Annotated in this window: 63 protein-coding genes and 1 pseudogene (2 of these 64 running past the window's edge); 33 read left to right on the top strand and 31 right to left on the bottom strand. The window is 69.0% G+C overall.

Features of this window, described 5'->3' with window-relative positions:
• Positions 1-168 carry the beginning of a rifampin monooxygenase gene (rox, locus tag ABT061_RS37470; protein ID WP_350927134.1) on the bottom strand. Its footprint begins 1,380 nt before the window's first position, so only the first 168 of its 1,548 coding nucleotides appear in the window; the start codon lies at positions 166-168; its stop codon lies off the left edge, out of view.
• A gap of 197 nt (positions 169-365) precedes the next feature.
• Here rox (ABT061_RS37470) and ABT061_RS37465 point away from each other — a divergent pair, with 197 nt between their 5' ends.
• Entirely contained in the window at positions 366-533 is a 168-nt protein-coding gene (locus ABT061_RS37465; protein WP_350927087.1) for a hypothetical protein, read from the top strand.
• Positions 534-683: 150 nt separating this feature from the next.
• Here the strand turns inward: ABT061_RS37465 and ABT061_RS37460 are convergent, their stop codons facing one another.
• Positions 684-947, bottom strand: coding sequence for a nuclear transport factor 2 family protein (locus ABT061_RS37460; protein WP_350927085.1), 264 nt, complete (start codon positions 945-947; stop codon positions 684-686).
• Between ABT061_RS37460 and ABT061_RS37455 the strand changes: the two genes are divergently transcribed.
• On the top strand, positions 931-1,374 hold the full coding sequence (locus tag ABT061_RS37455; protein ID WP_350927083.1) for an MmyB family transcriptional regulator: 444 nt from the start codon (positions 931-933) through the stop codon (positions 1,372-1,374). The genes ABT061_RS37460 and ABT061_RS37455 overlap by 17 nt on opposite strands.
• A 346-nt stretch (positions 1,375-1,720) precedes the next feature.
• The gene (locus ABT061_RS37450; protein ID WP_350927081.1) at positions 1,721-2,677 is read left to right on the top strand and encodes a recombinase family protein; all 957 of its coding nucleotides are present in this window, start codon (positions 1,721-1,723) and stop codon (positions 2,675-2,677) included.
• A 180-nt stretch (positions 2,678-2,857) separates the two neighbouring features.
• On the opposite strand, the gene ABT061_RS37445 is transcribed toward ABT061_RS37450, so the two are convergent.
• Positions 2,858-4,201 (bottom strand): MFS transporter, encoded by a 1,344-nt coding sequence (locus ABT061_RS37445; RefSeq protein ID WP_350927079.1) that lies wholly within the window; start codon positions 4,199-4,201, stop codon positions 2,858-2,860.
• 529 nt (positions 4,202-4,730) lie between these two features.
• On the opposite strand from ABT061_RS37445, the gene ABT061_RS37440 reads away from it, so the two are divergent.
• The 3 genes from ABT061_RS37440 to ABT061_RS37430 are packed head-to-tail and all read left to right on the top strand — an operon-like array spanning position 4,731 to position 6,384.
• A complete protein-coding gene (locus ABT061_RS37440) occupies positions 4,731-5,036 on the top strand; it encodes a hypothetical protein (RefSeq protein ID WP_350927077.1) in 306 nt (101 codons plus the stop codon).
• Positions 5,018-5,491, top strand: coding sequence for a MarR family winged helix-turn-helix transcriptional regulator (locus ABT061_RS37435; protein ID WP_350927075.1), 474 nt, complete (start codon positions 5,018-5,020; stop codon positions 5,489-5,491). Before ABT061_RS37440 ends, ABT061_RS37435 begins: the two co-directional genes overlap by 19 nt.
• A complete protein-coding gene (locus ABT061_RS37430) occupies positions 5,488-6,384 on the top strand; it encodes an SDR family NAD(P)-dependent oxidoreductase (RefSeq protein ID WP_350927073.1) in 897 nt (298 codons plus the stop codon). The genes ABT061_RS37435 and ABT061_RS37430 overlap by 4 nt, the downstream gene beginning before the upstream one ends.
• Before the next feature lie 367 nt (positions 6,385-6,751).
• On the opposite strand, the gene ABT061_RS37425 is transcribed toward ABT061_RS37430, so the two are convergent.
• A complete protein-coding gene (locus tag ABT061_RS37425) occupies positions 6,752-7,939 on the bottom strand; it encodes an NAD(P)/FAD-dependent oxidoreductase (RefSeq protein ID WP_350927071.1) in 1,188 nt (395 codons plus the stop codon).
• Positions 7,940-8,229: 290 nt separating this feature from the next.
• Between ABT061_RS37425 and sigJ the strand changes: the two genes are divergently transcribed.
• The 3 genes from sigJ (at position 8,230) to ABT061_RS37410 (ending at position 11,619) form a co-directional block, all read left to right on the top strand.
• Positions 8,230-9,228 (top strand): RNA polymerase sigma factor SigJ, encoded by a 999-nt coding sequence (gene sigJ, locus ABT061_RS37420; RefSeq protein WP_350927069.1) that lies wholly within the window; start codon positions 8,230-8,232, stop codon positions 9,226-9,228.
• A 186-nt stretch (positions 9,229-9,414) separates the two neighbouring features.
• Positions 9,415-10,611, top strand: coding sequence for a cytochrome P450 (locus ABT061_RS37415; protein ID WP_350927067.1), 1,197 nt, complete (start codon positions 9,415-9,417; stop codon positions 10,609-10,611).
• A 330-nt stretch (positions 10,612-10,941) separates the two neighbouring features.
• Entirely contained in the window at positions 10,942-11,619 is a 678-nt protein-coding gene (locus ABT061_RS37410) for a DoxX family protein (RefSeq protein ID WP_350927065.1), read from the top strand.
• A gap of 80 nt (positions 11,620-11,699) precedes the next feature.
• Here the strand turns inward: ABT061_RS37410 and ABT061_RS37405 are convergent, their stop codons facing one another.
• The 7 genes from ABT061_RS37405 to ABT061_RS37375 all read right to left on the bottom strand — a co-directional run bounded on the left by ABT061_RS37405 (position 11,700) and on the right by ABT061_RS37375 (position 16,672).
• A complete protein-coding gene (locus tag ABT061_RS37405) occupies positions 11,700-12,134 on the bottom strand; it encodes a hypothetical protein (RefSeq protein WP_350927063.1) in 435 nt (144 codons plus the stop codon).
• Positions 12,131-13,336 carry a cytochrome P450 gene (locus ABT061_RS37400; protein ID WP_350927061.1) on the bottom strand — a complete coding sequence of 402 codons (1,206 nt, stop codon included), beginning with the start codon at positions 13,334-13,336 and terminating at the stop codon, positions 12,131-12,133. Before ABT061_RS37400 ends, ABT061_RS37405 begins: the two co-directional genes overlap by 4 nt.
• A 328-nt stretch (positions 13,337-13,664) precedes the next feature.
• On the bottom strand, positions 13,665-14,426 hold the full coding sequence (locus ABT061_RS37395) for an ABC transporter permease (RefSeq protein ID WP_350927059.1): 762 nt from the start codon (positions 14,424-14,426) through the stop codon (positions 13,665-13,667).
• A 9-nt stretch (positions 14,427-14,435) separates the two neighbouring features.
• A complete protein-coding gene (locus ABT061_RS37390; protein WP_350927057.1) occupies positions 14,436-15,224 on the bottom strand; it encodes an ABC transporter ATP-binding protein in 789 nt (262 codons plus the stop codon).
• Positions 15,224-15,637, bottom strand: coding sequence for a DUF1048 domain-containing protein (locus ABT061_RS37385; RefSeq protein WP_350927055.1), 414 nt, complete (start codon positions 15,635-15,637; stop codon positions 15,224-15,226). Before ABT061_RS37385 ends, ABT061_RS37390 begins: the two co-directional genes overlap by 1 nt.
• Positions 15,638-15,639: 2 nt before the next feature.
• Positions 15,640-15,969, bottom strand: a complete 330-nt coding sequence (locus ABT061_RS37380; protein ID WP_350927053.1) for a PadR family transcriptional regulator — start codon at positions 15,967-15,969, stop codon at positions 15,640-15,642.
• 250 nt (positions 15,970-16,219) lie between these two features.
• Positions 16,220-16,672 carry a sigma factor-like helix-turn-helix DNA-binding protein gene (locus ABT061_RS37375; protein WP_350927051.1) on the bottom strand — a complete coding sequence of 151 codons (453 nt, stop codon included), beginning with the start codon at positions 16,670-16,672 and terminating at the stop codon, positions 16,220-16,222.
• 11 nt (positions 16,673-16,683) lie between these two features.
• On the opposite strand from ABT061_RS37375, the gene ABT061_RS37370 reads away from it, so the two are divergent.
• The gene (locus ABT061_RS37370; protein WP_350927049.1) at positions 16,684-16,926 is read left to right on the top strand and encodes a LysR substrate-binding domain-containing protein; all 243 of its coding nucleotides are present in this window, start codon (positions 16,684-16,686) and stop codon (positions 16,924-16,926) included.
• A 47-nt stretch (positions 16,927-16,973) separates the two neighbouring features.
• Here the strand turns inward: ABT061_RS37370 and ABT061_RS37365 are convergent, their stop codons facing one another.
• Positions 16,974-18,062: an epoxide hydrolase family protein gene (locus tag ABT061_RS37365; protein WP_350927047.1), complete on the bottom strand. Its 1,089-nt coding sequence runs from the start codon at positions 18,060-18,062 to the stop codon at positions 16,974-16,976.
• Between the two features lie 502 nt (positions 18,063-18,564).
• Here ABT061_RS37365 and ABT061_RS37360 point away from each other — a divergent pair.
• Positions 18,565-19,041, top strand: coding sequence for a MarR family winged helix-turn-helix transcriptional regulator (locus tag ABT061_RS37360; RefSeq protein WP_350927045.1), 477 nt, complete (start codon positions 18,565-18,567; stop codon positions 19,039-19,041).
• On the opposite strand, the gene ABT061_RS37355 is transcribed toward ABT061_RS37360, so the two are convergent.
• The gene (locus ABT061_RS37355; protein ID WP_350927043.1) at positions 19,032-19,631 is read right to left on the bottom strand and encodes a TetR/AcrR family transcriptional regulator; all 600 of its coding nucleotides are present in this window, start codon (positions 19,629-19,631) and stop codon (positions 19,032-19,034) included. The two genes, ABT061_RS37360 and ABT061_RS37355, sit on opposite strands and share 10 nt — an antisense overlap.
• A gap of 172 nt (positions 19,632-19,803) precedes the next feature.
• Here ABT061_RS37355 and ABT061_RS37350 point away from each other — a divergent pair, with 172 nt between their 5' ends.
• Positions 19,804-20,979, top strand: coding sequence for a YbfB/YjiJ family MFS transporter (locus tag ABT061_RS37350; protein WP_350927041.1), 1,176 nt, complete (start codon positions 19,804-19,806; stop codon positions 20,977-20,979).
• A gap of 119 nt (positions 20,980-21,098) precedes the next feature.
• Positions 21,099-21,833: an alpha/beta fold hydrolase gene (locus tag ABT061_RS37345; protein ID WP_350927039.1), complete on the top strand. Its 735-nt coding sequence runs from the start codon at positions 21,099-21,101 to the stop codon at positions 21,831-21,833.
• 82 nt (positions 21,834-21,915) lie between these two features.
• On the opposite strand, the pseudogene ABT061_RS37340 reads toward ABT061_RS37345, so the two are convergent.
• The 3 genes and pseudogenes from ABT061_RS37340 to ABT061_RS37330 all read right to left on the bottom strand — a co-directional run.
• Positions 21,916-22,242, bottom strand: a pseudogene (locus ABT061_RS37340) (DUF4158 domain-containing protein); the annotation flags it as partial.
• Positions 22,229-22,966, bottom strand: coding sequence for a VOC family protein (locus ABT061_RS37335; protein WP_350927037.1), 738 nt, complete (start codon positions 22,964-22,966; stop codon positions 22,229-22,231). The pseudogene ABT061_RS37340 and the gene ABT061_RS37335, both read right to left, overlap by 14 nt.
• Before the next feature lie 9 nt (positions 22,967-22,975).
• A complete protein-coding gene (locus tag ABT061_RS37330) occupies positions 22,976-23,980 on the bottom strand; it encodes a helix-turn-helix transcriptional regulator (protein ID WP_350927035.1) in 1,005 nt (334 codons plus the stop codon).
• A gap of 137 nt (positions 23,981-24,117) precedes the next feature.
• Here ABT061_RS37330 and ABT061_RS37325 point away from each other — a divergent pair, with 137 nt between their 5' ends.
• Both ABT061_RS37325 and ABT061_RS37320 read left to right on the top strand, forming a co-directional pair.
• Positions 24,118-24,513: a RidA family protein gene (locus tag ABT061_RS37325; RefSeq protein ID WP_350927132.1), complete on the top strand. Its 396-nt coding sequence runs from the start codon at positions 24,118-24,120 to the stop codon at positions 24,511-24,513.
• 73 nt (positions 24,514-24,586) lie between these two features.
• Positions 24,587-24,775, top strand: coding sequence for a hypothetical protein (locus ABT061_RS37320; RefSeq protein ID WP_350927033.1), 189 nt, complete (start codon positions 24,587-24,589; stop codon positions 24,773-24,775).
• An 82-nt stretch (positions 24,776-24,857) separates the two neighbouring features.
• Here the strand turns inward: ABT061_RS37320 and ABT061_RS37315 are convergent, their stop codons facing one another.
• Complete coding sequence (locus ABT061_RS37315) at positions 24,858-25,841, bottom strand: alpha/beta fold hydrolase (RefSeq protein WP_350927031.1); 984 nt, start codon at positions 25,839-25,841, stop codon at positions 24,858-24,860.
• A 921-nt stretch (positions 25,842-26,762) separates the two neighbouring features.
• Here ABT061_RS37315 and ABT061_RS37310 point away from each other — a divergent pair.
• Positions 26,763-27,308 (top strand): AAA family ATPase, encoded by a 546-nt coding sequence (locus ABT061_RS37310; RefSeq protein WP_350927029.1) that lies wholly within the window; start codon positions 26,763-26,765, stop codon positions 27,306-27,308.
• A gap of 125 nt (positions 27,309-27,433) precedes the next feature.
• Here ABT061_RS37310 and ABT061_RS37305 read toward each other — a convergent pair whose 3' ends face one another.
• The 3 genes from ABT061_RS37305 to ABT061_RS37295 form a co-directional block, all read right to left on the bottom strand.
• A complete protein-coding gene (locus ABT061_RS37305) occupies positions 27,434-28,501 on the bottom strand; it encodes an FAD-binding protein (protein WP_350927027.1) in 1,068 nt (355 codons plus the stop codon).
• Between the two features lie 93 nt (positions 28,502-28,594).
• On the bottom strand, positions 28,595-29,980 hold the full coding sequence (locus ABT061_RS37300) for a sensor histidine kinase (RefSeq protein ID WP_350927025.1): 1,386 nt from the start codon (positions 29,978-29,980) through the stop codon (positions 28,595-28,597).
• Positions 29,981-30,378: 398 nt separating this feature from the next.
• Positions 30,379-31,380 (bottom strand): AraC family transcriptional regulator, encoded by a 1,002-nt coding sequence (locus tag ABT061_RS37295; protein ID WP_350927023.1) that lies wholly within the window; start codon positions 31,378-31,380, stop codon positions 30,379-30,381.
• 154 nt (positions 31,381-31,534) lie between these two features.
• Between ABT061_RS37295 and ABT061_RS37290 the strand changes: the two genes are divergently transcribed.
• The 3 genes from ABT061_RS37290 to rox (ABT061_RS37280) all read left to right on the top strand — a co-directional run bounded on the left by ABT061_RS37290 (position 31,535) and on the right by rox (ABT061_RS37280) (position 35,649).
• Positions 31,535-33,262, top strand: a complete 1,728-nt coding sequence (locus ABT061_RS37290; protein WP_350927021.1) for an NAD(P)H-binding protein — start codon at positions 31,535-31,537, stop codon at positions 33,260-33,262.
• Between the two features lie 393 nt (positions 33,263-33,655).
• A complete protein-coding gene (locus tag ABT061_RS37285) occupies positions 33,656-33,829 on the top strand; it encodes a hypothetical protein (RefSeq protein WP_350927019.1) in 174 nt (57 codons plus the stop codon).
• A gap of 383 nt (positions 33,830-34,212) precedes the next feature.
• A complete protein-coding gene (gene rox / locus ABT061_RS37280; protein WP_350927017.1) occupies positions 34,213-35,649 on the top strand; it encodes a rifampin monooxygenase in 1,437 nt (478 codons plus the stop codon).
• A 41-nt stretch (positions 35,650-35,690) separates the two neighbouring features.
• On the opposite strand, the gene ABT061_RS37275 is transcribed toward rox (ABT061_RS37280), so the two are convergent.
• Entirely contained in the window at positions 35,691-36,461 is a 771-nt protein-coding gene (locus ABT061_RS37275) for a TetR/AcrR family transcriptional regulator (RefSeq protein ID WP_350927015.1), read from the bottom strand.
• Between the two features lie 85 nt (positions 36,462-36,546).
• Here ABT061_RS37275 and ABT061_RS37270 point away from each other — a divergent pair, with 85 nt between their 5' ends.
• The 3 genes from ABT061_RS37270 to ABT061_RS37260 are packed head-to-tail and all read left to right on the top strand — an operon-like array spanning position 36,547 to position 38,857.
• A complete protein-coding gene (locus ABT061_RS37270) occupies positions 36,547-37,488 on the top strand; it encodes an ATP-binding cassette domain-containing protein (protein WP_350927013.1) in 942 nt (313 codons plus the stop codon).
• A complete protein-coding gene (locus ABT061_RS37265) occupies positions 37,488-38,309 on the top strand; it encodes an ABC transporter permease (RefSeq protein WP_350927011.1) in 822 nt (273 codons plus the stop codon). Before ABT061_RS37270 ends, ABT061_RS37265 begins: the two co-directional genes overlap by 1 nt.
• Positions 38,306-38,857 carry a DUF1707 SHOCT-like domain-containing protein gene (locus tag ABT061_RS37260; RefSeq protein WP_350927009.1) on the top strand — a complete coding sequence of 184 codons (552 nt, stop codon included), beginning with the start codon at positions 38,306-38,308 and terminating at the stop codon, positions 38,855-38,857. Before ABT061_RS37265 ends, ABT061_RS37260 begins: the two co-directional genes overlap by 4 nt.
• Positions 38,858-39,212: 355 nt before the next feature.
• Here ABT061_RS37260 and ABT061_RS37255 read toward each other — a convergent pair whose 3' ends face one another.
• Complete coding sequence (locus ABT061_RS37255) at positions 39,213-39,689, bottom strand: DUF6194 family protein (protein WP_350927007.1); 477 nt, start codon at positions 39,687-39,689, stop codon at positions 39,213-39,215.
• A gap of 87 nt (positions 39,690-39,776) precedes the next feature.
• Here ABT061_RS37255 and ABT061_RS37250 point away from each other — a divergent pair, with 87 nt between their 5' ends.
• Complete coding sequence (locus ABT061_RS37250) at positions 39,777-40,505, top strand: MerR family transcriptional regulator (RefSeq protein WP_350927005.1); 729 nt, start codon at positions 39,777-39,779, stop codon at positions 40,503-40,505.
• Positions 40,506-40,695: 190 nt separating this feature from the next.
• Here ABT061_RS37250 and ABT061_RS37245 read toward each other — a convergent pair whose 3' ends face one another.
• Positions 40,696-41,103 (bottom strand): RidA family protein, encoded by a 408-nt coding sequence (locus tag ABT061_RS37245; RefSeq protein WP_350927003.1) that lies wholly within the window; start codon positions 41,101-41,103, stop codon positions 40,696-40,698.
• A 77-nt stretch (positions 41,104-41,180) separates the two neighbouring features.
• Here ABT061_RS37245 and ABT061_RS37240 point away from each other — a divergent pair, with 77 nt between their 5' ends.
• A complete protein-coding gene (locus ABT061_RS37240; RefSeq protein WP_350927001.1) occupies positions 41,181-41,840 on the top strand; it encodes a TetR/AcrR family transcriptional regulator in 660 nt (219 codons plus the stop codon).
• Between the two features lie 51 nt (positions 41,841-41,891).
• On the opposite strand, the gene ABT061_RS37235 is transcribed toward ABT061_RS37240, so the two are convergent.
• The 3 genes from ABT061_RS37235 to ABT061_RS37225 form a co-directional block, all read right to left on the bottom strand.
• Entirely contained in the window at positions 41,892-42,092 is a 201-nt protein-coding gene (locus ABT061_RS37235; RefSeq protein ID WP_350926999.1) for a hypothetical protein, read from the bottom strand.
• A gap of 106 nt (positions 42,093-42,198) precedes the next feature.
• A complete protein-coding gene (locus ABT061_RS37230; RefSeq protein ID WP_350926997.1) occupies positions 42,199-42,867 on the bottom strand; it encodes a response regulator in 669 nt (222 codons plus the stop codon).
• A complete protein-coding gene (locus tag ABT061_RS37225) occupies positions 42,864-44,051 on the bottom strand; it encodes a sensor histidine kinase (protein ID WP_350926995.1) in 1,188 nt (395 codons plus the stop codon). The genes ABT061_RS37230 and ABT061_RS37225 overlap by 4 nt, the downstream gene beginning before the upstream one ends.
• A gap of 134 nt (positions 44,052-44,185) precedes the next feature.
• On the opposite strand from ABT061_RS37225, the gene ABT061_RS37220 reads away from it, so the two are divergent.
• From ABT061_RS37220 to ABT061_RS37205, 4 genes are all read left to right on the top strand, one after another.
• Complete coding sequence (locus ABT061_RS37220; RefSeq protein ID WP_350926993.1) at positions 44,186-45,151, top strand: alpha/beta hydrolase; 966 nt, start codon at positions 44,186-44,188, stop codon at positions 45,149-45,151.
• Positions 45,144-46,292, top strand: coding sequence for an acyltransferase family protein (locus ABT061_RS37215; RefSeq protein ID WP_350926991.1), 1,149 nt, complete (start codon positions 45,144-45,146; stop codon positions 46,290-46,292). Before ABT061_RS37220 ends, ABT061_RS37215 begins: the two co-directional genes overlap by 8 nt.
• A 204-nt stretch (positions 46,293-46,496) precedes the next feature.
• Positions 46,497-47,048, top strand: coding sequence for a YciI family protein (locus ABT061_RS37210; protein WP_350926989.1), 552 nt, complete (start codon positions 46,497-46,499; stop codon positions 47,046-47,048).
• Positions 47,045-47,659 carry a class I SAM-dependent methyltransferase gene (locus ABT061_RS37205; RefSeq protein WP_350926987.1) on the top strand — a complete coding sequence of 205 codons (615 nt, stop codon included), beginning with the start codon at positions 47,045-47,047 and terminating at the stop codon, positions 47,657-47,659. Before ABT061_RS37210 ends, ABT061_RS37205 begins: the two co-directional genes overlap by 4 nt.
• A 303-nt stretch (positions 47,660-47,962) precedes the next feature.
• Here the strand turns inward: ABT061_RS37205 and ABT061_RS37200 are convergent, their stop codons facing one another.
• Positions 47,963-48,565, bottom strand: coding sequence for a CGNR zinc finger domain-containing protein (locus ABT061_RS37200; protein ID WP_350926985.1), 603 nt, complete (start codon positions 48,563-48,565; stop codon positions 47,963-47,965).
• 67 nt (positions 48,566-48,632) lie between these two features.
• Between ABT061_RS37200 and ABT061_RS37195 the strand changes: the two genes are divergently transcribed.
• Positions 48,633-49,022 carry a RidA family protein gene (locus ABT061_RS37195; RefSeq protein ID WP_350926983.1) on the top strand — a complete coding sequence of 130 codons (390 nt, stop codon included), beginning with the start codon at positions 48,633-48,635 and terminating at the stop codon, positions 49,020-49,022.
• 128 nt (positions 49,023-49,150) lie between these two features.
• Entirely contained in the window at positions 49,151-49,375 is a 225-nt protein-coding gene (locus ABT061_RS37190) for a Tn3 family transposase (RefSeq protein ID WP_350926981.1), read from the top strand.
• On the opposite strand, the gene ABT061_RS37185 is transcribed toward ABT061_RS37190, so the two are convergent.
• Both ABT061_RS37185 and ABT061_RS37180 read right to left on the bottom strand, forming a co-directional pair.
• On the bottom strand, positions 49,313-49,975 hold the full coding sequence (locus tag ABT061_RS37185) for a response regulator (RefSeq protein WP_350926979.1): 663 nt from the start codon (positions 49,973-49,975) through the stop codon (positions 49,313-49,315). The two genes, ABT061_RS37190 and ABT061_RS37185, sit on opposite strands and share 63 nt — an antisense overlap.
• Entirely contained in the window at positions 49,972-51,150 is a 1,179-nt protein-coding gene (locus tag ABT061_RS37180; RefSeq protein ID WP_350926977.1) for a sensor histidine kinase, read from the bottom strand. The genes ABT061_RS37185 and ABT061_RS37180 overlap by 4 nt, the downstream gene beginning before the upstream one ends.
• A gap of 163 nt (positions 51,151-51,313) precedes the next feature.
• On the opposite strand from ABT061_RS37180, the gene ABT061_RS37175 reads away from it, so the two are divergent.
• Positions 51,314-52,528, top strand: a complete 1,215-nt coding sequence (locus ABT061_RS37175; protein WP_350926975.1) for an alpha/beta hydrolase family protein — start codon at positions 51,314-51,316, stop codon at positions 52,526-52,528.
• 252 nt (positions 52,529-52,780) lie between these two features.
• Here ABT061_RS37175 and ABT061_RS37170 read toward each other — a convergent pair whose 3' ends face one another.
• Together ABT061_RS37170 and ABT061_RS37165 are read right to left on the bottom strand one after the other, a co-directional pair.
• On the bottom strand, positions 52,781-53,296 hold the full coding sequence (locus tag ABT061_RS37170) for a DUF4396 domain-containing protein (RefSeq protein ID WP_350926973.1): 516 nt from the start codon (positions 53,294-53,296) through the stop codon (positions 52,781-52,783).
• Between the two features lie 62 nt (positions 53,297-53,358).
• A complete protein-coding gene (locus tag ABT061_RS37165; protein WP_350926971.1) occupies positions 53,359-53,688 on the bottom strand; it encodes a DUF305 domain-containing protein in 330 nt (109 codons plus the stop codon).
• A 265-nt stretch (positions 53,689-53,953) separates the two neighbouring features.
• On the opposite strand from ABT061_RS37165, the gene ABT061_RS37160 reads away from it, so the two are divergent.
• Together ABT061_RS37160 and ABT061_RS37155 are read left to right on the top strand one after the other, a co-directional pair.
• On the top strand, positions 53,954-54,235 hold the full coding sequence (locus ABT061_RS37160) for a heavy-metal-associated domain-containing protein (protein ID WP_350926969.1): 282 nt from the start codon (positions 53,954-53,956) through the stop codon (positions 54,233-54,235).
• Between the two features lie 142 nt (positions 54,236-54,377).
• Positions 54,378-54,578, top strand: partial view of an MFS transporter gene (locus tag ABT061_RS37155; protein ID WP_350926967.1) — the beginning only. Its footprint extends 1,230 nt past the window's final position; only the first 201 of its 1,431 coding nucleotides appear in the window; it begins with the start codon at positions 54,378-54,380; its stop codon lies off the right edge, out of view.

Here is a 54,578-nt window from a genome sequence, read left to right as displayed (position 1 = left end):
CATCGCGCCGGTCGGCCCGCACCCGGCAATGATCACGTCGAAGACGAGGGGCGCGCGATCGGCGCCGGAGGCCGGCGACCAGAGAACTCCGGGGACGTCGCCCACCGTGGAGTCACGCCCGGCCCTGTCGTTCGACGGCGGCTCGGCGGTGACCTGCTGAGAGTGCATAGGTGTTGCCTTTCGGGAGTGCCTTGTTGGTGAGGCGCTCCCGGCGACACCTACGTCAATCGCCCGGCCGTGACGGAAAGGGGGAGCACCCACATCGATACAGCGTTCATGGGTCTCACCTCCTCGGGCGGTGTCACGGTCAACTGCAAGCAAGCTACAAGCCCGAGCATCATCCCGTCCAACCCTTTTCCAGCCACGTGATCACGACTCCGAACGGGCCCGTGCGGCTGCAGGGCGAATCCGGCGTGGCGGCCCGGCTGGTCCCGGTCGACGGTCTGATCCTGGCCGCCCCCGAGGCGGACCGGATCTCAGAAGGCGCTGCCCTGATGAGGTTCGCTCGTGGCCACTACGCGAACTGGTCGTAGGCGAGCTTGACGACCAGCGCGATGACGACGCACAGCAAGACGCCGAGCAAATCATCCCGCCCGCCCGGACGCGATGGCCGGGCGGTGGGGCGTCGGGTCGTTCCCGACGCCCCGGGTGTTCACGACTGTGGCCTCGAGCTTGTGGCCGGGTCAGCGATCAGCGGGTTCCCACCACGTCAAATTGGCGGCCGCCTGGGCCACCGGCTCGATGATCTCCCACGCTTCGGCGATCAGCCCATTGTGCAACCGCCAGATATCGACCACCACGATTCCGGGCTCGGCGCCGGGCAGCCAACGGCGCGAGTGCATCATGACGCGATCACCGTCGGCCAGCACATGCTGGATCTCGACCGAGCCGTTTCCGGCGCTGGTCATCGATCGTCGCTGGAACATCGTGATGACCAATCGCGCCATCGAACCGTTCCTCGCAGACGTGGCCCCCGACCTGCTCCGGCCGCCGATCAACATGGTGCGGCTGGGACTGGACCCGCGCGGGCTCGCTCCCCGGATCGTCAACCTGGCCGAGGTGCGTTCGCTGCTGCGTACCCGGATCACGCGGCAGCTTGCCGCGGCTCCCGACCCCGAGCTCACCGCGCTCTATGAGGAGCTGCTGGCGCCCGGCTTCGACGACGCGAGCCACCCGATCGAGTCCGAGGTCGCGATCCCGATGATCTTTTGCTTCGGCGGACGGGAAATACGGCTGTTCTCGACCACCACCACGTTCGGCACGCCGATGGACATCACTCTGGACGAGGTCGCGGTCGAGTCGTACTACCCGACGGACGCCGAAAGCGCCGCCTACTTCACCCGATCCGACGTTGAGGCCAGATCAGCAGGGTAGGGCCGGCCTGACCGCTCCACAGGCGCGGCATCCGCGGGCCGCCTGCTCGCCTAACGTGCCTTAACAACCTTCAAGCCGCTGACCAGCCAGTTCACTGATACAGTGACTCCGCCGGCGCGGAGATGATCAAGCCTTGGCGCCGACATGCTCTCACCGCACACTCACTCCTGGCCATCGGGTCACCCCTGAACCCCAGCTTGGTTCTTTCGTAAACACTCCTTTCCGAGAAGAACTCGCCGAACAACCCGGCGGGCCGCTACCAGGGTCGGATTTCTTCTCAGAACCCGTTCTCACGTAAACAAGGACAGGGCGAGTTATGGGAGAGGTTTGTGAGAGGATTCCGGGGGTGAGCAGCGAGCCGGACTCAGCCACCGCCGATGCCGACGAAGTCGAGCGCCACCTATGCCTGCAGTGCCGGGTCGAGCCGGGCTCTCCATGCCGGTCGCGCTCCGGCACGGTCGCCGGGACCTACCACACCGGCCGGTTCATGAAGGTGCCCCGGCTGGCGAAGCGGCTGCGGGTGCCGACGCCGGCCGATCGGGGACCGGGGCAGCTGTGGCGCCCGGGCAGCCCGCCGCCGGCGCCGATTCCTACGGACACCCCGGCCACCGACATCAGGGTCGGCTACGCCCGCTGCTCGCACCTGACCCAGGAACTCCAGTCCCAGCTCGACGCCCTGGAAGCGCACGGCATCAGCCACGACAAGATCTTCGCCGAGAAGGTCTCCACCCGCGTCCGGGTGCGGCCAAAGTTCGAGGCCGCGCTGGAGATGTGCCGCCAGATCAAGGCCCACGCACCACACTGCCGCGTCATCCTCACCGTCTACGAGATGAAGCGGCTGGGCCGCGACTCCGCCGAGCTGACCGCGCTCGCCGACCACCTCACCGCCCACGGCATCGCCCTGGAAATGCTCGCCGGACCGCTGCCCGGCATCTACGACCCCAGCGGAACCGGCCGCATCCTGTTCGCGTTCTTCGCCGCGATGGCCGAAACCGAACGCGAGAACATCCGCGAAGCCACCCTCGAAGGCCTGAATGCCGCCGCCCGCAAGGGCAACCACGGCGGACGCCCACCAGTCATCACCGACGACATGCTGCACACCGTGCTCCGACGTCGTGCCAACGGCGAGTCGGTGCAGGACATCCGAGGCGACCTGATCATCCCCACCGGCAAACGCAAGGGACAAAACCCGAGCCTGGCCAGCATCTACCGAGCACTCGCCGAGCACGACAGGCGCCAGCGGCACCCGGACACGATCGAACAGGCCCACACCACGTTCGCAGCCGATCAGGCGAACACCTGACCAACCGAAACGGCCATCACCGCCCGATTTTCGGCAAGTACTACGCCGCCCCCCTCTGCGCGCGCCCGCGTAGAGGTGTCCGGAAACTCCCCCTCGGAGGGCTCTCCTGCCCTCAGATGCGCCTACGCGCGAATACGACAAGCCCACTCGTTTGAACTTCCGGAGGAAGGACGAGTCCTCCTACCCCGTGGCGTAATGCGACTGGTTGTGCTCCTGCCCGGCGATCTGCGCCGCTTCGATCCGGTCGGCATCGGTGACCACGCTGCGCAGGGCGGGGCTCGCCAACACCAGAGAGACCAGCAGAAGCACACCGGAGGCGATCGGAACGTAGTACAGCTCCACACGACCCAGCAGCCCGGCCAGGAGTGCGGCCACCGGCCCGAAGCCCGTCGCCGACACCGCGACCATCGACATCACCCGGCCCATCTGGTGGCCCGGCACGATCAGCTGAATGGCCCCGAGCATGACGATGTTGGACGCGGTGATCGCGAAGCCCAGGACCACCCAGGCCGCGACGGCGATGTAGGCGTTGGGTGCCAGGCCGAAGCCGAGGAAGCACAACCCCGTGACGGTGAACAGCACCACTTCCAGGCGGAAGCGGCCGAGCCGGGCGACCATCCCTCCCGCGGCGGCGGCACCGAGGAGGGCACCGGCGGCCGACGAGCCGACGAACACCCCGTACAGGGAGGGCGGCACGCCGAAGTGGTCCCGGGCCAACAGCACCATGACCGCGCTCAACCCCATGAAGGAGGCGTTCAGCGCAACGCTGAAGAGCAGGATGGGCCCCAGGGAACTGCCGCGAAAGACGAAGGAGACGCCGTCGCGCAGGTCGGCCAGGGGTGAGGGGCGAACACCCGTCTTCGTGTCCTCGCCGATGGTGTTCTTGGGCCTGCGCACGGCCATGGGCAGTCCCAGCAGCACCAGGGCGCCCAGCAGGTAGGCGGCGCTGTTGACCGCCAGGGGCAGGACGGCCGCCACGACGAACAGGAACCCAGCCAGGGGACCGCCGGCGAAGTCCTGGGTGACGGTCTTGCCGCCTTCCAGCCGTCCGTTGGCGCGGTCGATGGTCCCGGCGGGTGCGATGTCGGGGAGCATCGCCCGTCCGGCGATGTCGTAGAACACTTCACAGGTCATGACGGTGAACATGACCGCGTACAGCACCCAGATGCCCGCGTGGCCGGTGGCGATGAGCGTGGCCAGAGCGATCAGGGCGCCCGCGCGGACCAGGTTGGCCGCCACCATGAGCCGACCTCGATCGACGCGGTCGGCGATCACCCCGGAGACCAGGCCGAACAGCAGCCAGGGCAGGAAGCGGGCCGCGAACAGCCCGGACACCATGAGCGGGTCGTTGGTGAGCAGCGCCGCAACCAGGGGCAGGGCGATGATCATCATGCCGTCGGCGAGGTTGCTGAACAGGCTCCCGATCCAGAACCGGTTGAAGTCCCGCCCGAGCCCGGGTGCGGTTTCGGGTTTCGCGGGTCCACTGGAGGTGTCCGGGGAAGTACTGGAGGGTTGTTCCTGCATGGGTGGACACCTTTCCGCGCGTGGGGACTCGCGCGAGCCCGGGGCCGGCCGCATCGGTGAAACGGTTGCTCAACCACTTCCTCCACCGTTTGCCTCGCCCTGAAACCCGGGCGCCCTGGCGCCGCCGCGGACCTGCCGGGCGGATCGTGCCCACGGCGGCCTCCCGAAGCCATCGCAGCTGGAAACCGCCGCCGCGGGTCCGCCGGAGTGACCGGCGCGGCAGCCGGTAAGCGCTGCGGGTACGGCCAGCGCGTGTGGTCGGCGCGGTTCCACCACATGGCGCTGCTGGTGACGGCGCCGATGACGCCAGTCGCCGTCACCAGCAGCAGGCCGGGCGGGTCCTGGCCTGCTCAGGCGATGCCGGCGGCCAGGGCGACGCGGGCACGTCGCTCGGTGAGGAACACCGGTCCTTCGCTGCGGCCGGCGAGCAGTCTGGGGAGGAGGTGGGCGGTGCGGGTCTGCCAGATCGACGGCGAGCGCGGCGGTGGGGCCGTGACGGGCGGGGCGGCGGGCCGACATCATCGATCGGTTGCGCCGCGGCGAGATCACCGCACAGCAGGCATTGTCCGAAGTCGGTGACCGTACGGGTCAAACTCGCATCCGGCTCTGGGTCCCGGTACTGCCCACGGTGCTCGTGTTCTCACCGGTCGTGGTCCTGGCCGTGCTGGTGGCGGCCGTGGCCCGCCTCGTGTATCGCGTCAGTGTGGTGCGGGCACTCGGCGCCGGCTGGCGCATCGTCTCCGCGCTGCCCGGGGCCGTTGCGACGCAAATACATGGAAATTCCAATAATTGGAATCTCCATGTACTGTGGCGGTTATGGATGACCTGCGGCTGAACGAAGAGCTCATCGACTACCTGTTTGCGATCCGCACCCAGGTGCACGCCGAGCTCAAGGAGCTGGCCCGCGAAGCGGGGCTGACCGACACCCAGACCGATGTGCTGTGGAGGCTGAGCCGCGAGCAGGAGATGACCGCGCGCCGCCTGGCCGACCGCTTGCAGTGCGACGCCTCGACCGCCACGTCGATGATCGACCGGCTCGAGAAGCGCGGCCTGGTCCGCCGCGTGCCCCACCCCACCGATCGCCGCGCGAAAGTCATCCAGCTCACCCCCGAGGGGTGCACGCTGCGTGATCGCGTCATCCAGCACACCACTGAGCACTCACCCTTCGCCCGCCTCGACCGCGAGAGCAGGCTGCGCCTGCACGCGCTTCTCCGCGAGGTGGTCGACGGCACTCAGTCGACAGGTGAGCCCGCCACCGTCAAGGACAACCACGAAAAGGAACAGCAATGAGCAGCAAGACCGCAGTCATCACCGGCGGAGGCTCCGGCCTGGGCCTGGTGACGGCACGCCACCTGATCAAGGCCGGGCAGACCGTCGTCCTCGTCGGCCGGGACGCGGCGCGCACCAAGGCCGCCGCCGACAGCTTGCGCGGCCTGACCCCTGCGGGCAGTGACGCGGCCCCGCCGAGGACGTATATCGCCGACCTGGAACAGTGGTCGCAGGTACGCGCCCTCGCATCGAAATTGGCTGCCGACACCGTCCCGGTGGACGTCCTCATCAACAATGCAGGGGCGGCCTTCCCCCGGTACGAGCAGACGGCGGACGGTGTCGAACGCACCTACGCGATCAATCACCACGCCCCGTTCCTGCTTACCCACGCCCTCCTGGCCGCAGGAGCGCTCACCCCCGAAGCGCGGATCATCAACATGTCCACGTTCGTGGAAAAGCGCGGCAAGCTCGACGTCAAGGATCCGGATGTCGCGGGGAGGGCGTGGAACAGCCGCTTCTACAACCAGATCAACGTCTACGCGACGAGCAAGCTCGTCAGCCTCCTGGCCACTCGAGAGCTCGCACACCGCCTGCCCGACAGTATGAGCATCTACAACGCCAATCCCGGCATGGTGAAGGGAACCGCGATCAACAGCAACGCCGGCGGCCTGATGCGGCTGACCGCCCCACTGTTCCGTCCGTTCGCCATCACCCCGGACGAAGGTGTGCAGACCCCCGTCTGGCTCGCCACCGCCTCGTCCGCTCCGCACCCCAGCGGCGGCTTCTTCAGCAAGTCCCAGCCAGACGCCCCTTCGCGCCTCGCCCTGGACGACACCCTCGCCCGCATCCTCTACACCAAGACGGCAGCCCTCCTCGGGGTGGAGCCCCTCAAGAAGCGAGCCGGATCACGCTAGTTGGAACCAGGTAGGGAACTATCGGGCTATCGGGCGAGTCCCTGGCCGGATATCTCCTCAGACTGTCCTACCGGTTACGCATCATTCCTCTTCAACTCGCCCGGCTGACCGGATGCGCCTGCGGCACCTCCACGTTCATCAGTCGTCGACTCCTACTCGACCTCGACATCGGCGACTTCGCCCGGGCCACCAGGCTGACCACCGACGAAGCCGCCGCTTTGACGCTGCTTCCCTGGACGGACCGCCACCCTCCGATCGCGCGTTCACGATCCGGGTCCCCCTGGCCGACGTCCTTCGACTATTTCGTAGACGATCGTGAACAACAGCGGACGCAACAGGGTGAACCGCTCGGCATGCTCGTCGGTAGTCACGGGGACGTGACCACCCGTGTGGCGGCGGTCGGCTGCTCAGGACGCGGCCCGCCCTTGGGCCAGAGCAGGGAGCCCGGCTTGCGGGCCTCGCGGCGAATCTTCCACACCCCGAGCTTGCAAGTTAGCTCCTTGTATGCCGCGCCAATGCGGCCGCCGACGTAGACGTTCACCGAGGTGTCGTCTTTGCGGGCGAGCTGTCGCATGGCGGCGCGCCGGCCGAGGCTGACGCACGACCCCGTGAGGGCCAGGTTGATCACCGCCGGTTCGGTCCCCGCAACGCGGCTCAGCACCGTGTTGGCGGCCTGCGCCCCCAGCGGCGCGGCGGCCTGGCAGCTCATCCGCAGCGGCTGGCCCGACGGTGCGGCGGCGTCGCCGGCCGCGACGATGCGGTCATCGTCGACGCTGGTCAGCGTCTCGTCGGTGAGCAGCCGGCCGAGCTCGTCGGTGCGCAACCCGCTCGCGGCCGCCAACCCCGGCACGCCGAAACCTGCCGCCCAGATGGTCAGTGCGCTCGCACGCACCGCACCGTCGGCGAAGACGACCGTGTCCGGCCGGACCTCGGTCACCTCATTGGCCTCGAGCACGGCGACACCGTGCCGGGACAGCCACTTGGCGACGTATCGGCGACCCGGCGCACTCACTGAGGGCGCCAGGATTCCGCCACACACCAGCGTGACCGTGCGTCCTTGTTCGGCCAGTTCGGCGGCCGTCTCGATGCCGGTCAACCCGGCGCCGACCACGGTGACCGGAGCATCGGGAGGCAACTCGTCAAGCTTGGCGCGCAGCCGCTGCGCAGACTCGAATTCGGCGATGGAGACAGCGAATTCGGCCGCGCCGGGCACCGACAACGGTATCGCTGCGGTGCTGCCGACCGCGTAGATGACGTAGTCGTAGTCCAGCGCGCAGCCCGACGCCAGCCGCACCGTGCGGGCGGTGGTGTCGATGCGTGTGGCGCTGCCGACCACCAACTGGATGTCCTCGCCCAGCAGCGTGCCGTAGTCCACCGTGGCCTCGCCGGTGCCGGCCACGAACTGGTGCAGCCGGATTCGGTCGACGAACTCCGGGCGGGGATTGACCAGCGTGATGTCGACGTCGGCGCGCATCCGCAGATGGTTGGCCGCGAGTGTTCCGGCATAACCGCCACCGATGACGACGACCTTGTGGGGTGTGTGGTGTTCGGGCATGGACATGACAACGTTTCCCTTCTCGATTGGGGGTGGTCCTTCAACACGAAGTGGCCGGCGCGGGGACGATGCCGTGTTCCGACACGGGGTTCTCGACGGCGATCCGCATACCCGCCGGGGGCGGCTACCCGCGTGCTGGATGGTGTCTCACCAGTCCGACAACACAAGACCTCGGAATGTGAGGCGGCATGTGAGGCGACGCGCCAACCTCACAGTTCACTGCGCTGTCTTGTCGAACTGGTGAGGGCAGACCCGACCAAGGGAGTCAGTGACACGATGGCCAGGACACCATGACCACCCCATCCGAGCCAGGACACGGCCGGCCGGATCCGGGCCTGAGCGCGATCATGAACGAACGGCGCCAGCTGACCAATCTCGCCTACCGGCTCCTCGGCTCCCTGGCCGATGCCGAGGATGTCGTCCAGGAGACCTACGCCCGCTGGTACGCCATGTCCCGGCAACAGCAGGACGCCATCACATCCCCCGGCGCCTGGCTGACCAAGGTCGCCGGCCGCCTCTGCCTCAACGTGCTCTCCTCGGCACGAGCCCGGCGAGAGACCTACGTGGGCGAGTGGATCCCCGAGCCGCTGCCCGAACCTAGGGAGTGGATCACCGGGCGCCCGGACAGCATCAGCGTCGACCCGGCCGACCGGGTCACCCTGGATGAGTCGATCAACATGGCCTTCCTCGTCGTGCTCGAATCGATGACCCCGGCCGAGCGCGTCGCGTTCATCCTGCACGACGTCTTCCGCTACCCCTTCGCCGAAGTGGCCGAGATCGTCGGCCGCACCCCCGCGGCCTGCCGCCAGCTGGCCTCCTCGGCCCGCCGCCGCATTCACGCGTCGCGGGCTCCCGCGGCTCCGGCATCCCAGCAGGCCGGCATCGTCAGGGACTTCAAACAGGCATGGGAAGCCAAGGACATCAACGCCCTCATCGGCCTCCTCGACCCCGACGCCACGGCGACCGCCGACGGCGGCGGCGTCGTCGGCGCCCTACTCCGCCCGATCGAAGGCGCCGAGCAGATCGTGCGCTCACTGCTCAATCTCGCCGACAGGCTACGCAACCTGACGATCCTGGAGCGTACGGTCAACGGCCAGCCCGGCCTGATCGCTCAGCACGATGGCGTCACCGTGTCGGTGTACGCGTTCGACATCGCAGGCGACCGGATCAAGCACATCTGGGCGGTACGCAACCCCGACAAGCTCCGGCCGTGGACCGGTGGGGCCGCAGCACTCGGCGACTCAGGAACAGCACGTGGCGCCCGAGCGACAGAAGATGATCTTAGCTAGCGCGGACACGCTTGGTTTCGAGCGCGCCTTGCCCGAGGTCAAAGGGTTTCGCCGATGCCCCCACCCGCGATGGACAGGTATCGCCGCAGGCCGGTGGCACCACACACGACGCTCAATGTTCAGTCGCCTTTGCAGACTTACCTGGTAGTGCAGACGGTCTCACACGATCACAGGATGGATGGACAGATGATGACGAAAGCGCTGGAATTGCCGCTACACATGCGGCGGAACGGGCTCGACCCGGTCGAGGAACTGGCCCGGGCTCGCCACAGCGAGGGTGTGGTACAGGTGAAGACGCCGTTCGGCGCGCCCGCGTACGTGATCTGCCGCTATGAGGACGTTCGCCAGGTGCTGTCGGATCCGGCCCGGTTCAGCAGCGCCCTGACACCGTTCCCGGGATCCGGGCAGATGAACGCCGACGAACTGGCCAAGATGCAGGCCGGGCAGCTGATCGGATTCGACCCGCCCGAGCACACGCGGCTGCGCCGGATGCTCACCCCGGAGTTCACGGTACGCCGGATGCGCAGGCTCGAGCCGCGGATCACCGAGATCGTCCAGACGGCTCTGGACGATCTGGAGCGGGCCGGCAAGCCGGCCGATCTGGTGGCGCGCTTCGCGCTGCCGGTGCCGTCGCTGGTGATCTGCGAGCTGCTGGGCGTGCCGTACACCGACCGCGCCGCCTTCCAGGATCGTTCCGCTCGTCTGCTGGATGTGTCGTTGCCGATGGAGCAGCGGAACGCGGCACAGCGGGAGGACCGCGCCTACATGGCCGACCTGGTGGCCCGCGCCCAGGCGGACCCGGGCCAGGACATGCTCGGCATGCTGGTGCGCGAGCACGGCCACGATCTCAGTACCGACGAGCTGATCGGCATCGCGGGGCTTCTGCTGCTGGCCGGGCATGAGACGACCTCGAACATGCTCGGCATGGGCACCCTGGCCCTGCTGCGGCACCCGGACCAGCTCGCCATGATCCGCGACGATCCGGCGCTGATCGAGCCCGCCGTCGAGGAGCTCTTGCGCTGGCTGTCCATCGTGCAGTCGCTGCCGCCGCGCACGACCACGACGGACGTGGAGATCGCCGGGCACACCATCCCCGCGGGATCACTCGTGATCTGCTCGCTTCCCGCCGCCAACCGCGACCCTGCCTTCGTCGACGATCCCGAGACCCTCGACATCACCCGGGGAGCCGCCGGTCACGCCGCCTTCGGCCATGGTGTGCACCACTGCCTCGGGGCGCCGCTGGCGCGGATGGAGATGCGCATCGCCTTCCCGGCACTGCTGCGCCGCTTCCCCGGCCTCGCCCTGGCCGACCCGTACGAGCAGGTGGACTTCCGGGTCTTCAGCATCGTGTACGGCTTGAACTCGCTGGCGGTGACCTGGTGAGCGGACGGCCGCCCGCCTAACAGCTCTACGACACCCCCGAGACGACTGTCCAGCAGATCGCCGACCTGTTCGGCGTGCCCCGGTCGACGTGTACGGGCACCTGAGGCGGACGTCGTCGTGACCGTGCGATTCACCCTCGCCGAAGGCATGCCGAGCCGGCTCCATGCATCGGACGGCGCACCACCGCACCGTGGGGCATCGTGGGCGCCCCACCAGCCTGGTCCGCCAGATTGGCTTCGCCCTCGGCCCCGGCCGGCCACTCCATTGTGGAATCGCCAATCGCCACCTGCGGCTTCGAACCGAAGCCGCTCACAACGCAAGGAGAATCTCATGAACATGCCAGATCGATTTGACGAGGAGGCTGAGACGCAAACTCAAACGACCAAAACGTTCCAGCACGCGACGGACGAGAAGCCGACCACCGTCGCACGAAGCGGCTGGAACTGGAGCCGGATCCGCCCTCTCGCCTTTTGGGCCACCACGTTTGTAATCGTCTTCGAGTTGACTGCTGGATCGGTGTGGAACCTTCTACCGATCGAATGGGTGGAAGTCCAGTTGCGCCACCTGGGATACCCGCACTACTTCGCCTACATTCTAGGCGTGTGGCAGGCTGGTGCGGCCGTCGCGATCATCGCGCCCAGACTCCCGCTGATCAAGGAATGGGCGTACGCGGGTGCCTTTTTCCTGTGGTCGAGTGCCGTGGCGTCGCATCTGATAGTCGGCGACGGGCTTCAGACGTGGGGGGTGCCGCTGATGTTCGGGACGTGCGCCATCGCGTCGTGGGTGCTGAGGCCTGCCGACCGTCGGCTCCCGGAGACGGGGCTCCGTCGGGACCGCCCTGCCAACGCTGGACAAAATGGGGCCGGTCCGCCGGAAACCCGTCCTCGCGCTTGGGCCGTTCCGATCGGGCTCCTCGTTGTTCTGTATGCCGTTTCGTTCCTCACGCTGCCCGCGGCCGAAGCCATGACGCACGAGTGGGCAGTTGAGAACGGCTGGATCGACGAGTAGCGGCCTTGAAGGTCTCGACGTCTCGCCGACACATGCTTGCCTAACGTGGCCTAACGACCTTCTGGAATGGAAGCCGGATGTCACCGTGTTGTCGGCGGCCCTGCGATAGCAGCCGTCGTCATCGGCCGTCCTCTCGCCGACGCAGTCTTTGCCGTCTGAACTTGAGGCCTTGCCCCCGGAGAGGTCGACGCCGTGGATGCGGGTGTCCTGGCCGTAGTCGACGAGCAATACGCCCAGGTTGGCACCTTGAGCTCGGAACTGGTCTCTTTCGGCCGGATGATGTCCACCCGGACCAGATCCTTCTTGCCGTCGCTGTCGACCGGCGACTGCACCTGGACGTACTCGCGGATGGCGTCTTTGTACGAGAAGGCCGGCTGCGTCAGCCCGCCGGAGATTTCGATCGTCGGCTTCGCCGCCGCGGTGGCCACCCCGGGTGTGGCCACTCCGGCCAGCGCCGTGACCCCCACTCGCCGGAAGACCCGCGGCATCCGGACCCTGTTGTTCTTGGTACTCAAGATGCCACGTCCCAGGTGACCGGGAGGCTCTTGACTCCGTAGATGTCCGCGGTCTCCAGGCGCAGGGCAACCTCTTCGGCGGGTACGGCCAGCCGTAGCGTGGGAAAGCGGGTGAGCAGCGCGGGGAAGGCGACCCGCATCTCGACGCGGGCCAGCTGCTGACCCAGGCACTGGTGGATGCCGTGGCCGAAGGCCAGGTGCCCGCCCTCCTGCCTGCGCAGGTCGAGCACGTGGGGGTCGGTGAAGCGCTCGGGGTCGCGGTTGGCGGTGGCGTACGACAGGATGACCGTCGAGCCGGCCTTGATGGTCTGGCCGCCCAGCTCGACGTCCTCCAGTGCGACCCTCGGGAACTGCTTGGCGACGCTCAGATACCGCAGCAGCTCCTCCACGGCCCCGTCGGTGAGCGCGGGCTCGGTGCGCAGCGCGGCCAGCTGCTCCGGGTTCTGCAGCAGCGCGAAGGTGCCCAGCGCCAGCATGTTCGCGGTGGTGTCGAACCCGGCCGACAGCAGGATCAGGGCCATCCCCTGCAGTTCCTCGTCGGTCAGGTCGCTGTCGAGCAGGTCGCTGAGCACGTCGTCGGTGGGGTTGGCGCGCTTGGCGGCCACCAGCTCCGCGAGGTAGTTCTGGGTCGCGGTGTAGGCCGCGATCAGTTCCTCGTCGCCGACCTCCCCGCCGAGGAACTTGTCGATGTGCTCCTGGAAGAAGCCCCGGTCCTCGTACGGCACGCCCAGCAGCTCACAGATGATGATGGAGGGGATGGGCTTGGCGAACGCGGTCACCAGGTCCGCCGACGGCCCGGCCTCCTCCATCGCGTCCAGGTGCTCGGCGGTGACCTGCTCGACGCGCTCGGTGAGCTGTCGCATCCGCCGTACGGTGAACTTGCCCACCAGCGGTTTCCGATAGCGCCCGTGCTGCGGCTCGTCCATGAGGAGGAACTCGCCGGGCGGCGCCGGAGGCACCTCGATCTCGCCGAGGTCGACCAGCGGGTGGTGGCGCATGAGCTCCTTGCGTGAGCTGAACCGAGGGTCGGCCAGGACCGCCCGGACCAGGTCGTAGCCGGTGACCAGCCGGCCCTCGTGTCCGTCGGGGAAGGGGAAGCGGCTGATCGGGCCGTGCTCGCGGGCCTGGATCAGCTCCTTGGGCGGGTCGAAGGGGCAGCCGGGCTGACGCGCGGCCGGCAGCGTGGTGATGGTGTGTTCCATGGTCATTCCTCTCATCGACCTGGGATGAAGTCGCGACAGTACGTGTTTGGCGCGGTTCGAAAGCTGCGTTGCACTCAGAATTCCTGTCAGCCACAGGAAGTGCATTCAGGCAGGTGATCAGCGCTGATCGCTGCGCCGCGAGAAGAAGCGTGGCCGCCCGATCGACTTCGGTGAGGAGCGCAAACGGCGGTACCGCGGTCGCAACGTCGTCGAACGGTGCTTCAACCCTCTCAAGAGATGGCACGGAATCGCGATGCGCAACTACCGCGCCGCGATCTGCCTCTCCGCCACGCTGATCTGGATCAAGAAAGACTCGATCAACACGGCCCTAGGAGATCTTGCGGCGGTAGGTGTTCATGGCGAAGGCGTAGGCGACGATGAGGATGCCGGCACACCAGGCCAGGGCGATCCAGATGTCGGTGCCGACCGGCTGCTGGGTGTACAGGTCGCGGATGGCGTTGACGATGGAGGTCACCGGCTGGTGCTCGGCGAAGGCGCGCACCGGGCCGGGCATGGTGTCGGTGGGCACGAATGCCGAGCTGAGGAAGGGCAGGAAGATGAGCGGGTAGGAGAACGCGCTCGCGCCGTCCACGGACTTCGCGGACAGACCGGCGATGACGGCGAGCCACGTCAACGCCAGGGTGAACAGGATCAGCATGCCGGCGACCGCGAGCCACGCCGGCACTCCCGCCCCCGAGCGGAAACCCATGAGCAGGGCGACGAGCACGACGACCACGAGCGAGATCAGGTTGGCGACCAGCGAGGTCAGCACGTGCGCCCACAGCACGGACGACCGTGCGATCGGCATGGACTGCAAGCGCTCGAAAATGCCGCTCTTCATGTCCAGGAACAGCCGGAAGGCGGTGTAGGCGATGCCCGAGGCAACCGTGATGAGCAGAATGCCGGGCAGCAGGTAGTTCACATACGAAACCGGCCCCGTGTTGATCGCGCCGCCGAACACGTAGACGAACAACAGCAGCATGGCGATCGGCGTGATCGCGGTCGTGACGATGGTGTCCACGCTGCGCGTGATGTGGCGCAGGGATCGTCCCAGCAGGACGGCGGTGTCGCCGAAGAAATGCTTGGTCATCGCTGTTCCTTACGCGTCCGTGCCGACGCCGCGGTCATGGCCGGCGCCGACGAGGGTGAGGAAGACGTCCTCGAGGGTCGGCTGCTTCTCGACGTATTCGACCTTGGCGGGCGGCAGCAGCCGCTTGAGCTCGGCCAGGGTGCCGTTCACGATGATCCGGCCCTCGTGCAGGATCGCGATCCGGTCGGCGAGGTGTTCGGCCTCGTCCAGATACTGCGTCGTGAGCAGCACCGTCGTACCGTGCTCGGCGAGTTCCCTGACGGCCTGCCACACCTCGATGCGCGCCTGGGGGTCCAGGCCGGTCGTCGGCTCGTCGAGGAAGATGACCGGCGGATTGCCGATGAGGCTCATCGCGATGTCCAGGCGGCGGCGCATGCCGCCCGAATACGTCGACACCCTGCGCGCGCCCGCGTCGGTCAGCGAGAAACGTCTCAGCAGGTCATCGGCGATCCTGCCGGGATCCTTGAGGTGCCGCAGCCGGGCGACCAGCACGAGGTTCTCCCGCCCGCTGAGAATCTCATCGACGGCGGCGAACTGTCCGGTGAGGCTGATGGACTCCCGCACGTCCGCAGCCTGCGTGGCGACATCGAAGCCGTTGACGCCGGCCGTCCCCGCGTCCGCCTTGAGCAGCGTGGACAGGATTCTCACGACCGTGGTCTTGCCCGCCCCGTTCGAGCCGAGCAGGGCGAAGATGCTGCCCCGCGCCACGTCGAAGTCCACGCCGCGCAGCACCCGCAGCTCCTTGTACGACTTCTCCAGACCCTGCACATGGATCGCCTGGGCTTGCCGTGTCGTCATCAGACGGTCCTTTCTTCTCTTCCGGTGTCTTCGCCGGCGGCGCGCTCGATGGCGCTGGTGAACCGTGCCCGCTCCCGGCTGATGTACCGCCCCACGGAGTAGTTCTGCACAAACGCCTCGACGAACTCCACGGGGTCCTCCCCGAAGATCTCGCGGATCGGGGTTCCATCCGCCGCGCTCTGCTCGAACAGATCGGCAAGGTCTTCGAACATCGAAGCCGCGTCGGCGCCGTCCCCCGGCCCGAAGTGCATCAGGTACCGCTCCAGCGCTTCGACTGCCGTGCGATAGTTCTCGGGAAGCGCTCTGATCCGCGCCTTGTACTGCCGCCAGCGCCTCTTGTCCTCGAGCGGCCCGGTGACCACCTCCAGGTACTGCAGGTAGCGCCTCTTCGGCTCGGCCGGCTCTGTGGCCATGTCTACTTACCTCCTTCGCGGAGCTGTTCGAGCCGTTCCGTGAGGAAGCTCCAGGTCCTCCAGAACTCTTCGAGATACTCCCGTCCGCGCGCGTTCAGGGAATACACCTTGCGCGGCGGCCCCTTCTCGGACGGGACCTTCTCCACGTCGACGAGGCCGCGCCGCTCGACCCTGACCAGTAGCGCGTAGACCGTGCCCTCGGCGATGTCGGAGAAGCCCTGATCCCGCAGCCACGCCGTGATCTCGTAGCCGTACGCGGGCCGGCCGGACAGGATCGCCAGGACGATGCCCTCCAGCGTTCCTTTGAGCATCTCCGTCACCTGCTTGCCCATGGACCATCCTTCGGCTACTCAATTATACTGACTACTAGTACATAGTAACACTGAATAGTGAAGGCGCAAGCCCCGCAGGATCCCAGTGGCAATGCGGAAATTTCCAACAAAGTAGCCTCCGACCTGCGGCAACGGAGGCATCTGGTCGCCTGCGGCGGGTTGATGATCACTGCCGCTACGTTGGGTGATGCGTTGTCGGAGAAGACGTTCTCCGAGGAGGATTTGGAGCAGCTGCGCTCGCTCCCGGAGATCAGCACAGACTTGAAGTCCCTGACGGCCTGCCGGGATCGCGGTCTCCGGTGACGGCGCGATCCCGGTGTTTCACCACGCCTTTGATCTGTACCAGCTCGACCGACCGTTCTGCGTCGCGCCTCCACCAGCCGACGGCCAGCAGGCGAGCCACCGTGCCGGCCCCCACGATGGGCTGAAGCAGGGCATGTTTGATTCCGCCGCCGTCGCTCAGGGCGACGACGTCCGGTGCGAGGACGTCGAGCAGGCTCTGCAGCTCGCCGGTTTCGACCGCGCGTTGGAAGGCCTGGAGCGCGGCTTGGGTCTCGGCCGGGGAGGCGATGCCGCGGGGTCGGCGGGCGGCGACATGTGCCCGCGCCCGGTGGGCGATCTGGCGTACCGCGTTCAGGCTCTTGTCGACGGCTTCGGCGATCTCGTCGTAGTCCAGATCGAACACCTCGCGCAGCACGAACACCGCCCGCTCGGTTGCCCGACCGTCTCACCGTCTCCCTGCCCGGTTTCCGAGAGATCCTCGCCTACGTCACCTCGGGCCACGGCGTCGCCCTCGTCGGCGCCCAAACGTCGAACTTCTACCCGCGTCCCGGCTTGATCTGCATCCCCGTGGGAGGCAATGCCACGTTCGACTACGCCCTGGTCTGGCGCACCGACCGGCTCAGAACCATCGCCGAGGCCTTTCTCCGCCACATCACGCCGCCGACGGGTAGCTGAGCGACGGGCCGGCCGCTTGTCGGAGTCTCCTAGCGGGTGGCGACCCGCTAGTCGTACTTGATGTGGGTAAGGAAGAAGTCCCGGACGTCCTCGGCGAGCAGCTCTGGCACCTCCATCGCGGCGAAGTGGCCGCCGCGCTCGAACTCCGACCAGTGCCTGATGTCGTACAGCCGCTCGGCCAGCGGTCGCACCGACTGCGTGATGTCGTGCGCGAACACCGCCACGCCGACCGGTACCGGGCATGGCTCGATCCGCCGCGGAGCCTCGCGGTGCAGCCGCGCCGAGGAAGCCGCGGTGGCGGTCAGCCAGTACAGCGAGATGTCGGTGAGCATCCGCTCGTCGCTGATGTGCGAGCGAGGGTCCGTCCACTGTGCGAAGCGCTCGGCGATCCAGGCCAGCTGGCCGACCGGCGAGTCGGTCAGCGCGTAGCCGACGGTCTGCGGGGTGGTGGCCTGCAGAGCCTGGTACGGCGGACGATTCGCCATCAGCTGCCTGATCTTGTCCAGCCGGGCTTCATCCGTTTCGGACAGTTCAATGTCGGCGTCCGGGACCGGCGCGGTCGGCAGGTAGTTGACGTGCACCCCGACGACCTGCTCGGGTGCCACCGTGCCGAGCGCCGTTGAGATGCCCGAGCCGAAGTCGCCACCCTGCGCGCCATAGCGCTCGTACCCGAGACGGCGCATCAGCTCAGCCCAGGCCCGCGCGACCCGGACGATGCCCCAGCCGCGCTCGTGGGTCGGCCCGGAGAAGCCGTAACCCGGGATGGACGGAATCACCAGGTGGAAGTCGCGCGACAGCGGCTCGATCACGTCGAGGAACTCCAGGAACGAACCGGGCCAGCCGTGGGTGAGGATCAGCGCGAGCGCGTCCGGTTTCGAAGACCGGACGTGGACGAAGTGGATGTTCTGGCCGTCGATCTCGGTGGTGAAGTGCGGAAGCTCGTTGAGCTTGGCCTCGTGCTCGCGCCAGTCGTAGCCGGTGCGCCAGTATTCGGCCAGTTCCTTGAGCCGCGCCAGCGGGAAGCCGTAGTCCCACCCGGCGTCGGCGACCTCGTTGGGCCAACGGGTGCGGGAGAGCCGGTCGGTCAGGTCGTCGAGGTCGGCCTGGGGGACGTCGATGCGAAACGGCTTGATCATGGTCTTAACTCCAGGGGGATTCATTCGGCGCCCAAATGTTCGGACGACGGGTGATGACGAGCTGCGAGGTGAGCCTCGACATGGATTTGCGCGCGGCCCGGCTGTCCTGCGGCCGGAGTGAAGATCTCGGTGAGCTCGTAAGGCAGGACGAGGTGGGGCCGCCGTGCGGGAACACCACTGGCGACTCCCCCTGCCCGGTCTCTGTGCAGGCGAGGCAGGAGTCGATGACGGCGACAGTATGCATGATCACTATGTCCTTCGATGAGTTGCATGTCGGACTCTAGAGCTGCATGCCCCAACCGTCAACTATCCAACTAATATCATCGCAACCGTCACTGAAAGAACCATTTGGCGGCCGGCATCACGTCAGGAGGTGAGGCTCGTACCCGGCCAGGTGAGGAACGTCGTCGACGACGCGCCGCATGCGACCACCGGCCACCTGATGCGCCGCGCGTTCACCGCTCATGCCGTGCAGGACGGACCATAGTCGCGCGAGTTCGTGGTGCTCGACATCCCTGCCGACGAGGACGCCCCCTCACAGCAGGATCTCGCCCACCGGCTCGGCATCAACCGCACGCCCTTGGCCAGGCTGCCCGATCGGCTCCAGGAGGCGGGCCATGTCATCCGCACCCGCAACCCGGCCAGCCGCCGCGCCTACCCGCTGTCCCTGACCGAGGCGAGCCGTACCACCCTGGACGGCATGCGCCACACCGTCGCCGACCGCGACGCCCGGCTCACTGGTGCCCTCACCACACCCGAACGGCGGCGCCTCACCGCGCTGCCGACCAAGCTCGTCGCCGACGACGGGCCATCCGCCATCCACGGCATCGAGCACCTGATAGCTCAAGCCCACTACCGGCTGCGCCACCTCGAGGATCATCCACGGCTTGGAAGGTGGGCTGCTGACCTGCGCATCCGTCATTTCGTGGGTCCGGGTGCCGAGTCACCGCAGACCGCCGATCCGGTGCGTCAGTCCTGAAGGCCGGTGCGAGCGGCGGCGGACAGCAGGGTGAGCGCGGCCTGGCGGGCGGCCTCGCCCGCGCCGGCTGTGTCGTGATGCGCGGCGACGACGGTCGCCCCCTCGACCAGCATGAGCAGTTGTCGTCCCAGGAGGGGCGGATCGACGGCTCCGGCACGGCCGGCGATGCCGGTCAGAAGCTCGAGGTAGCGGCCCAGGTGGCGCGCGGTGATAGTGCGTACGGCGTCGACGTGATGCTGGGCGGCCGCGTTCAGTATCGCGCAGCCACGGAAGACCGGCTCGTCGTACCACCGCTGGAGGGCGTCGAACACCGCGGCGAGTTGGTCGCCGGGGGCGTCCCCGGCGGCTGCGACGGCTTCGGCCAGCCAGTTCGTCACCCGCTCGCTGCGCGCTTGCAGCATGGCCTCCACGAGGCCGTCCTTGGTGCCGAAGTGCCGGTAGAGCGTCTCCTTGGACACCCCGATGCGGGTGCACAGCTCGGCAACGCCGATGCCGTCGAGGCCGCGCTCGTACAGCACCCGGGTGGCCGTCTCGAGGATGGCCGCTCGGGTGCGCTCCGGGTCGATCGTCGAGCCTTTGGGAACTGGCATGCCACAGATCGTACCGGTCGGTTCGTTCTACTGCTAGTATCCGAGTTCGTACCGATCGGTTCGATCTTTGGAGTGCCGTGCCAGACCTTTTCGCCTCACCGCAAATCCGGAACGTCTCGGACGCGCGGGACAAGACGCCTCGCGGCGATGCTGCCGCCGAGAGATGGGACCGATGACGCAGACGGCGCTGAAGGCGGGGCCCTGGGCGGTATGGCAGGCGGGTCGGCTGGCGCTCGGCACCGCCTCGGCACTCGGGCTCGCACGCTTCGCCTACGGCCTGCTCCTGCCGGCCATGCGCGAGGACCTGCGCTGGACCCTGGCTGAGGCGGGAGCGATGAGCACCGCCAACGGGCTCGGGTACCTCCTCGGCGCGCTGGTGACCGCCGCGGTCGTGCGCCGCTGGGGCACCGCCGCCGCTTTCCGCATCGGGATGGCACTCACGGCCGCTTCGCTGGCTGCCACCGCGGCGAGCGACGCCTACCTGGCGCTGCTGGCCGTGCGGGCCGCGGCCGGGGCGGCGGGAGCGGTGGTGTTCGTCGCGGGCGGCGTGATCGCCTCGCGCGTCGCCGCCCGCGCGGCCTCCGGTGCGCCCATCACCGTGTACTTCGCCGGCACTGGGCTGGGCATCGTCGTCAGCGGTGTGAGCATCCCCGCACTAGCGGAGCACTGGCGCCTGGCCTGGGTCGGCCTGGCCGTCGCTGCCGCACTGGCGACCGTGGCGAGCTGGAGCGCGGCGAGCACGGGCGAGGACGCGCATACCACCGCGGCCGGCCGGGCCCGCGTGCGCCCGCTGTGGGGGGCCGCCCTGGCCTACCTGCTGTTCGCCGCCGGGTACATCACCTACATCACTTTCCTGTCCGCCTACCTCGCCGACCAACACGCCCCGCTCGTCCAGGTGGTGCTCACCTGGACGGCGCTGGGCCTGGCCGTCATTGCGGCGCCCGCGCTGTGGAGCCGCCCCACCACCGAGTGGCCCGCCACCCGGGCACTGGCCACCCTGCTCGCCATCCTGGCCGGCGGAGCGGCGCTGGCACTGGCAGCACCCACGCCACCGGTCATCCTCGCCTCCGCAATCATCTACGGGGCGACATTCATGGGCGTCCCCGCCGCCATCACCGCCCTCATCAAGGGCAACGTCCCACCCGCCGACTGGACCGCCACGCTGGCGGCCTTCACCACGGTGTTCGCGGCAGGGCAGACCGCCGGGCCATGGATCGCCGGCGTGGTCGCCGATCACACCTCGACCGAGGCCACCCTGGCGTGGACCGCGATCCTGTGCGCCGCGGCCTCCGCGATCGCCATCGCCGGAGGCCGTGCGCGCCCCGGCCCCGGCGCGGCGCACAGCTGAGACGTACGCCTGACATCGGCGCCCCCGACACAGAGACCACGCATCCGATCGACGTTCTCTCCAGCAGCGCCTCACGAGCCACCAGACACGAAATCCGACAAGAGAAAGAGAGAAAGATCATGAGCAACTTCGTGCTCATCCCAGGAATGTGCCACGGCGGCTGGTGCTTCCAGGAACTCACCGGCGAGCTTCGCGCGCAGGGGCATGCCGTCTACCCGCTGACGCTGACCGGGCTCAGCGAGCGCAGCCATCTGCTGCACGGCGGAGTGAACCTCGACACGCACATCCAGGACGTGACCAGTGTGCTAGCCACTGAAAACATCCAGGATGCGGTGCTGGTCGGCCACAGCTACGGGGGGATGGTGATCACCGGTGTCGCCGACCGCGAACCCGAACGGGTGGATGCCCTGGTGTACCTGGACGCCATGGTGCCGGGGCCCGGCGACTCCTCCTGGACCCTCGTCTCCGACCAGGAACGGCGGTGGTACATGGACGTGGTGGAGACCGGCTACGCGGTGCGGCCGCTGCCCTTCTTCGACCCGCGGGCCACGCCCCACCCACTGGCCTCGCTGCTCCAGCCGCTCCAGCTCACCGGCGACCTCGCGCATATCCGCCGCAGGGACTACGTGTACGCCGCGAAATGGGACGGCCAATCCCCGTTCACTCCCCTCTACCGGCGGTTGCGTGAAGACCCCTCGTGGCGGACGTACGCGCTGGACAGCGGGCACAACCTCATGCGGGACGTGCCGCAGGACCTGTTGAAGATCCTGCTCCAGGTCGTTGACCCCGCTGATGGCGAGGAGTGGGACAACCATGACGACGCTCTGATGCCTCACCCCACCGAGCACCACTAGCCGGCCTCCTGCTGTTGCGACGCTCGCCATGAGCACCACGTCGTCGCCCGTCATGACCATGCCGGCTGCACGAGGCCTCTGTCACCTTGCGGAACCGGTGAAACTCCCGGATCCGTCCCCGGTGATTCTTCGCCTGCCGCGAGCTGAAGTCATAGTCGGCGAACAACTCCGGGCCGACCTTTACCTGCCCCGCCATGAAGTTCACCGCTGCCCGCGGCACATCCTCCCGCCGCGGGCAGCACGCCTCCTGCCCGAACTCGAAGTACTTGAGCATCACGCTGAATCCCAGGCGCGTTGCTCCCGTCTTGTTCGCCGACAGGGCGAACTCCTCCTCATCCAGCGTCCCGATGAGTCCGGTGGCGTGGGCGTGGCGGAGCAGGCGGGGAGGCTCCGCGTCAGGCCGGGCCAAGGACGCAGAACTCGTTGCCTTCCGGGTCGGCCAGAACCTTCCACGGGACGTCGCCCTGGCCTACGTCGGCGAGCGTCGCGCCGAGGGCCTCAAGCCGGCCCACCTCCGCCGCCTGACCGTCAACGGGGTAGGGCAGCAGGTCGAGATGGACGCGTTTCCACATCCCCTTCAGGTGGGGCGTGCGGAGGAACTCCAGATACGGGCCGACCCCCTTGGCGGAGCGCAGCAGCGCATGATCGTCGGTCACCTCGTGCAGGGTCCAGTCCATCGCCTCGCCCCAGAACCGTGCCATGGCCCGCGGGTCCGCGCAGTCGACGACCACCGCGGCGATCGGCCCGGTGTCCCGGTAGATCTCCCGAGGCTCCAGGACGCAGAACACGTTGCCCTCCGGGTCGGCCAGAACCGTCCATGGGAGGTCGCCCTGGCCCACATCGGCAGGCGTCGCGCCGAGCTCCTTCAGGCGCGCGACCAACTCCGCGTGATGGGCCGCAGAGGTGGTGGCGAGTTCGATGTGCGCGCGGTCTTTCACCGTTTCGGGGTCCGGGACGGCGATGACATCGACGCAGACCGCGGCGGGGACCGGCCAGGCGGAACCCACGGGCCTGACGCTGGTCGCACCGGGCTCCTCGCTGGAAACACCCCAGTCGAGCGCCTCCGCCCAGAACCGGCCCAGCGCCGAGTCGTCCCGGGCTTTGAAATTCACCTGAACAAGTTGCAGCGCCATGCCGCAACCCTATTCCCAAGGGATGAACTGACAGCCGAGATCGCCGAATTCGGAGTAGCGGGTGGCGATCGCGGCGGCACGGTTACGCAGGGAGTTGCGCAACCACTGCGGGGCCAGGGCTTCCGCGTCCGTGGTGAGCTGCCACAGCGCCCATTCGGCGTGCCTCGGATCTTGGAAGGTCACCTCCAGCCGCAGCCAGCCGTCTGAGTCGGCTTCTTCGGCGCGGACGGCCAGCGCGGTGCCCACCAGGTCCTCCCGCCGCGCCGGGTCCACTCGTACCAGCACGGTGACTTGGTCGCCGCCGGCCCGAAACCGCGTGCTGCGTTCCTGCCAGGCCCGGTCCAGATCGACCCGGTCTGGTCGCTGTGCGGGTTCGGCGAGTTCCTTGGCGGCCAAGACCCGGGACAGCCGGTAGGTGCGGTCCGCGCCAGACCTCATGGCCAACAAGTAGCCCCGGTCGCGTACGGTGACCAGGCCGATCGGGTCCACCGTGCGCCACTTCGGGATCTGGTCCACAGCCGCATAGTGGATGCGCAGCTTGTGTCCGGCGAACACCGCGCGCAGAACCTCGGCCGCTATGGCGTCAGGCACCTCCTCAGCGACCAGCCGACGCGAGAGGAGGTCTGTCTCCGGGTCGATGAGCAATCGCTCGGCCGCGCCGGCCGCGGTGTCCCGATAGCTTTCGGGTAGCGCGTCAACCACCTTGAGCATCGCCGAAGCGAGCGCCGAGCCGAGGCCGAATGCCTGCGCGCCGCGCCGCGATCCGGCGACCAGCAGGGCAAGGGCCTCGTCGTGGTTCAGTCCGGTGAGCTCGGTCCGGAAACCGGGCAACAACGCGAAACCGCCGTGCCGGCCGCGTTCGGCGTAGACCGGGACGCCGGCTGCGGACAGCGCCTCGATATCGCGCAGCACAGTGCGGGTGGACACCTCCAGCTCGCGGGCCAGCGCGGCCGCGGACAGCCGACCGTGCTGCCGCAGCAGCAGAACCAGCGAGACCAACCGGTCGGCGCGCACACGAAAACTCTACAGAAATACACGACACAGGATGTCGTGTATTCGCTGGGAGGCTGATCAACACGACGAAAAAGATGGCGGCTACCGAGCCGATGGACATACGTAATGTCGACGAATCGAATGGAGCTGATGTGGCAATGGAGCGAACGGCGGTCAACCCGTGGGCGTGGTCGGCGGAGATGGGGTACAACCAGGGTGAGATCGTCTCCGGGCACACCCGGACCCTGTACTGCGCCGGGCAGACCGCGATGAGCGGCGACGGCAAGCCCCAGCATGCCGGTGACATGGCGGCGCAGTTGGCGCTGAGCCTCGACAACCTGGAGGCCGTGCTCGGCGAGGCCGGCATGTCCCTCGCGAACCTCGTCCGGCTCAACGTCTACACCACCGACGTCGATCGGCTCTTCCAGCACTACGACGCGCTGGCGTCGCGGTTGGGCGCCGCCGGGGTGGCACCGTCCACCACGATGCTCGGGGTGACACGGCTGGCGATCCCCGACCTGATGGTCGAGCTTGAGGGGACCGCCGTCGCGTGATGCGACCTCGCCGCCTCCGGCAGGGCTGCCGGAGGCGGCACGAGTAGTAGGCAGGTGGGTGATTTCTTGCTCCATGAACGGGCTGGAGGCCGCCCGCAAACGCGGCCGCGTCGGCGGCCGCCGCCCCGTGGTCGACGACGACGAACGCGCCGCCATCCTCGCCCGCCGCCAGCACGGAGAATCCATCCGCACCACCGCCGCCGGAGTCAACGTCTCCGTCGGCATCGTCCACAAAACCCTCACAGACACCGAGGCCCCGTAGGCTGCCCCGGAGCAACAGCCCTGATGTGGCAGCGAACGAGAAGTCGCGCCAGGGAGCCTGGGCGGGCGCGGCAGAGGGGCCTTTATTCGGTGGGCAGGGCCGTGAGCCATTCGGTCAGGAGCTGGTTGACCTCCTCGGGACGTTCCTGCTGGATCCAGTGGCCGCAGCCGTCCAGGAGGTGGGAGGAGACCAGCCCGGGAAGGGTGGCCGGGTAGGCGTTGATCGCGTCGGCCATCCAGGTCGTGGAGGCGTCCAGGCTGCCGCCGATGAACAGGGAGGGCTGCTTGATGGGAGCGTCGTTGAAGTCGGCGAGGTCCTCCCAGTCGCGGTCCATGTTGCGGTAGCGGTTGAGCGCGCCGGTCATGCCGGTGCGTTCGAACTCCCCTGCGTACACCTCCAGGTCGTCCTCGGCGAGCCAGGAAGGCAGCCGGCCGCTGGGGAACCGGTCGCGCAGCGTTGCGCCGGGGCTGACGAAGTGCGGGTCGGGGGCATCGGGGCCGGACATGGTCTCGGCGGACAGCGCCGCGTAAAAGCCCGCGAGCCAGCCCCGCACGTCGGGTTCCATCTCGGCCTCGGCGCGGCCCGGCTCCTGGAAATAGGAGACGTAGAACTCCTGGTCACCGCCCATCTGAGCGAAGAGGCCGGTGGGGCGGGGGCCGCCGGGCGGCGCGTAGGGCACACTTAGCAGCCCCACCGCGCGGAAGACCTCGGGGTGCAGCAGGGCGGACGTGGCCGCGATGTTCGAGCCCCAGTCATGGCCGATGATCACTGCCGACTCCTCACCCAGGGCGCGCACCAGCGCGACATTGTCCTCCACCAGAGCGAGCATCCGATAGCTGTCCTCCGCGGCCGGCTTGGAGGATCGGCCGTAGCCGCGGACGTCGAGCGCGACCGCCCGGTAACCGGCCTGCGCGAGCACCGGGAGCTGGCGGCGCCAGGAGTACCAGGACTCGGGGAAGCCGTGGACGAGCAGCACCAGCGGCCCGCTCCCCTGCTCCGCGACATGAATCCGGCCGCCCGGCACGGACACCGAACGATGTGTGATCTCTGCGACGTGCTGCGACATGCGTCCCCTCCAGATGGCGTGCCCGCTTCTGCCAGCGGCAGTGCTCTTGTCCCCCGCTCCGCGTCCCCTTCTGCTCCGCGGGCGCTACCACCGATCATCTCGCTGACCTGGCCAGTCGCCGAAATCCTGTTGCCGGATCGGCAACTTCCACGATGCGGCCCGCCCAAGCTCCCCAGCGTCACTTCTCGTTCCCCTGCCACATCAGGGCCGCGACCACCCGTATCCGAACCGGCAGTGGCGATAACCCCAGCCCCGACGGCTCGCTAACGCCACCTGGCCTGGGCTCGGTGGCCGCTCCTCCTCTTGGTCGGGGGGGCGTCATCCGGAGGGCTCACATCGATTTTATGGGTGATGGGTCTTTAGTCCATTTTATAAATGATCTTGAATCCTAGTCAGCGCCTTTACAATGTAGATTCATTAGGTCACGATGGCGACGATCAGGCATCCTCTCCGACGTGTTCCGCGAGGGCCGGACGGCCGCGTACCTGCACGGCAACTGCATCGGCGCGGGCATCGAACTGCCCGCGCCGCCCGGTTCGCTGCCCCGCCCCTGACCACCGTCGCCATCGACAGTGGCGACCTGGGAGCGCGCATCGCCCATCCCCTCCTGCGGGTCCTGAGCGGCGGGAGCGCGGATCTGGTCCTCGTTCCGGACAACGTGCACGTGATCGAGCGGAACTCCACCTGATCACTCACCGACGAGGGGCCCACCCATCCGCCGGATTCCTGCGATCTCGTCGTCGATCTTTACGTAGAGTGCGGTCAGGAGGGTCTCGAGGTTGTCGTCACACGGATCATTGAGGCCCGCGCTCCTGTCGCGGGCCGGAACCTGGGACCTGCTCCTCCAGGCGACCGCCGATCACCCCATCTGACAAAGTCGGGCCGGGCGGCGTCCATGTCCGAGACGTACGGGGGCGATTGATGAAGCGCTACATCCTGACCGGCACCCCTGGAGCCGGGAAGACGGCGATCCTGCGTTGGCTGGAGTGTGACGGCTACACCGTCGTCGAGGAGGCGGCGACAGATGTCATCGCCCTGCACCAGGCCCGGGGTGAACCCGAGCCGTGGACGAAGCCGTCCTTCGTGGAGGCGATCACTACCCTGCAGCGCCGACGGCAGGAACAGGCCGCGGCCCTTCCCGGCGATGTACAGATCTACGATCGATCACCCGTCTGCACCTACGCCCTGGCCACTTATCTCGGCCACCCCGTCTCTCCGGCCCTGTCCCGCGAATTGGAACGCATCCAAGCTCAGCAGATCTACGCCAAGAAGGTCTTCTTCATCCAAAACCTCGGGTTCATCACACCGACCGACGCGCGATTGATCACCTTCGAGGAGTCGCTGCGATTCGAGCAGGTTCACCAGGACACCTACATCTCACTCGGCTACGAGTGCGTGCCGATCGCTCCGGGCATGCTGCCGGACCGGGTAGCGGCGGTCAAGAAGCAGCTCGAAGCCGCATCATGACCGGACCACGGACCACATCGGAGCCACTCGTCCAGGGAACATCGGCGCCCGCCGGCACGGCCGTGCTCACCATGCTGCGGAGCCCGTCGCGCCAATCGATGCTGGAAATGGAGCCTCCGACGAGCTCATGGAGCTTGCCGACGTCGGGGCACATGCCTTTGGCCGGAGAAGGTCGAGTCGCCGAGCGAGGTGCCGCTGCAGTACCCCCAGGCGGGGATGCCGCTGGTGGTACGTCCCGCGGCGCACAGGCCGGGGACCGGTCGCCGTCGAGCGAGAGGACCTCGCCGTGAAACGACGTGTACAGGCCGCCCGGTGGTGAAGATCGAAAACATCGCGTTCCGGAGGTCGAGCACCCCGTACGGCGGCTTGAGCGGCCTGACCCACCCGGCCGACTTGTGGCAGACCGGATCCTCACCCTTCTCGGCGGCTGCGTTGTACAGCCCGACCGTGGCGGTCAGCGCCCCTGGCGCCGGCCCCATCTCGGTCTCCAACTCGGCGAGGTCGTTCGAGACCCAGGTCGGCTCGACCACGTACCCGGACGCCTGCCGCGTCTCCTCATTGGCTGTGTCGTCGTAGAGCAGGAATATCTGCCGATCCTGACGGAACAGCGAGGCCTGCCCGGCCCGACCCGGGTAGCCGTCCTCGTTGATGAACCGGTTCCCATGCCGGTCGAGCAGCAGCGACCGGTAGAGCAGCGCCGGGTCGGCGGGGAAGGCCGTCTGACCGGCCTCCATGTGCAGGACCGCCGCGCCGACCGCCTGGCCCATCCGGATGGCGGAACCGTCGTCGCCGTCGGTGCCGGTGAGGTGGTTGCCGGGCATCGCCGCGTTCGCTCCGAACCCGCCCGCCGAGAGCACCAGCCCGCGCCGTGCCTTCACGAACGACCGCTCGCCGAACGTCACCACCTCCGCCCCGACCACCCGGTCCCCGTCGACGACCAGGCGCCCTACCCGGGTGTTGTAGTGCGTGTGCACACCCGCGTCCGCCGCGGTGTCCGCGAGGTGCTTCATCAGCACCCAGCCGGCTGACTGCTCCCCCGGCTTCTTGTTGGTCATGGCCGGAACGTGGCCCCGTGGGGCGGGCGCCGCGATGTCCGCGAACGGGTGGGCGTTCTCTCCGCCGGTGAACATCAGCCCGTACCCGCTCGGGGCCTCCCACGACGGCTCGGTCCACAACCTCGGCTCGAACGGCACCCTGTCCGTGCCTCGCCTACCGAGGTCGGCTCCGCCGTGCCCTTGGCCCCGGTGCGCGGCTCGCGTCAAAGGACGAACCGCCGGTTTACCAGGTCACACCTTCGTCGGCGTGCGAGCGTGATCTGCGGAAGGTGCGGAATGGCCGGGGAGGCGCAGCACGAACCGTGCGCCGCGGGGGCTGTCTTCGATGGTGAGGGTGCCGCCGTGGGTTTCGGCGATCTGCCGGGCGATCGGCAGGCCGAGCCCCGTGCCGCCGGCGTCCCTTCTGCGGGAGGCCTCCAGGCGGGCGAACCGCTGGAAGATGGCCTCCCGCTGGTCGGGGGCGATGCCCTCGCCGTCGTCGCACACCTCCAGCACCGCCGTGCCCGCCTCCAATGTGAGGGCGACCGTGATGGCGGAGTCGGCGTGGCGTTCGGCGTTGTCCAGCAGGTTGTTCAGCAGCCGGGCCAGGCCGATCCGCTCCCCGTTGATCATCACGCCGGGGGTGAGGTGACAGATCACCGCGACCCGGCGTGGCCGCCGGTCCAGCTCGGCCGCCACCAGGCCGGTCAGGTCGATGGGATCGCGTTGGCCGCTGATGCCCGCGTCCAGCCGGGCGATCTGCAACAGGTCGGTGACCAGGTCCTGAAGCCGTTCCACACTGTCCAGCAGCGCGTTCGCCGTTCGCGGCCAGTCGGTCTCCTTCGGGTACATGAGCGCCTCATCGATCTGCACGCGTATGGCGGTCAGCGGGCTGCGCAGATCGTGGGAGGCGTCCGAGGCGAACCGCAGCTGCTGCTCAACCGCCGCCTGGGCCCGGTCCAGGGTCTTGTTCGCGATCTCGGCGAGGTCGCGCAGCTCGTCTTGGTACTTCGGTACCGGCACCCGGTGGCCGAGATCACTCGCGGTGATCTGGGCCAGTTCTCTGCCGATCGCACCCACCGGCTCCAAGGTCTTGCTCACGGTCCGGTAGGTGCCCGCCGCGGTCGCCCCGACCAGCAAGAGCCAGCCGGCGGCGAGCGGGATCAGCAGCCGAGGGCCCACGTACCAGGGAACATCGGCAACGGCCATGTTGAGCAACCAGACGCCGTCGGCCTTGTGCAGGGGGTAGGAGATCACGATCTTGCACTGGCCGGGGAACGCCCGCAGATCGCACAACCGCGCAATCGCATAAGAGTCGACATCAGGGCGAAGGTTTGTTATTGGCGGCTCGCGCGCCGTGAAGCCCGGGGTGGCGGTGACCAGCGTGCCGGCCGGGTCGAACACCTGGATCGCCTCATTGCGCCTGTTCAGCAGCAGGTGGGGGGATATGCCGCTGTGGCGTATCTGCCTGGCCATCTCCATGGCGTGGGTGGCGAGCCGTTGTGTCCGATCATCGACGGAGGCTTCCCGTACCGCCACCAGGGCGAACACCGCGACAACAGTGCAGAGCAGCGCCATGACGGCGCCGGCCACCACGGTCAAGCGGATCCTGATGGAGCACCGATGCCACGTGCTCACCTTGATCCTCCCCTCATGAGCAGACGCACACCCTTATGGCGACTCCTTACCGGTCCTGGGAAGACTCACGACCAAAGCCGTGTAAACGTCAGCTGGAACGCATGGAATGCCCATGTTGTGGCGAAAGAAGCAATGGGCGAGAGCGACCGCCGCCAGCGGCTCCAGGCCCAGCCGAACACGGAGGCGCGGTAGCCGGCCCACCCGAACCGGCTCTACCGCAAAAACGGGGTCCGATCCTCCCCAAGGGCCGGCGAGCCGCGTGAGCCCGGGAGGGTCGGTCATGTTCCCGCTGGGGGTGGAGGTGGGTGCGCTGTCCGTCGTGATCGAGGGTGCAGCTGTGACCACCGCGAGCTGTGTGCCCCGGCGCGCCGCACGACGACGAACAGCCGGCGGCACGGTCACTGTGAAGGTTGTGGTGCCATTACGTCGACCCCACTGTTCTGGGTTTCCACTCGGCTCTGTCGTCGGTATTTGCCCGGTGCGGTGCCGTACTCCCGCTTGAAGGCGGTGGCGAAGGCGAACTCCGAGGTGTAGCCGATCCGGGTGGCCACCTCGCCGAGCGGGGCATCGGACTCACGGAGAAGCCGGGCGGCGGTGGTCATGCGCCACCAGGTCAGATAGGTGAGGGGCGGCCGGCCGATCAGGGTGGTGAAGCGCCGGGAGAAAGCCGCCCGCGACAGTCCCGCCTGGCTGCTGAGTGTCCCAACCGTCCAGGGGAGTGCGGGATCACGGTGGAGGGCGTGCAGTGCGGAGCTGATCGCCGGGTCGCCCAGTGCCGCGGCCCAGCCGACGGCCGTGCCGCGTTCGGACTGTTCGTCGAACCAGGCGCGCAGGATGTAGAGCAGCAGCACGTCGAGCAGGGCGGGCACGACGGTGTCCACACCTAGGCGGGGAGCGTCGAGTTCGCCGCCGAGGAGGTCGACGGCGGCGCGCAGTTCGGGACGGTGCCCAAGGCGGGCAGGCAGGTGGACGATCTCGGGCAAGTCGCCCAGGAGCGGATGGGCTCGGCTGGGATCGAGCCGGTATCCACCGCAGAGGGTCACGGTGACCGCCTGCGAGCCGTCCTGTCCGGCCTTCCCCACGGTCGCGGAGGCGTAGCGGTCTTCGAATCGAGGGTCGTTCAGTGGGTCGCAGACAGGTTCGGTCAGCGGGGTGGCGGGGCTGTCGGCGAGCGCGTAGCCGCTTCCGTGGGGCAGGAACACCACGTCGCCGACGTTCAGCACGATGGAGGTACCGCCGTCCGGGGGGATCAGCCGGCATGATCCCTGCAGGACCACTTGAAAGCCGGCGGAGCCAGGCACGGTGGGGAACCGCTGCCCCCAGGGGGCGTGCCACCGAACGCGCGCCGAACGGGGTTCCCCGGCGCGCATCGCGGCGATCACATCGCTGAGTACATCCACGGTGAGAGTCTATCTCTGCGGCCATACGAAGACGTACGCGTATAAATATGAGATTTCTAAGCATTGGACGTCTCTCTTCATCCCCATACGGTTGAGCGCACACGAAGTGATCAACCATTGGGAGCCTTTTATGCCGGGGCAACGCAGGATTCTGGTGATCGGTGCGACCGGCACGGTCGGCCGGCAGGTCGTGGCTCAGCTGCTCGAGGCGGGGGCAGAGGTTCGCGCGCTGGCCCGCGATCCCGAAGTGGCCGGCCTGCCGGACGGCGTCGAGGTCGTACGGGGCGACCTGGCCCATCCGGCCACTCTGCACGCGCCCTTGGACGGGGCCGAGGCCGTGTTTCTCCTCTGGCCGTTCGCCACGGCCGAGGGGATGCCCGCGGTTCTGGATGTGGTCGCCACACATGCCCGCCGCGTCGTCTACCTGTCTTCCGCGGCCGTACGCGACTACGAACAACAGGTCGAGCGGCTGATCGAGCGGTCCGGGCTGGAATGGACGTTCCTGCGACCGCACGCCTTCGCGGCCAACGCCTTGCGGTGGGCCGGGCAGATCCGCGCCGAGGCAGTCGTGCGTGAGCCGTACGGCGCGGCCGCCATGCCCCCGCTGCACGAGCGGGACCTCGCGACGGTCGCGGTGCGCGCACTCGTCGGCGACGGGCACAACGGCGCGGTCTATGAGCTGACCGGGCCCGAGATACTGACCCAGGCCGAACAGGCGAGCATCATCGGGGAGGTGATCGGCCGCCCGGTGCATTGGGAGGAGACCTCGCCGCAGACCGCGCGGCAGCGGATGCTCACCCGGGGCTGGCCACCCGCGGCCGTGGACGGCATCCTCCAGGCCCAGGCCGAGATGGCGACCGCACCGAGAGTGGCCACGGCCACGGTGGCAGAGGTAACCGGAGCCCCGGCACGCACATTCCGCACCTGGGTGGCCGACCACGCGTGCGAGTTTCGCGACACCATGAAGGCCGCCCGCATCCATGAGTACGGCGACGCCTCCGTCATCCGATACGAAGAAGTACCGCGGCCCGCGCCCGGACCGGGCGAGGCCCTGATCCGGGTCGCCGCCACCTCGTTCAATCCTTCGGAGACGGCGCTGCGGTCGGGGATGCTGCCCGCGCTGCCGGTCGACCTGCCCTACACCCTCGGCTGGGACGTCTCCGGCACGATCGCCGAGCTCAGCGACGACGTGGAGGGGCTGGCCGTGGGCGACCGGGTCATCGGCCGTCTCGACGCGGGCGGCGCCGCGGCCGAGTACGTCACCGCCCCGGCCGGCGTGCTGGTCAAGGCACCTGTCACTGTTCCCCTCTCCGACGCGGCCGCGATCCCGGTCGCCGCGCTCACCGCCTGGCAGGTGCTGTTCGAGCACGCCCGCATCACCGCGGGCCAGCGCGTGCTCATCAACGGCGCCGGTGGCGGCGTGGGCGTGTTCGCCGTCCAGCTCGCCAGGCACGCGGGCGCGACAGTGGTCGCCACGGCCAGCGGCCGCAGCGCCGCGGCGGTCCGCGAGTACGGCGCCGACCAGATCATCGACTACACGACCACCGCTCTCGCAGCTGCGCTGGACTGCCCGGTCGATGCCGTCGTCAACCTCGCTCCGATCTCCCCCGAGGCCGCGGTGAGCCTGGTCTCCCTTCTACGGCCGGGCGGCGTCATCGCCTCCGTCGCCACCCCCGTCGAGCCGCCCGCCGACGCCGATGTCACCGCCCTCCACATGGTCGCCCGCAACGACGCCAAGCAGCTGGGCGAGATCGTCGAACTCCTCGACGCCGGCGCGCTCATCGTCGACGTCGCCGAATCCCACCATCTGTCCGACCTCGCGCTGGTCCACCGCAGGAGCGAGGCGGGCCAGACCCACGGCAAGATCACCATCTTGCCCTGAACGTAGGCATCTCCGGGGTCGAGGCAGATGTGCTCGGGGCTGGGACGGCGGGCGAGGACCGGGCGGCGGTCGGACAGGAACAGCGGCCCGCGAGTACGGACCGGTGCGTCGGAGGGCGGTCGATGGGATGGGGCGGCGGCTTGCCCGAGGAGCCGAGCCTGTTTCACCTCTGCAGGTTCGCGGTGACAGATCGCTACTTCTCGTGAGGTCCCTGAGCTTTCTTACTCGGCCGGGCCATGTCTCGGTGCTGCACGGACGTGCGCGCGTTCGCGCACCGCGCCCGCCGGCACGTCGATGCCCGCCGCCCTCGCGAGGTGGTCTCCCCGAGCGAGACCCGGGCGGCTCTGAGGTCGTTCCAGCGCGCGCTCGAAACCGGGGACCCGCAGTACCTCCTTGACGTGCTCGCCCCGGAGGTCGTCCTTAAACGAGGACGTCGCCCGGCTCTCCCCGCTCAAGCACGCGAATCTCAACGTGCTGGGCCGCTACAGCTTCCGCGCCTCCCCCCGCCGACGGCGGCCTGCGGCCCTGCGCGACCCGGCCACCACCGACACCGACGAGCGGGGATGAGCAGGTGTGTTCAGCCGGCGGCGGCATCGCCGTACGCGGCGTGTCACCGCTTCGGGAGGAGCTTGTCCGTCCACGGCGGACGGCAAAAGGCAAAGGCAAGGAGACCATCCACTCCCTGCCACTCTCAACGTATAGCGCACCGGGGGGCTTGCGGCAAGACCCGGGTCGTGCTGCAGAATCGTCGGCCGAGGCCAGAACCTGCGGAAATCAGAGATTCGTGAAGTACGTGTTCTTCTGTCGACGTGTGGATCACGCGGGACGTCGAACCGCCGGTGGAACTCGCGGCGCGGTTGCGGGCACTCGACGCGGAGGTGCGGGTACGCGCGCCGCCGGGCTGCCCGAAGCAGCCGGCCGAAACGCAGCCTTGTTGAATGGGGGTTTTCATGATTGACGTGATCGTCGCCGGTGGCGGACCGACCGGCATGATGCTGGCCGGCGAGTTGCGGCTGCACGATGTGCATGTGCTCGTGCTGGAGAAGGAGGCGGAGCCGGCCGGGTATGTCCGCTCGCTCGGCCTGCACGTGCGCAGCATCGAGGTGATGGACCAGCGCGGTCTGCTGGAGCGGTTCCTCACGCACGGCCAGAAGTACCCGGTCGGCGGTTTCTTCGCCGGCATCACCAAGCCCTCGCCCGACCGGCTGGACACCGCGCACGGCTACGTCCTCGGCATCCCGCAGAGCACCACCGATCGCCTGCTGGCCGAGCGTGCCGCCGAGGCCGGCGCCGAGATCCGGCGCGGCTGCGAGCTGGTCGGGCTGAGCCAGGACGGGGACGGGGTGACCGTCGAGCTGGCCGATGGCACGCAGCTGCGCTCGCGCTACCTCGTCGGCTGCGACGGCGGCCGCAGCACGGTGCGCAAGCTGCTCGGCGTCGGCTTTCCCGGCGAGCCCGCCAAGGTCGAGACGCTGCTGGGCGAGATGGAGGTGGCCGAGGATCCGGCGACGGTTGCCGCCATCGTCGCGAAGGTCCGCAAGACCCAGCTGAGGTTCGGCGCCGGGCACCTCGGGGACGGGGTGTACCGCGTCGTCGTGCCCGCCGAGGGGGTGTCCGAGGACCGCACGGTTCCGCCGACCCTGGAGGAGTTCAAGCAGCAGTTGCGGGTGACCGCGGGTACCGACTTCGGCGTGCACTCACCGCGCTGGCTCTCCCGCTTCGGCGACGCCACCCGGCTGGCCGAGCGCTACCGGACCGGCCGGGTGCTGCTGGCCGGCGACGCGGCGCACATCCACCCGCCGACCGGCGGGCAGGGGCTCAACCTCGGCGTACAGGACGCGTTCAACCTCGGCTGGAAACTGGCCGCCGAGGTCGGCGGCTGGGCGCCGGAGGGGCTGCTGGACAGTTACCACACCGAACGGCACCCGGTGGCCGCCGACGTGCTGGACAACACCCGCGCGCAGATGGAGCTGATGTCCCTCGAGCCGGGCCCCCGGTCAGTGCGCCGGCTGTTGTCGGAACTGATGGACTTCGAGGAGGTGAACCGGTACCTGATCGAGAAGATCGTCGCGATCGGGGTGCGCTACGACTTCGGCGGGGGGCATGAACTGCTCGGCCGGCGGATGCGGGACGTGGAGCTGAAGCGGGGTCGCCTCTACGAGCTGATGCACGGCGGCCGCGGGCTACTACTCGACCAGACCGGCCGGCTCTCGGTGGCGGGCTGGGCAGAGCGGGTCGACCACGTCGTCGACGTCGTCGAGGCCAGCGAGGAACTGGACGTGCCCGCGGCGCTGCTGCGGCCGGACGGCCACGTGGCGTGGGTCGGTGAAGACCAGCAGGATCTGCTCAGCCAGCTGCCCAGGTGGTTCGGCGCTGCCGCCGGCTGAGCGCGCAGTTGCGGCTCGAAATGGCCATTGCCTGGCCGGTGCTAATCGTCGCGGTCTTCCTGCCCCTCTCGGTGCGCCGGCACCGGGGGCTCGGCCGTTGACGGGAGGGCCGCGGCGATGCAGTCGAGGACGCGCTGGAGCCCGTACCGGAACTGGTCGTCGCGGCTCAGATGCGGCTGGCGCGCCTCCATCACGATCTTGGTGAAGATCGGGTACTCCCCGCTCTTCACCAGCCGGTCGACGTACGGGTAGCTCCGCGCCATCCACTCCGACTCGCTGAGCCCGCTGCGGCGGAATTCCTCGGCCGAGCTGATCTCCTCGCGGACGGTGCCCTCGACGTAGCTGTTCAGCATGGCCATGAGGCCGAGGTTCTCGTCGATGGAGACGAAGGCGTCGAGCACTCCCATCAGCCGTTCTATCAAGAGCAGCTGGTTGGGGCCGAAGCTGGGGAGTGACCGCTGCACGGTGGCGATCCACGGGTGCCTCAGCCACATGGCCCGCAGCCCGTCGGCGTAGCGGGTCAGGTCGGCGCGCCAGTCGCCCGAGGGCATGCCCGTGACGTCGATCTCGCCCATCAGCCGGTCGGCCATGAGCTCGACCAGGTTGTCGCGGCTCGGGACGTACCGGTAGAGGGACATCGCGCCGGCGCCGATCTCGGCGGCGATCCGCCGCATGGTGGCGGCCTCCAGCCCCTCGGCGTCGGCGATCCGGATCGCCGCCTCGGTGATCTGCGCGCGGCTGTAGGTGGGCTTCGGCCCACGGGCCGGGCGTTCGGGCCGCATCCAGATGTTCACGTACTCGGCGTCGGTCACCGTTCCACCCCCTACTTGCGTACATAGTACCCAGTAACTTAGCCTGGCCGACATAACCGCGTACAACGTACCCAGTGGAGGGATCATGGCGGATCCGGTCGTCTTCGCCGAGGGGCTGCACAAGTCCTTCGGCGACACCCATGCGCTGCGGGGGCTGGACCTGAGCGTTCCGAGAGGAACGGTCTGCGGCGTACTGGGGCCCAACGGCGCGGGGAAGACGACCGCGGTGCGCATCCTGGCGACCTTGTCCGATCCCGATGCCGGGCACGCCCGCATCGCCGGATACGACGTCGTCCGCGAGGCCGGCAAGGTGCGCGCCAGGATCGGGCTCGCGGGCCAGTACGCCGCCGTGGACGAGAAGCTCACCGGCCGTGGCAACCTGCGCATGTTCGGGCGCCTCTCCCACCTGTCCCGGCGCGAGGCGTACCGGCGGGCCGACGAGCTGCTGGAGCGCTTCGGTCTGATGGACGCCGCCGATCGGCAGGTCACCGGCTACTCCGGCGGCATGCGGCGCCGCCTCGACCTGATCACCAGCCTCATCCTGCGCCCCGAGGTGCTCTTCCTGGACGAGCCGACCACCGGTCTGGACCCGCGCAGCCGCGGCGAGATCTGGGACAACGTCCGCGAGCTGGTGGCGGACGGCACCACGGTGCTGCTCACCACGCAGTACCTGGACGAGGCCGACCAGCTGGCCGACGACATCGCCGTCGTCGACCACGGACAGGTGATCGCCACGGGCACACCCGACGAGCTGAAGGCCACGATCGGCGACCGCCTCGACGTCGTCCTCGAAGACCCCGCCGCCCTGCGTCCGGCGGCGACCGTGCTGAAAGCCCTGGCCGGGACCGATCCCACGATGACCGGCGCCGACCGGCTCAGCGTCGCCCTGCCGGGCGGCGGCTTCCGGCTCGCCGACATCGTGCGCGAGCTCGACCGCGCCGGGGTCGCCGCGGCCGACGTGCGGCTGCGCCGCCCCACCCTGGACGAGGTGTTCCTGCGCCTCACCGACCGGAAGGAGCTGGTCTGATGACCGACCTCGCCCCGCCGCTGGGCCGCCGCCTGCGGTGGACGTTCACCGACGGACTGACCCTGGTCGGCCGCGAGCTGGGACGGCTGCGACACGATCCCGGCGAACTCGTCGCGGCGCTGATCTTCCCGGCCGTCATGGTGGTGCTGTTCGGGTACGTCTTCGGCAGCGCGATCCAGGTGCCGGACGGCGGCGACTACCGCGAGTACCTCATGCCCGGCCTGTTCGCGATGGTGACCTTCTCCGCGGTGATGGGGGTCATGACGCGGATGGCCACCGACGCCTCCCGCGGTGTGATGGACCGGTTCCGCTCCATGCCGATGGCGCGCTTGGCGGTGCCGTTCGGGCAGACCGGCGCCGACCTGCTGACCGGCCTGCTGATGCTGGCCATCATGGTGGGCGCGGGCCTGCTGGTGGGCTGGCAGCCGCACCGCGGCCTGATCCCCACGGCCCAGGCGTTCCTGCTGATGATCGTGCTGCGGTACGCGCTGAGCTGGGTGGGCGTCTATGTGGGCCTGGCGGTGAAGAACGACCAGGTCGCCGACGCGATGGTGCCGCTGTTCCTGCCGTTCACGATGCTGTCGAACGCGTTCGTCCCGACCGACGGCATGCCGGGCTGGCTGCGCTTCCTGGCCGACTGGAACCCGGTGAGCGCGCTCACCGCCGCCTCCCGGGAGCTGTTCGGCAATCCGGGTGTGACGTCCGGAGACGTGGCCTGGCCGCTCGCTCATCCGGTGGCTACCGTCCTGCTCTGGTCGGCCGCGCTGCTGGTGGTGTTCGTCCCGCTGTCGGTCCGTACCTACAGTCGCTGGGGACGGTGAGGGCCCGGGCCGGCGGGTCGGACCGCCGGCCGCCGCTGATCAGCGAAGACGATCGCGACACGGCCGTGCAGCGCATACAGGAGGCGTACGCCGAAGGACACATCTCACACCAGGAGATGGACGAACGCCTCCACCAGGCGCTCACCGCCGAGACGCACAGCGAGCTCGTGCTGGCTCTGGCCTCGCTCCCGGAGGAGAACGCGGGCACCACGTCCACGATTGCCGCCGTCAGCGGACGGATCCGGCGGCGCGGCGCATGGCGGGTACCTCGGATCCTCAAGGTCGAGTCCGCATTCGGAAGGGTGCATCTGGACCTGTCCCGGGCGGTCATCGAGCATCCGGTAGTCGACGTCAAGTTGCAACTCGGCACCGGCAGGGCCAGGATCACGGTGCCTCGCGACGCGATCGTCGACGTCGAGGGGCTGTACACCGGGTGGAAGGGCCCGCTCTACAAGACCCGGCGGCGCTCCCGCCCCGGCGGGCCGAGGATCCGGATCTCTGGGACCATGGGGTTAGGACGGTTGAAGATCCGCCACGCGCGGCGTTGAGGCCCCAACCGGCACCAGGGACCAATCGATCTCAGCGCGGCCGGCGTGTTCGCGGCGCCCTTCCTGCGACGGTTGACGCCCCACAGGCGGTCGTCGCGCCGCACCGGTGATCGCCAACGAGCCGGGGAGGGGCCGTGATGAGGACCGCTGAAGATCTTCAAGAAACCATGGTCATTTGAAGATCACCGCGCTGTTCCGGCGACATCGAGGAACCGCCCCCGGCGTTGATCGGCCACTCCCTGCTCACGGCGGCCCCCAACGGTGATCTTGGACGAGCCGTCGGAGACCTACCAGCAGGCAGACCTCGGGTGGGGAACGCCACCTCAAACTCCACGATCTCCAGGGCCGCCTCACGTCAGCGCGCCGTGGATTCAGCGTGTCGCTCATAGCGCGAGCGTGCGAGGTGATGGGCCGTACACAGCAGCTCACGGGTTGCCGCCTCAGCACGCGGGCCCGGGTTCACCACTGCCAGCCAGCCGACGGCGCCGTAGACGGGGTGCGCGATCACGGTGTCGGCCGCGCTGGGGTCGACCTCGGTGGCGGCTGATTCGCGTGGCGCGTGACCGGTCCACCGGATGAACGCTTCTTTCCCCGCGGAGATGTTCACCCGGAAGGTGTCCGGCCGGTCCAGGCGCGACGCCTCGTCACCGGGGTAGTTCTTGGTCACGACCGTCGCGAAGGGCTGGGTCGTTGTCGGGGTGACACCATCAGGTGCGTAGTAGAAGAACGTGTCGCCCCAGCTGATCTCCGGCGAGCCGTCGCCAGGTGCCGGCCTGAGGGTCAAGACGCCGTCGAGGCCGTCGATGAAACTGATGATCTCGTCTATGGTCATGTGCTCTAGCGTTACATTAAAGTGCTTATGGAGACTTTGGGGCTGAGGGTAAGGGGCTTCAGGGTGTCAGGTCTCAAATCACGGGACATGCGTACCGTCGATGTCGCGCGGCGCGCCGGGTGCTCCGTCCAACAGGTGCGCAATCTCGAACGCGACGGTGTGCTGCCGCCGGCGACGCGCACGGCTACGGGCTACCGGATCTATGGAGAGATACATCTACAGTCCGCGTTGGCCTACCGAGCCCTCGCGGCAGGCGCGGGCCCGACTGAGGCCAAGAAGATCGTTCGGGCCGTCCACCAGCTCCCCACCTCGCAGGTGCTTGCCCTTCTCGACGCGGCGCACGCCCGGCTCGACGCGGAGCGCACGGAACTGAGGCAGGCCAAGGAGGCCGCCCGGGCGATCTCCAGCGAGCCGATCGAAGACGTACGCGCATCGGACTCGATGGGTGTCTCCGAACTCGCCGCCGCCCTCGGCGTGCGCCCTTCGACGTTGCGGCACTGGGATGCCGAGGATCTTGTCGTCCCTGACCGCGACCCCGCGCGAGGAACGCGACGCTACACCCCCAACCAAGTACAGGATGCGCGGATCGTTCACCAACTGCGCAGGGCCGGTTACCGTATCGCCCCCCTTCGGGCCCTCATGCCGGAGCTACGGCGCGCCCGCCGATTGGAGGATGTCGCCTCCGCGCTGGCTGCCAGAGACGCCGGCATCGCGGCTCGCTCCAAAGCCCTCCTCGACGGTGCCGCCGCACTCAGTGCTGTGCTCTCGCTCGCCACCTCGGCACCCCGCGACCCTGCCGACGCGAAACCCGCGTAGGTGGGGTGTCGTCAAGAAACGTCTCACCAGCCGCAAATGAGAGAGAACAGGAGCGGCACGTATCTCCGCGGCTGCACCGATCCCGAGATCTCCTCAAGCGCCACAGCGACGTGCTCTACACAGGGAACGCCCTGGCCCTGGGGCGAGATGACCTGTATAGGCGCTCGGGAACCCCGAACTTGTTTCTTATTCAGCTGATGACCGCGGTGGCCTCGACCTCGACCAGGAGGTCGGGCTCGGCCAGTGCGGCGACGCCCACCCCGGTGAGCGGCGGGAGCGGGGTGACGCCCAGCTTCGCGGAGGCCCGGGTGACTCCCTCCACAAACAGGGGCATCTTGTCGGGGGTCCAGTCGACGAGGTAGACGGTCAGTTTCGCCACGTCGTCGAAGGAGCCGCCGACCTCGGCCAGGGCGGTGGCGATGTTGAGGTAGCACTGCTCGACCTGGGCGGCGAGGTCTCCTTCGCCGACTCTGTTCCCGTCGGCATCGCGGGCGACCTGGCCGGCGATGAACACCAGCTTCGATCCGGTGGCGACCGACACCTGCCGGTAGATGTCGACCTTCGGCAGCCCTTCGGGGTTCACCAGGGTGATGGCCATGTTGACTCCTTGTCGTGAGAGCCCGTGGGCTCGGGATTCCGAAACTATAGCAGTGCAATGCTATGTATTCTGGTGCCATGGCGAGGACGAAGGACCCAGCGGTCCGCACTCTGCTCATCGAGCGGGCCGCACACATGCTCCGCACCCGCGAGCCCATCACCCTGCGCTCACTGGTGGCCGGGACCTGCGTATCGACGATGGCCGTCTACACCTACTTCGGCGGCATGGACGGCATGTGGAAGGCGCTGCGGCAGGAAGGCTTCACCCGCCTGGCGGCCAAGTTCTCGACGGTGACCACGTCCGAGGATCCGGTTCGGGACCTGACCGCCCTGGTCGCCGCCTACCTCGGCAACGCCCTGGAGCACCCCGACCTGTACCGGGTCATGTTCGACGCGAACTTCGACCTCGAAGACCTCAAGGCCGCGGACGCAACCTTGGAGTATCTGGTCCAAGCCGCCCGACGGGCCAGGGACGCCGACCGCTTCCGCGCCGACACCGACCCGCTGGAACTGGCGATCCAGAGCTGGGCCATCGGCCATGGGCTGGTCTCCCTGGTCGCCAACGGCCCTCTGCCCCGCCGGACGCTTGACCACGGCGCCCCCATGCTGACCGCACTGTTCGTCGGCGCAGGAGATCAGCCCGACGGATGTCGCGCCTCGGTCGAGCAGGGCTGGAAGCAACTGCCCCCACCCGGCCAGGAGCCGGGGGCCGGGCAGGAACGCAACGGTGAGTCCTGACACCTCCCTCCCCGCATCGGAGCTGTCCGATGCTCGAACGGGAAACAGGAATCAGTTGCCCGCGAACTGTTCGATCACCGAGTTGAGCGGGGTCTCCGGCTTGGTGGAGTAGTCCACGTGGTCTTCGTCGATGATCTGCTCGGCGGGTGGGGCCGTGACCGTGACCTTGGAGCCCCAGCCGGTGTAGCGGGTGTCGCTCGCGTAGTCGTCGACCAGGTCGTCGAGCGCGCCGTCGGTCACCAGGCGGGTCACCAGCCCCTTGCCCCCCAGAGCCGCCAGGTGATTTTCACCCGTTCCCCCATGCGGTCCGGCCCGAAGAAGGCCGTCTCGCGGAAGGAGCGGGAGGCGGTCGTTTCGATCACTTCGACGGTGACGCCAGGCCCGCCTCGTAGGCGAGGATCACGAGCTGGACCCGGTCACGCGCGTCGAGCTTGGTCAGCAGCCGGCCCACGTACGCCTTGACGGTGGCAACGCTGATGACCAGTTCGGCGGCTATTTCCGTATTGGTCAAGCCGCGCGCGATCAGAGTGAGAACCTCGCGTTCGCGCTCCGTGACGCTCTCCAGCTCCCGCGGTGCGGGACCGGGGGCGGGACCGGGGGCGGGGCGGTCGGCGAACGTCTCGATCAGCCGCCGGGTGACGCCCGGTGCGATCAGGGCATCGCCCGCGGCCACGACCCGGATCGCGGTGAGGATATCGTCCAGGGCCATGTCCTTGACGAGGAATCCGGAGGCACCGGCGCGCAGCGCACCGTAGACGTGGTCATCCTCGTCGAAGGTGGTCAAGACGATGACCTGGGCCTGGCCGGGGCCTTTGGTGATCAGCCGGGTGGCCTCGATGCCGTCCATGCCGGGCATGCGGATGTCCATCACGACGACGTCGGGACGCAGTTCCTCGGCCAGGCGCACGGCTTCGTGCCCGTTGGCGGCCTCGCCCACGAGTTCCAGGTCGGGGGCGTCGGTGATGATCATCTGCAGGGCGGCGCGGATCAGCGGCTGGTCGTCGGCCAGGACGATGTGGACCGTCATCGCACTGCCGCCGGCAGGGGCAGGCGGGCCGTCACCCGGAAGCCGCCCTCGGGACGCGGTCCGGCGGAGAAGCTTCCCCGCAGCATGCTGACTCGCTCCCGCATCCCGACCAGGCCGTAACCGCCCTCTGCCTTGTGGAAGCCTCGCCCGCCGTCGAGGACCTCGACGGCCAGCTCGTCGTCCCGGTACTCCACCGACACCCGACACCGGCTCGCGCCGGCGTGGCGGACGACGTTGGTGATCGCCTCCTGGATGACGCGGTAGGCGGAGACGTCGACCTCGGGCGGCAGCGGACGGCGTTCGCCCAACCAGAGCACCTCGACGTGGACGCCGGCGTCGGTCGTCCTCGCCGCAAGCTCGTCGAGGTCCGCCAGGCCGGGGGCCGGATCGAGCGGCCGGCTCTGCTCGACGTGACGGAGCGCGCCGAGCATGCGGCGCAATCCGGACAGCGTCTCCCGTCCGACCGTCTCGATCTCGCCGAGCGCCTGGCCCGCCCGCTGCGGCTGAGTGTCGATGACCCGCCGGGCGGCGCCGGCCTGCAGGGCGATGACGCCGATGCTGTGGGCGACCGTGTCGTGCAGCTCACGCGAGATGCGCAGCCGTTCGTCGGTGACAGCCTGGGCGGTGGCCGTGGCGACCAGCGTCTCGGCGTGCTCGCGAGCCTGGCGTACCGAATGGCCGACCAGCCAGGCGATGACCGCCGTCATGGCCACCGCCAGCTCCGCCGAGGTGCCGACGATCCAGCCGAACAGCAGCCGGGTCGTCAGATAGCCGGCGAGCACGGTGAGGGCACCGAGCAGGGCGATGACACCGGTCCGGCGCGTGCGCTCGGCCGCGATGAAGTACAGCGCGACATCGACCGCCAGGAACTGCGCCAAGGGGATCTCGGCCACACCCAGCGGAACACACGCGACGACCGCGGCGGCGAGCAGCAGTCCCAGGGCCGGCAACGGCCGCCGGCGCAGCAAGGCTCCGGCCAGGTGCGCCAGCGCGGTGGCCACCGCCAGGAATGTCAACCCATCCCATTGATAGAAGAAGGAACCGGCCAGCTTGGCGGGCCCGGACTCGCCGGGGAGCCTGATCCGGACGAGGAACGTGAACACCAGACCCATCCACCAGGCGAGGACCGTCCATGCGCCGGTTGGTACCCGCTTCAACAACGGCAAGGGCGGTGTTACGTGCATACCCAGGATCGTAACGACGCGTCCGGAACCCCGTCATCGGACCATGGGTGTAGGACCGTGGTCTACCGGTACCGCCACGAATGCCGACGGCGGTTCGATGTGGCGGCGGTATCGCCTGCGGCACCGTTGGCCGGGTGATCAACGCCAACGTGCCCCGCCTGCGCCGTACCCTGCTGGCCGCGTCCATCGCCGCCGCGGTGGCGATGCCGGTGACTGGTGCGATCTCCCCCGCGGCCGTCCCCGCGCCGGTGCCCGCCACCGCGGCCCCGCTGCGGGCCGCGACCCCCGCGGCCCTGGCCGCACGGTATGCCGCCAGCCGGGACGACATCCTGGCCGCCGAACGGACGGCCGCCGACCACGGTGACCGATGGCGAGCCCGGATGCTGCGGGACATGGCCGATCCCGCGCGCCGGTTTCTGTCCTTCGACGGCCGTGACGGCGGTCGTGCCGCCGAGGTCTTCGGCGACCTGGCGACGGCCGAGCGCATCGCCGTGCTGGTCCCCGGCGGCGACACCCATCTGGACAAGTACGGGCTCCTGCGCGGTGGCGCACTCAGGTTGCACCAGGCGCTCGGCGGCCGGTCCGCGGTCATCGCCTGGCTCGGCTACCGGACTCCCAACACGGTGAGCCTCGCAGCGCTCACCGCCGGCCGCGCTGACGAGGGCGCAGCCGCGTTGCGCCCGTTCGTACGGGATCTGGCCGCGCTCAAATCCGCCGCCCGCGTCTCCCTGGTGTGCCGCTCCTATGGCAGCGTGGTCTGCGGCCGGGCCGCCCCCGGCCTGGACGTCGCCGGCATCGTCCTAATCGGCAGTCCCGGCGTCACCGCCGACGACGTCAGCGCGTTGCGTACCCGGGCGACCGTCTGGGCCGGCCGGGGCGGTCGCGACTGGATCGCCCACGTGCCGCACGTCCAACTCCGTCTGCCCTTCGCGACCCTCGGCTTCGGTACCGATCCGATCTCCCCACGTTTCGGGACCCGCGTCTTCGCCGCTGGTGACGGCGGCCACAGCGACTATCTCAACGCCGGCTCCCTGTCGCTGCGGAACGTCGCTCGGATCGTCTCCGGGCAGGACCCTGTCGAGGCGGGCAGCCGTGCATGATCTTATCCAGCGCCTTGATGCGTCGACGCCGGCCGACCGTGACCGGGCCGTCGATGCGCTACGCGCGCTGGCCATCGGCGGCGTGGTGCTCGGCCACTGGCTGGTGACCGCGCTGGTCGCCGACAGCGGCACCGTGCGCGTCGCCAGCCCGCTGCGGCACATGCCCTACCTGGCCCCCGCGTCGTGGATCTTCCAGACGATGGCGATCTTCTTCCTCGTGGGCGGGCAGATGGCCGCCCGGAGCCATGCCTCCGCCCGCGCCCGCAACACCACCTACGGGCGCTGGCTGGGCACCCGGATGGCCCGCCTGCTCCGCCCGGTCGCCGCCGTGACGGCGGTCTGGATCCTGGTGGCGGCCTCGATGCTCGCCCTCGGAGCCGAGGTCGCGACCGTGAACACGCTGGCCAAACTGGTGTGGTCGCCGCTGTGGTTCCTGCTGGTCTTCGCCGCTCTGACGGCGGCGACCCCACTGGCCGCCCGGCTGCACCCGGGGTGGCCGCTGGCCATCGTCGCACTCGTCGACCTGGTCCGGTTCGGCGCAGGGGGACCCGCCTGGATCGGCTGGGTCAACGTGGCGGCGGGCTGGCTGGTGCCGTACTGCCTGGGCGCTGCCTGGGCCCGCGACCACCTGCACGGTCGTACGACCGGGTGGGCGTTGCTGCTCGGCGGCACCGCCGCTACCGCCGCGCTCGTCCTGTGGGCCGGTTACCCGGCCTCCATGGTGGGGGTGCCGGGCGCCCGGATCTCAAACCAGTCTCCCCCCACCCTCGCGGCCGTCGCCTTCGGCCTCGCCCAGTGCGGGGCGGCGCTACTGCTGCTCGGCCCGCTGCGCCGGACGCTGTCGCGGCCCGCCGCCTGGGCATTCGTGGCGCTGGCGAACCTGTCGGCGATGACGATCTTCCTCTGGCACCAGACCGCCATGATCGCGGTCACCGCGCTCGGCCTGCTCGCCGGCCGGGCCCTGCCCGGCCTGCACACCGTCCCGGACAGTCCAGCCTGGATGTTCGCCCGGCTGGCCTGGCTGCCCGCGTTCGCGGTGGCCCTGCTGACGTGCTGGGCCGCGTTCCACGCCCATGAACATCGGCGGCACGAAGAACCCGGCTACCGCACGACCACACCCGAGCAGCCGCAGCCACGCTGATCGTCGTCTCTCCGGGCATCGCGTAGTGACCGGCGATGTCCCGAACCCGATCCACTTGGCGAAGGCGTCGCGGGACTCGACCATGTTGGTGGCACGGGTGATGTTCTCCCGCAGCGCGCCGTCGGAGATCGGGGTTGAGGAACCTGCGGGCCGTTGTGTTTCCGGGACGACTTGTGCGAAGTGATCTGCTGGCAGGTGAAGACTATGGGCATGGAGTTCTTCTGCTACCACCGCGACCGGCCCGGCTCCGTAGCGCTGCGCGACGAGCTACTGGAAGAGCATTGGTCCTATATGGACCGGTATGCGAAGGAGATGATCGCCCGGGGCCCGACCCTCGCCGGCGACACCCCCACCGGCAGCGTGCACATCGTCGACCTGCCCGATCCCGTCGCCGCCCGCGCGTTCGCCTTCGACGAGCCGAACTACCAGGCCGGCGTGTACCGGGACGTGCTGCTGCGACGGTGGCGCAACACGCTGGGGCGCACCATGTGGGACTTCCCCGGCGGCCGGACCGGCGGCTACCGGTACCTGGTGCTCGGCCTCGGCACGGGGCAGGCCGCCGACCTCGCCGTGCCGCCCGACCGGGACGCGCTGATCGCCTACGGGCCGTTGTCGTCCGACGACGGCGCCACCTGGCTGGGCACGGCGGCGCTGGTCCGGGCGCCGGACCCGGACACGGCACGCGCCATCCTGACCCCGGACCGGTACGCCGACATCGAGGTGCACAACTGGCAGTTCGGCGGGCGGCCATCATGACCCGAGGGCGTCCAGGTAGTGACGGCAGGCGATGGAACCACAACATCCATTACCACCCCCGCATCCTCCGCGCGGTCCCCGATGGCGCCCAGCGCGCCCTCGACGTCGGCTGCGGCGAGGGCATGCTCGCCCGTGAACTGCGGCGGGCCGTGCCGCACGTCACCGGCATCGACCTCGACGCGCCCAGCATCGACCAGGCCCGCGAGCACCCGGACGACGTCGACTACATCCTCGGCGACCTCCTCACCCATCCCTTCGAGCCCGCCTCGTTCGACGTCGTCGCATCCGTGGCCACCTTGCACCACATGGACGCCGCCACCGGATTGGCCCGCATGCGCGACCTGCTGCGCCCCGGCGGCGTCCTGGCCATCGTCGGCCTCGCCCGCAGCACCATGCCCAACGACCTGCCGCGCGACCTGGCCGGCGTCGCCGTCGGTACCTTCCACCGCGCCAGGAAGGGCCACTGGGAGCATCCGTCCCCCATGGTGTGGCCGCCGCCGGTGACCTACCCGCAGATGCGAGCGCTGGCCGCCGAGATCCTGCCCGGCTCCCGGTACCGCCGTCACCTGCTGTTGCGCTACAGCATCACCTGGCGCAAACCGCAGGACTGAGCGGGGCCGGCCGGCCAGGCCCTGCGCGACCCCGCAGGCAGCGAGCCGCCGCAGCCGGCACAGGAACGGACCGCCGAACTACGGCTCACACACCCCATTCTCCCGCAACGTCGCAGACCGCACCTTGCTCGCGGCGGTCCGGACGCCCAGCGCCGCACGGCCTGAACTGAGAACTCAAGGTCCGAAACGGGCGTAGGCGTTCGCCGGGCACCTCCGGCCCGCCGCCACGAGGCCATCGATCGGCCCCATGGGAAGTCAGTGGGAACGGGCACGTACGAGCTGGGACAACAGCTTGCGGCTGCGTCACGGGTTCATGGCCCGCCGGGCGCGGAGAGCCCGGAGCTTGTGGCGGTTGCCGCAGCGCTCCATCGCGCACCAGCGCCGAGCGCCGGGGCGGGACGAGTCGACGAACACCAGCGGGCAGTCGTCGCTCGCGCACTCGCGGATGCGCCCGGAGAGCGGCCCGGACAGCAGCTCGATCATCTCCCGCGCCAGCGTCGACAGCGCTTGCGTTGCCCGCACCGGCGACGCCCACCCCGCGGTCGTGCCGCCGGCGGCGAGCTCGGGGACCAGCGGCGCCGCGGCCGCGGCCCGGTTGATGGCCGCGACCGCCCCGGTGGGGAGGGGGCGACGCGCCGCCCTGGCGTGCGCCGCGTCCCAGATCGCCTGGCGGAGGGCCTTGGCCGCGGTCAGCTCGCGAGCCGTCACGGGGACCGTCATGACCGCGGCCAGCGGCGGCTGGGCCAGCCATTCACCTAGGTCGGCGGGCTCGTGGAGGGTCTCGAACACCGCGTACCGGCCCTCGCCGCCCGTGTGGGCGAAGTCCAGGCAGACGGCACCGGCATCGAACCAGAACGACCCTCCCTTGGGGTCGTGCAGCGTCCGTCCGGTTGTACTCACTCGCATGAAACCACTATAACTGGTGTCGAAACGAAACCTCTTTTACTGGTTTCATCGTCAAGGGAGGCAACGCATGGGTGTACGGCATATCAACCCCGAGGGGCTTCATCGCAGCCCGGCGTTCAGCCAGGCCGTCGTGGTCGAACAGCCGACGAAGACGATCTACGTCGGCGGGCAGAACGGCGTCGACGCCGACGGTAAGGTCGTCGGTCCCACGGTCGGGGAGCAGAGCAGCCAGGCGTTGCGCAACCTCGCGACCATCCTGGAGAGCGAGGGGGCGAGCCTGGCGAACATCGTGCACTGGTCCATCGCCGTGGTGGACGGCCACGCGTTGAACGAGGGTTTTGCCGCCTTCCAGCAGGCGTGGAACCCGGCCGACCCACCCCCGGCCATCACGGTCCACGTCGTCGCCGGTCTGGGCCCCGGGTTCCTCGTCGAGATCGACGCCGTCGCCGTCGTGTGACGCCCCCGGGAGCGGGACCATCCACCGGTCGTCGGGGTGACCCGGTTTTGATGCTGGGTGCGACCCGGCAGCGACGACCAGGTGGAGGTCACCCGTCATCATGCGCGCCCTGGACCCGGAGGTGATGGATGCCGTGGCGCCTCACCCTGCTCACCAACGCCGCGATCACCTGGACCACCGAGCACTACGGCAAGGCGATCGGCGAGCTCCGCGCCCAGGGCCGCGACGTCCCCGACGAGCTGCTGTCGTTCATCGCCCCCGGCCATCGGAGCGGGCCCCGCACAGGCTGGTCAACCCGGCTGGATGAGGCGGGACTCGTAGGCGAAAACCACGGCCTGCACCCGGTCGCGTAGCTGGAGTTTGTCCAGGATTCTGCCCAAGTGGGTCTTCACGGTTGCTTCGGCCAGGTGCAGGGCCGCAGCGATCTCCGCGTTGGACAGGCCGCGGCCTACCTGGATGAGCACCTGGCGTTCGCGGGTGGTCAGGCGGGCGAGTCGTTCGTCCTGACCGGGACCGCCGCCGTTGAGCAGTTGCGGGGCGAAGTTCTCCAGCAGGCGGCGGGTGATCCTCGGGGACACCACCGCGTCGCCGCCGGCGATGCTGCGGATGGCGGCCAGCAGATCGTCCGGGCGGGAGTTCTTCAGCAGGAAGCCGGACGCGCCTGCCTTGAGGCCCGCGAAGGCGTATTCGTCCAGGTCGAAGGTGGTCAGAATGAGCACTCGGGTCTGCGGGCAGTCACGGACAATCCGGCGGGTGGCCTCAATGCCGTCGGTGCCCGGCATCCGAACGTCCATGAGGACGACGTCGGGGTGGAGTTGACGTGCCAGGCGTTCGGCCTGGGCGCCGTCGGCGGCCTCACCTACCACCGACATGTCGGGCTGGATCTCGAGAACCATCGTGAAGGCCATGCGCAGCAACGACTCGTCATCGGCGAGCAGGATTCGAATCGTCACGCCGCGCTCCCGCCTCGCGAGCCTTCCTGGAGCATCCCCTGGTGGGGTGCGGTGAGATCCAGCCGAGCCGATACCTGCCAGCCTCCTGCCGGGAACGGACCTGCCCAGAAGGTCCCGCCGTAGGCGGCCACCCGGTCGCGCATGCCTTTGATGCCGTGCCCGCCGCCGATGGTTGCCGGGGTGGTGCCGTTGTTGGTGACCTCCAGGGTGACGGCCTCGGGCGAGACCTCGACCCGGACCTCGGCACGGGTTCCGGGCGAGGTGTGTTTGAGCGCGTTGGTCAGGGCTTCCTGGACCAGGCGGTAGACGGTGAGCTGGGCGGCGGCCGGGATCTGGGCGGCGTCGCCGTACACCTGGAGGCTGGTTGCGAGCCCGGCGGCTCGCAGCCGGTCGACCAGGGCCGGTAGCTGGGCGAGACCGGGCGTTGGGTGCCGCCGCAGGTCGTCGGCCGCCCGCGATCCCGTCCCATCGGCAGCATCCGGCTCGTGGTCATTGGCGTGCAGGGCGAGGCTACGGCGCATGTCGGCCAAGGCCTGGCGGCCGGTTTCCGCTATCTGGCCGATGGCGGCGGCCGCCTTGTCCGGGGCGCTGGCGCGGACGTAGTGGGCGCTGTCAGCGAGAGCGATCATGACGGAGAGGTTATGGGTGACGATGTCGTGCATGTCGCGTGCCATCCGAGCCCGGTCCTCGGCGACCGCGAGCCGGGCCCGCTGGTCGCGGTCGCGTTCCAGCGCGGCGAGGTAGGCACGCCTGGTCCGCATGCTCGTGCCGGTGACGGCCGCGGCGGCAGTCATCGCCGTCAACGCCACCACCGACAGGAGGAACCGCCCCTCTGGCGCCCACCGTGCCGAGGCCAGCACCGCCCCGGCCTCGACCACCGCCGCGGCCGCGAGCGTGCGCCGCCACGTCGCGTGCGTGCCGACGCTGTACAGGGCCACCAGCAGCGCCACGTCGGCGGGCAGTTGCACACCGGCCAGCCACTGAAGGCCTGCCACCGCTGCGATCAACGCGAACACCGTCAGCGGGGCGCGCCGCCGCCACACCAGGGGCAGCACAAGGCCGGCCTGGAGGAGCACAACCTCAAGACCGCCCCGCAGAACCTGGCCGGGGCCAAGGGTGACGAGGAAGATCGCGGCGGCCAGCAGGGCGTCGAGCATCCAGGGCCGGCCGTTCATACCGCCACACTAAGCGACCTACCGGCCCGAATTCTCTCCTCCTGCGGGAGGAGGGTCAGCCCGAAGTCGTATGGCCGGATCAGCTCCCTGCCGCTCGTGCGGGCCGGAAGACCGCTGGAAGGCTCCTGAACCGCGATTACGCATCGAGAACGGAGCCGACCACATGCCGACCACCACATTCACGCGCCGCCGCGTGGCCATCGCCTCGCTCGCCCTCGCGACCACCGCCGCCATCCCGTTGACAGCCCACCCCGCCAACGCCTTCTCCGGCAGCGGCGCGACGATCGCCGAGGCAGCCACCAGGCTCGCCGTTTCCTCCGCCCCTGCCACCAGGTTGACGTTGCCTGCCCCCACGGGGCGGTATTCGATCGGCACTCGTGCGTTGCGGCTGGTGGACTCGTCGCGGCGGGATCCGCTGGTGAAGGCGCGGCCGTATCGGGAGCTGATGGTGAGCCTCTGGTATCCGGCCGGCCCCTCCGATCGTCCTTTGGCACCGCACATGTCACAGATGGCGGCGGCCGACTGGGACCGGCATTCGGCACCCGCGATGGGAATCAAACAGGGCAGCATGGACTGGGCTGCCACGACGACCCACGCCCGGGAAGGGGCGCCGGTCGACCGAAAGGCCGGGCCGCTGCCGGTGGTACTGTTCGCGCCGGGGGACGGTGGACCGCGGACCCTCGGCACGGTGCTCGTAGAGGAGCTGGCCAGCCGTGGCTACCTGGTGGTCACCGTGGATCACACCTACGAGGCCGATCAGGTCGAGTTCCCCGGAGGGAGGGTCGAGCGGGCCGTCCCGCTGCCGTCGAAGCTGACGCCGAACGTCATCGCGAAGCTGCTCAGAAAGCATGCCAAGATCCGCCTGGCGGATATGAGGTTCGTACTCGACCGCCTCGACAAGATCGCCGGACTGCGCGGTGTCATGGACCTCTCGAAGATCGGGATGCTCGGCCAGTCCATCGGCGGATCCGTGGCCGCCCAGCTCGCCCACGACGACCCTCGCATCGACGCGGGCGTCAACCTCGACGGCTCCTACGTGGGGCCCATAGCACGGACAGGGGTGGGCAGGCCGTTCCTGCAGTTCGCCGCCCAGGCGCACACCCGGGCAGGCGACCGTACCTGGAAGTCCTTCTGGAACGCCTCCAGCGGGTGGAAGCGCGAGCTGAGACTGGCCGGCGCGGCGCATGGATCGTTCACCGACCTGCAGGTCATGCTGCCCCAGGTCAAGGATCTCGTCGGCACGATCGATCCGGCACGGTCGGTGGCAGCGCAGCGTGCCTACATCACCGCCTTCTTCGACCTGCATCTCAAGGGGCAGGCCACACACCTGTTCGACATGCCGGACCAGCGCTATCCCGAGATCACGCTGGTTTCCTGACCACCGGCCGCCGCGGACGAGCGAGGGCGAGTCGCCGACCGCGGTGGTGGAGCTGCGGGCGCCATCATCGGCACCCGCAGCTCCGACGTCCCCCATCCCGACACCCTCGAAGGGTTCCTGCCGCCCCTCCCCCACGCCCGCGCCCTCATCGCTCCCGGCCGCCTCACCTCTCCCTCGCCCTGGCCGCCACCGCCGCCACCCCCGGACTCGGCGAACGCGGCCAGGATAAGGTCACGCCGCGGACCTGATACGTCAGCGGTGGTAGGCGTGGACGACTGCATGCCCACGGCCCTTGGCGATCAGCCAGCGGTTGACCGGCACGGTCAGCACGAAGGCCAGCGCCAGGGAGAAGGTCAGGGCTGCCCAGAACAGGACGCTGGCCAGACCGGCGTCCATGGCGCCAGGCACGGTGAGCATCACGGTGTTGTCGATGATCTCCATGACCGCGATGGAGACGGTGTCGGCGGCCAGGGCGACCTTCAGTGCCTGGCGCATGTCCAGGCCCGCCTTCAGGACGCCGCGCATGGTGAGGGCGTAGCCGAAGACGAAGGCGAGCGTGATCGACAGCGCGACGGTGGCGCCCGCGTGCAGTCCCACCGCGGTCCCGATGATCATTCCGAGGACCTCGCCGATGGCGCAGCCGGTCAGGCAGTGCAGTGTCGCCTGGGCGGCGGTGCGCCAGGAGGAGCCGCCGTGCGCTCCCGCGTGTCCGGCGTGGCCGTTTCCGGTCGGGCTGTGCGTGCTGTGGTCGTGGGTCGAGTGGTCCATGGCCTGTCATATCCCTTTCGATCGTGGGCCCGTCTGATGACGCCCACGCCGGAAATATACCCCTAGGGGGTATCAATTGCCAAGAGGGAGCACTGCCGGGACACCGGGGACGCGCGAACGACGCGGCCCGGCACCGGGCCAGGACAGGGGGGCCTAGCGCCGAGCGGGGCGTTCATCTGGTCGATCTCCTCGCCCTGCGAGGCGGCGATGACCTCAGCCCCGCACAGGTCCTTGACAGGGACGTAGGAGCCGGCGGTCTTCTTGGTTTCGGCCATCGCGGCCGTGTCCCGATGGCGGGCGGCCGTCATCTGCAGGAACGCGGCGTCGAAGGCCTTGCCGGAGGCTTCCACCGGCAGCAGTCGCGTGCCCGCCGGCCGAGGGGGACGGCGCACTGCGGCAGGTGCCTCATGAGTCCCAGTCCCTGCGCCTGGCGGACAGCCCGGGTGCCCCGCTCCCGGCAATGTCTGGGCCGTTGAGCACCCCCTCCGCGGACTTGGTGATCACAGTGCTGTGCACGTCCGGACCATCTGGGGGCGGTTCGCCGCAATCCACCTCATCCGTGAAATCGGATTCCTCTACCGGAATTAAACCCCTAGGGGGTATGTTAAGGTCACACATCGAGGTACCCCACCGGGGTACAAGCGAGAGGAGAACCTCATGTGCACGGCATGTGCGTGCGGCACCGCGACCTCCACCTCCGCGCAGGTGGAGACCGGCGGCGGAACCGCCTACCAGGTCAGCGGGATGACCTGCGGACACTGTGTCTCCTCAGTCTCCGCTGAGATAGGCAAGGTCGGCGGCGTCACCGGCGTCCAGGTCGACCTGGCCAGCGGCGCGGTCACCGTCAGCGGAGCCGGCTTCTCTGACGAGGAGATCCGCGCGGCGGTGGAGCAGGCAGGTTACGCCCTGGTCGAGACCTCGCCTGTCAGCGCCTCCTAGAGGAACGTCACCTGAGCAGACAGATGGTGGGCGTGCATTGGCGTGCACGCCCACCTGCGGGGCCGGTCCGAGTCGAATCACACCCAACCCCCTATGACACATCCTGCCACCCGGCGGGGATGTGCGGAATCAGGAGTGCGGCATGAACGCCGTCAATCCACGCAGGTGGCAAGCACTCATCGTGCTCGCCGCCGCGCAGTTCATGGTCATCATGGACACCTCCATCATCGGTGTCGCCCTGCCCGACATGCAGCGTGACCTCGGCTTCTCCCAGGGCAGCCTGCAGTGGGTCTTCAACGCCTACGTCATCGCCTTCGGCGGTCTGCTGCTGCTCGGCGGCCGG

Origin of the sequence: Streptosporangium sp. NPDC002544 (assembly GCF_040295965.1) — a bacterium.
Taxonomy (GTDB): domain Bacteria; phylum Actinomycetota; class Actinomycetes; order Streptosporangiales; family Streptosporangiaceae; genus Streptosporangium.
This window is presented reverse-complemented; position numbering and strand designations above follow the sequence as displayed.

Coding starts and splice junctions, on each gene's coding strand:
- ABT061_RS37455 (WP_350927083.1), top strand. CDS start 931: ATGACCAATCGCGCCATCGAACCGTTCCTCGCAGACGTGGCCCCCGAC.
- ABT061_RS37460 (WP_350927085.1), bottom strand. CDS start 947: ATGGCGCGATTGGTCATCACGATGTTCCAGCGACGATCGATGACCAGC.
- ABT061_RS37445 (WP_350927079.1), bottom strand. CDS start 4,201: ATGCAGGAACAACCCTCCAGTACTTCCCCGGACACCTCCAGTGGACCC.
- ABT061_RS37435 (WP_350927075.1), top strand. CDS start 5,018: ATGGATGACCTGCGGCTGAACGAAGAGCTCATCGACTACCTGTTTGCG.
- ABT061_RS37430 (WP_350927073.1), top strand. CDS start 5,488: ATGAGCAGCAAGACCGCAGTCATCACCGGCGGAGGCTCCGGCCTGGGC.
- ABT061_RS37425 (WP_350927071.1), bottom strand. CDS start 7,939: ATGCCCGAACACCACACACCCCACAAGGTCGTCGTCATCGGTGGCGGT.
- sigJ (WP_350927069.1), top strand. CDS start 8,230: ATGACCACCCCATCCGAGCCAGGACACGGCCGGCCGGATCCGGGCCTG.
- ABT061_RS37415 (WP_350927067.1), top strand. CDS start 9,415: ATGATGACGAAAGCGCTGGAATTGCCGCTACACATGCGGCGGAACGGG.
- ABT061_RS37410 (WP_350927065.1), top strand. CDS start 10,942: ATGAACATGCCAGATCGATTTGACGAGGAGGCTGAGACGCAAACTCAA.
- ABT061_RS37400 (WP_350927061.1), bottom strand. CDS start 13,336: ATGGAACACACCATCACCACGCTGCCGGCCGCGCGTCAGCCCGGCTGC.
- ABT061_RS37395 (WP_350927059.1), bottom strand. CDS start 14,426: ATGACCAAGCATTTCTTCGGCGACACCGCCGTCCTGCTGGGACGATCC.
- ABT061_RS37390 (WP_350927057.1), bottom strand. CDS start 15,224: ATGACGACACGGCAAGCCCAGGCGATCCATGTGCAGGGTCTGGAGAAG.
- ABT061_RS37385 (WP_350927055.1), bottom strand. CDS start 15,637: ATGGCCACAGAGCCGGCCGAGCCGAAGAGGCGCTACCTGCAGTACCTG.
- ABT061_RS37380 (WP_350927053.1), bottom strand. CDS start 15,969: ATGGGCAAGCAGGTGACGGAGATGCTCAAAGGAACGCTGGAGGGCATC.
- ABT061_RS37365 (WP_350927047.1), bottom strand. CDS start 18,062: ATGATCAAGCCGTTTCGCATCGACGTCCCCCAGGCCGACCTCGACGAC.
- ABT061_RS37355 (WP_350927043.1), bottom strand. CDS start 19,631: ATGCCAGTTCCCAAAGGCTCGACGATCGACCCGGAGCGCACCCGAGCG.
- ABT061_RS37350 (WP_350927041.1), top strand. CDS start 19,804: ATGACGCAGACGGCGCTGAAGGCGGGGCCCTGGGCGGTATGGCAGGCG.
- ABT061_RS37345 (WP_350927039.1), top strand. CDS start 21,099: ATGAGCAACTTCGTGCTCATCCCAGGAATGTGCCACGGCGGCTGGTGC.
- ABT061_RS37335 (WP_350927037.1), bottom strand. CDS start 22,966: ATGGCGCTGCAACTTGTTCAGGTGAATTTCAAAGCCCGGGACGACTCG.
- ABT061_RS37325 (WP_350927132.1), top strand. CDS start 24,118: ATGGAGCGAACGGCGGTCAACCCGTGGGCGTGGTCGGCGGAGATGGGG.
- ABT061_RS37320 (WP_350927033.1), top strand. CDS start 24,587: ATGAACGGGCTGGAGGCCGCCCGCAAACGCGGCCGCGTCGGCGGCCGC.
- ABT061_RS37315 (WP_350927031.1), bottom strand. CDS start 25,841: ATGTCGCAGCACGTCGCAGAGATCACACATCGTTCGGTGTCCGTGCCG.
- ABT061_RS37310 (WP_350927029.1), top strand. CDS start 26,763: ATGAAGCGCTACATCCTGACCGGCACCCCTGGAGCCGGGAAGACGGCG.
- rox (WP_350927017.1), top strand. CDS start 34,213: ATGATTGACGTGATCGTCGCCGGTGGCGGACCGACCGGCATGATGCTG.
- ABT061_RS37270 (WP_350927013.1), top strand. CDS start 36,547: ATGGCGGATCCGGTCGTCTTCGCCGAGGGGCTGCACAAGTCCTTCGGC.
- ABT061_RS37265 (WP_350927011.1), top strand. CDS start 37,488: ATGACCGACCTCGCCCCGCCGCTGGGCCGCCGCCTGCGGTGGACGTTC.
- ABT061_RS37255 (WP_350927007.1), bottom strand. CDS start 39,689: ATGACCATAGACGAGATCATCAGTTTCATCGACGGCCTCGACGGCGTC.
- ABT061_RS37250 (WP_350927005.1), top strand. CDS start 39,777: ATGCGTACCGTCGATGTCGCGCGGCGCGCCGGGTGCTCCGTCCAACAG.
- ABT061_RS37245 (WP_350927003.1), bottom strand. CDS start 41,103: ATGGCCATCACCCTGGTGAACCCCGAAGGGCTGCCGAAGGTCGACATC.
- ABT061_RS37240 (WP_350927001.1), top strand. CDS start 41,181: ATGGCGAGGACGAAGGACCCAGCGGTCCGCACTCTGCTCATCGAGCGG.
- ABT061_RS37230 (WP_350926997.1), bottom strand. CDS start 42,867: ATGACGGTCCACATCGTCCTGGCCGACGACCAGCCGCTGATCCGCGCC.
- ABT061_RS37225 (WP_350926995.1), bottom strand. CDS start 44,051: ATGCACGTAACACCGCCCTTGCCGTTGTTGAAGCGGGTACCAACCGGC.
- ABT061_RS37210 (WP_350926989.1), top strand. CDS start 46,497: ATGGGCATGGAGTTCTTCTGCTACCACCGCGACCGGCCCGGCTCCGTA.
- ABT061_RS37205 (WP_350926987.1), top strand. CDS start 47,045: ATGACCCGAGGGCGTCCAGGTAGTGACGGCAGGCGATGGAACCACAAC.
- ABT061_RS37200 (WP_350926985.1), bottom strand. CDS start 48,565: ATGCGAGTGAGTACAACCGGACGGACGCTGCACGACCCCAAGGGAGGG.
- ABT061_RS37195 (WP_350926983.1), top strand. CDS start 48,633: ATGGGTGTACGGCATATCAACCCCGAGGGGCTTCATCGCAGCCCGGCG.
- ABT061_RS37190 (WP_350926981.1), top strand. CDS start 49,151: ATGCCGTGGCGCCTCACCCTGCTCACCAACGCCGCGATCACCTGGACC.
- ABT061_RS37180 (WP_350926977.1), bottom strand. CDS start 51,150: ATGAACGGCCGGCCCTGGATGCTCGACGCCCTGCTGGCCGCCGCGATC.
- ABT061_RS37175 (WP_350926975.1), top strand. CDS start 51,314: ATGCCGACCACCACATTCACGCGCCGCCGCGTGGCCATCGCCTCGCTC.
- ABT061_RS37170 (WP_350926973.1), bottom strand. CDS start 53,296: ATGGACCACTCGACCCACGACCACAGCACGCACAGCCCGACCGGAAAC.
- ABT061_RS37160 (WP_350926969.1), top strand. CDS start 53,954: ATGTGCACGGCATGTGCGTGCGGCACCGCGACCTCCACCTCCGCGCAG.